Below are 56,257 nucleotides of genomic sequence, written 5' to 3'. Positions count from 1 at the left end.
TGGGTATGGACGGGGGCATGCAGTCGGCCCTGCTCGGCGGCGCCGGCGACGTCGACTACCCGCACCACCTCATCAACGGCCGGACGTCCGAGGATCCCGTGACGCTGGCCGCCCGACCCGGGCAACGGGTCCGGGTCCGGATCGTCAACGCCGGCTCCGACACGGCCTACCGGGTCGCCCTGGGCGGCCACCGGATGACGGTGACGCACAGCGACGGGTTCCCGGTGCGCCCCGTCGAAACCGATGCCGTGCTCATCGGGATGGGCGAGCGCTACGACGTGCTGGTCACCGTCGGTGACGGAGCGTTCCCCCTGGTCGCCTCCCCCGAGGGCAAGCAGGGCCAGGGCCTGGCCGTGGTCCGCACCGGCGCCGCCGAGGCGCCCAGCTCGATGTCCCGGCCGCAGGAGCTCGACCGGCTGGTGCTGACCGGCACCGACCTCACCGGCACCGACGCCGTGCGGCTACCCAGCCGGTCCACCGACCGCACCCACCGGGTCGCGCTCGCGGGATCCATGGCGCCGTACCGGTGGACCATCAACGGGGAGCTGTTCCCCGACGCGGACCCACTGCCGGTGTCCGAGGGCGAACGGGTCCGGCTGAGGTTCGAGAACCACTCGATGATGTTCCACCCCATGCACGTGCACGGGCACACCTTCGGCCTGACCCGCGGCGGCGCCCGGAAGGACACCGTGATCGTGCGCCCGATGCGCGCCATCGAGGTCGACCTGGACGCCGACAACCCGGGCCAGTGGGCCACGCACTGCCACAACATCTACCACGCCGAGGCCGGGATGATGACGACCCTCAGCTATCGGGCCTGATCACTTCCCGTTGGCTCAGGCGCCGGTCAGCCACGCCATGACGTCCGCGGCCGACCACCCGTCGGCGTGCCTTCCCGCCAGTTCCGTCGCGGCGTCCAGGTCCGACCCCAGCGTGACCAGCGGCGGCTCGACGTAGCCGTCGCGCCGGGTCTGCGCCAACCCGACGTCCGCCGTCAGCGCGTTGCAGAGGCAGGCCCGTCCGACGGTGTCGGACAGGTCGCCGCCCTTGCGCACGTACATCTGCTCCGGCTCGCCCGGGCAGCGGTAGCCGATGCCACCCTCCGGTGTCTGGAAGGGCGTGCGCAGGTAGCTCAGGTCACACAGGCGCCGGCGCGCGTCGTACGTCGGCCTGTCTGACAGGGACCCGTCGAGCTGGGCCACCTTGAACGGGAACCCGGTGGGAGAGGCGAGAGGGTCGGTGCGGACGTCCAGCGTGCCGCCGGCGACCCGGCCGACGAGGTCTTCGCGCAGGTCCGGGCTCAGGCCGGAGTCGGCGGCGAGCGCGAACAAGGTGCCGACCTGGATCCCGGCGGCGCCCCGGGCCCGCGCCTGTGCAAGCCGCTCAGGAGTGCCCTGCCCGCCGGCCAGCCAGAACGGAAAGCCGAGGGCCCCGAGCTTGTCGAGGTCCACCTCGTCTCGCGGGCCGTAGACCGGCTCGTTGCGGGCGTCGAGCTCGACCTTGCCGCGCGGAGGGGCGTTGTGGCCGCCGGCTCGTGGACCCTCGACCACGAACCCGTCGGGACGCGTGGCCTCGTCGCGGGCGAGGTAGGCCGCCAGGACGTTCGCCGAGACGATCGCGAGGAACCGGGGTCGGACCAGGTCGGGGAGCGAATCGCCGAGGAGGCCCGGCGGGTCCACGGTCACCCGGTGCGGGTGCTCGGCTCCGTGCACCTCGACGTCGACGCCCGCCACCCGGCCCGCGGCCAGGTCGTCGAGCAGGCGAGGGATCTCCCGCGGGAGACCGGCGCCCATCAGCACGAAGTCGACCCCCGCCAGCATGGCGCCCAGCGCGGCGGTCGGCGTGGCCATCTGCACCTTCTCGAGGTAGTTGACGCCGACCGGTCCGTCGTGGCCCTCCTTCGCGAGCCACACCTCGGCGAAGTTGGCCACGACGGCCAGCTCCTGCTGGCGCGGAGTCTGGCGGAGGGTCAGCTTGGGCACCGGCCGGTAAGGGCGACCGTCGGGCCGCCCCCCGGCCTGGAAGTAGGTGTCGAGCACCCGTCCGGCCAGGTCCTGCGCCGGGAACGCGGCGAGCGCCCGCCGCATGTGACCGCCCTGGTCGCCGTCCTGCAGCCGCCGGGCCAGCACCACGTCGAGGGCGGTCCCGGAGACGACACCGAGCCCGCCGGCACGCGACACCGACCTCGCCAGCCGCCACGAGGACACCCCGACCCCCATGCCGCCTTGGATGACCTGGGGAAGCTCACGCACCTGCGACACGACAATCCGCCTTCGACCGGGGGGTTCGACCTACGCCCCCTGACGCTGCCATCGACGGCGCCGTCGAGACAGGGACCAACGACCCGACCTCACCCGGGCTTTCGCGGCCGGCCCCGGGACCGTCGTCACTGACTCATGCGCCCCTACTGGGCGGCGGCGTTGAGCTCGTCGAGACGTCCGGTGGCCTCGAGGTACTCCTCGACCCACCGCTCGATGACTGCGGACGTCTTCTCGACCTTCGTCAGCTGACCTACCACCTGACCCACCGGGTTGAACGCGACGTCGACGGTCTGGTCGGGGTACTTGTGGGTCGCCTTCACCGCCATGCCCGACACCATGTACTGCAGCGGCATTCCCAGGGGCTCGGGGTTGCCCGGCGTCTCCCAGGCCTCGGTCCAGTCGTTCTTCAGCATCCGGGCCGGCTTGCCGGTGAACGAACGGCTGCGCACGGTGTCGCGGCTGGTCGCGTCGGCGTAGGCCTGCTGCTGCACCGCGGTGTTCTCGGCCTCCTCGACCATCAGCCACTGCGACCCCGTCCACGCCCCCTGGCAGCCCAGGGCCAGCGCCGCCGCGATCTGGCTCCCGCTCCCGATCCCGCCGGCCGCGAGCACCGGGACCGGCGCGACCTCCTTGACGACCTCCGGCCACAGCACGATCGAGCCGACCTCGCCGCAGTGGCCGCCGGCCTCGCCGCCCTGGGCGATCACGATGTCCACTCCGGCGTCGGCGTGCTTGCGGGCCTGGTAGGCCGACCCGCACAGCGCCGCGACCTTGCGACCGCTCGCGTGGATGTGCTCGATCATGTCCGCCGGAGGGGTGCCGAGGGCGTTGGCGATCAGCGTCATCTTCGGGTGGCGCAGCGCCACCTCGACCTGGGGGGTGGCGGTCGCCTCGGTCCAGCCGAGGAGCTGCAAGGCGTCGTCGTCCGTGCTGTCGTCGACCGGCACGCCGTGGTCGGCGAGCACCTTGCGGCCGAAGTCGAGGTGCTCCTGCGGGACCAGCTTGCGGAGCATCTCCGCGAGCTCCTCCCCCGACATGTCCGAGTCCATGCCCTCGTACTTGTTGGGGATCACGATGTCGACGCCGTAGGGCCGGTCGCCGATGTTGTCGTCGATCCAGCGCAGCTCGACCTCCAGCTGCTCGGGCGTGAACCCGACCGCGCCGAGCACGCCGAACCCTCCCGCCTTGCTGACGGCGACGACCACGTCGCGGCAGTGGGTGAAGGCGAAGATCGGGAACTCGATGCCGAGGTCTTCGCAGATCTGGGTGCGCATGGTGAGCCTCCTGAAGGGCCGGACGGGAGCCGGTAAACTAGAACCTGTTCTAGTCTACGCCCGGCCGCGGCTTCAAGAGTCGGCGCGCACCAGGCTCAGACGCCACGCCTCAGGACCCCGCTCGACGTAGGACACGGAGAAGACGCCGGGCCACCGTGCCTGCACCTGGTCGAGCAGCGGCAGGGGGTCGTGGGGCGCCACCAGCTCCAGTCCGGCACCGGGCCGGACCGACTCGAGCGCGCCGAAGACCGTGGCGTGCCGGATGGCGTGCGGAATCGCGCGGACGTCCAGCTCCGGGTAGCCCGGGCCGTCGACCTCGCCGCACGAGCAGGTGTGGCCACCGCACCCGGCCTCCCCGCCCTCCGTGGCGGCGTCGTCCGCCCCGCCGAGCAGCTCGTGCATGCCCTCCAGCAGCGCCGCCATCGAGATGCCGGGGGTGGCAGCCAGGAGGGGAACGATCAGGTGGTTCTCCTTGGTCAGGTGCGAGTCGAAGACGACGCTCAGCGCCCGGGCCGAGGCCGTGGCCCGCAGCAGGTCGGCCGCGTCGGCCACCTCGCGCACCAGACCGATGATGACCGCGTGCTCACCGAGCATCGCCTCGACAAGCAGGCGCCCCTCGACCGTCGCCTGCGCGGCCGGATACATGGCTCGCTCCTCGGCCAGCGCGTGCGGGACGAGGTCACGCTCGCACCAGTCCACGAGATCCCGACGGGCCGACTCCGCCGCAGCGGTGTCGCGCTGCGAGGCAGCTGTGAACAGGGTCTCGACGCGCTGACTCAACGCGCCGGACATCTCGGCGTGGTGCTGCTCGACCGCCTGCGCGGCGGTCGCGTCGGCCTCGCTCGTGGCGATGACGAGTTCGGACATGTCCTGGTCTCCTTCAGAGGGCGATGTGGTGGTTCCACCACTATTTAATTACAGTAGTCCCCGTGGAAAATAATCCGCTCCCCACCCCCCGCCCGGCGGCCCCCGGCTACGGCCCCCGGCCGGGCACCGGCCGCTCCTCCCCGTCGCTGTCCAGGTCCCGGTCAGCGCTGCTCGAGACGCTGCGGACGCAGACGGAGCCGACCACCCTCGCCGCCCTCGTCGCCGCGTCCGGGCTGCACGCCAACACGGTCGGCGAGCACCTCCACGCGCTGGTGCGGGCCGGTCTCGCCCGCCGCCAACCCGAGGCACCGGCCGGCCGCGGCCGGCCGGCCTGGCTCTATGAGGCGACCAGCAAGGACGCCGCTGCCGACCCGGAGTACGCCGGTCTCGCCTCGGCGCTGGCCGCGACGATCCACCGGACCAGCACGTCGCCGACCGACGACGCGGTCACCGCCGGCCGCGACTGGGGCCACGAGCTGGCCCGCGACCGCGGCGCCACGACCGCACCGAGTGCCGTCGCGGCCCGGCGCGAGGTGGTGACCCTGCTCGACGAGATGGGCTTCGCACCCCAGGCCGACGCGCGCAGCTCGGTCGTCGCCCTCACCCGCTGCCCGCTCCTGGAGGCCGCCCACAAGTACCCAGACGTGGTCTGCGGCGTCCACCTCGGCCTGGTCCAGGGCGCCCTGGAGGAGTACGGCGCGGACTCCGACGGTGCCGAGCTGGTGCCCTTCGCCGAGCCCGGCGCCTGCCGGCTGCGGCTGGCGCGGACCTCGTGAGCGCCATCACCGCCCCACGCAGCCCCAGCCCGAGCCGCGCACGCCCTGCCGCGCGGCGGATGTCACTGACGCCCCGGGTCGCGTTGCTGGCACCCGCCGGGCTCGCCCTCCTGGCCGGTCTCGACGCCGCCCTCATGCTGCTCGGCGTGCCGGCGCCGGTACGGGCGGACCGGCTGCCCGAGGTGCACGGGATGCTGATGGTGCTCGGCTTCGTCGGCACCCTGATCGCCCTGGAACGAGCGGTCGCGCTCCGCCGGCCGGCCGGCTTCGTCGTCCCCGGACTGCTGGGCAGCGGCGGCCTCGCCCTCCTCACACCCGCACCGCTCCCCGTCGGCCAGTGGTTGCTCACGGCCGGCGCCGCCGCGCTGGTCGCGCTCTACCAGCCGCTGTGGCGTCGGCAACGCGACGAGGCCGTCCTGGTCCAGGCCCTCGGGGCGGTGCTCGCGCTGGGCGCGGCGGTCCTGTGGCTCGGCGGCGCGGCGGTGCCGGTGCTCGCTCCATGGCTCGTCGGCTTCGTCGTGCTGACCATCGCCGGGGAGCGGCTCGAGCTCGCCCGGATCGCGATGGGCCCCACCGCGGGCAGCCGGCTCGTGCTCCTGGCCTCCGGCCTGGTCGCCGGAGCGGTGGCCGCTCTGCTCTGGCCACGGCCGGGGACGGCTCTGCTCGGGGCCGCGCTGCTCGTCCTGACGGGATGGCTGGCCGCCCACGACGTCGCCCGGCGCACGATCCGGGCCTCCGGGCTCCAGCGCTACATGGCCGGCTGCCTGCTCGCCGGCTACTGCTGGCTGGGCGTCGCCGGCGCGGTCTGGCTCCTCGGCGGCCCGGCGCTGGACGGCGTGCGCTACGACGCCGTGCTGCATGCGGTCTTCCTCGGGTTCACGCTCTCGATGATCATGGCCCACGCCCCGGTGATCCTGCCGGCCGTGCTTCGGCGTCCGCTGCCCTACCACCCGGCGTTCATCGCACCGGCCGTGCTGCTGCACGCCTCCCTGACTCTGCGGCTCTGGGTGGGCGACGCTCTCGGCCACCAGGACGCCTGGGTCACCGGCGGCGTGCTCAACATCGTGGCGGTGTTGTCGTTCCTGGCCGTCGCCGCGTGGTCGGCGACCCGCGGTGACCGGAGCCGGCGATGAGCACCCCCGGCCAGCGCGGCTTCTGGCCCCTGCGTGACCTACCAGTGCTGGTCTGGCTGGCGGCCACGGTCGTGGTGGCGCTCGCACACCCGTTCCTTCCGGCCCCGCGGTGGCTGATGATCCACCTGCTCATGCTCGGCGCGGTCACCCACGCCATCCTCGTGTGGAGCCGCTACTTCACCGACGCGCTCCTGCACTCCCCCGACGACGACCGCAGCGGCCAGAACCGACGGCTCCTGCTGCACAACGGCGGCGTGGTCATGGTCGTGACCGGTGTGCTCTCGGACGCCTCGCCGGCGACCCTGCTCGGTGCGACCGCGGTCGGCTCCACCGTGGTCTGGCACGGCTGGACGATCCTGCGCCAGCTCCGCCGGGCGCTGCCGGCGCGGTTCGGCGCCTCGGTCCGCTACTACGTGGCGGCCGCCTGCCTGCTGCCCGTCGGTGCCGGCCTGGGCACCGCGCTCGCTCGTGGTCTCGCCGACCCCTGGCACGCCCGGCTGGTCGTCGCCCACGCGTCCGTGATGCTGCTGGGCTGGGTCGGTCTCACCGTCGTCGGCACGCTGGTGACCCTGTGGCCGACCATGCTCCGCACCCGGATCGCCGAAGGCGCCGAGGCCGCCAGTGCGCGGGCGCTCCCGGTGCTGGTCTCCTCGGTGCTCGTCACGGCCGGGGGCGCGGCCGCCGGGCTGCGGGTGATCGTGGCGCTCGGCATCGCCGGCTACGTCGTGGGGATGCTCCTCTGTGCGCCGGCGTTCGTCGACGCCCTGCGACGCAAGCCACCGACCGAGTTCCCCGCCTGGTCCGTCCTGGCCGGGCTGACCTGGCTGACGGGCACCCTGGTCGTCCTCGCCGCCGGGATCGGCACCGCCCCCTCGTGGCAACGTGTCGACGAGGTGTTCGGTTGGCTGACGCCCTTCCTGGCCGCCGGCTTCGGCGCCCAGGTGCTGCTCGGCGCCCTGTCCTACCTGGTTCCGGTCGCACTCGGCGGCGGCCCGACGCCGGTGCGCGCGGCCAACGCGGTGCTCGACCGCGGCGCGCCGCTGCGCCTGGTGCTCGCCAACGCCGGACTGCTGCTGTGTGCGCTCCCTGTGCCGAGCGCAGTCCGGGTCCTCGCCTCGATCCTGGTCCTCCTGGCGCTGGCCTCCACCCTGCCCCTCCTCCTGCTGGCCGTGCGCGCCTCCCGCCGCGCGAAGGCCGCGCCCACCCCGCCGAGGCAGAACCGCACCGAGGCGAGCCGGGGCCGGCCCGCCGGTCAGACGGCCGGCCTCGCCGCGACCGGGCTCGCCGCCGCCGCGATGGTGGTGGCCACCGGCGTCGCGGTCGACCCGGCCGCCATCGGCGCTGCGACCACCGTGTCGGCGGCGGCCGGTGCCGCCGCCACCGGCGCGACCACGACCGTCGAGGTCGAGGCGCACGACATGCGGTTCACCCCCGACACCGTCTCGGTTCCCGCCGGCAACCGGTTGGTGATCGTGCTGACCAACACCGACGAGGAGGACGTCCACGACCTCGTCATCGAGTCGGGCGCGCACAGCGGCCGGCTCGCGCCGGGCCAGAGCGCACGCGTCGACGTCGGCGTGGTCGGCCGCGACCTGGAGGGCTGGTGCTCGGTGGTCGGCCACCGGCAGATGGGCATGGTGCTCACCATCGAGGTCACCGGCTCGGCCGGGCCTTCGGCGCCGGAGTCGACTACGGCCACGCACTCACCGGACCCGATGGCGGAGCCAGTGGCCGACTGGGCGCCGCGGGACGCCACACTGCCGCCGCTGCCGCCCCTGCCGAAGGGCCGCGTACACCGGCGCACGTTCGTCGTCAGCGACGTCGTCCGCGAGGTGGCCCCAGGCGTGACGCAACGGCTGTGGACCTACAACGGCACCGCACCGGGTCCGGTGCTGCACGGCAGGGTCGGGGACCGGTTCGTGATCACGCTGGTCAACAGCGGTTCGATCGGCCACTCGATCGACTTCCACGCCGGCGCCCTCGCCCCGCAGCAGCCGATGCGGACCATCGGACCCGGGCAGTCACTGACCTATCGCTTCCGCGCCGTCCGCGCCGGGGTCTGGATGTACCACTGCTCCACCATGCCGATGTCGGCCCACATCGCCAACGGGCTCTTCGGCGCGGTCGTCATCGAGCCCCCGGACCTGCCGCCGGTCGACCGCAGCTATCTGCTCGTCCAGTCCGAGCTCTACCTCGGCGACCAGGGCGGGGAGGTCGATGTCGACAAGCTGGGCGCCGAGGATCCCGACCTCGTCGTCTTCAACGGCTACGCCGCCCAGTACGACCACGGCCCGCTGACCGCGCGCGTCGGGGAACGGGTCCGGGTCTGGGTCCTCGACGCCGGCCCCAACCGGCCCACGTCGTTCCACGTGGTCGGCGGGCAGTTCGACACCACCTACGCCGAAGGGACCTACCTGCTCCGGCCCGGCACCGGCGGTGCCCAGAGCCTGGCCCTCCAGGCAGCCCAGGGTGGGTTCGTCGAGCTCACGTTCCCCGAGCCGGGCGACTACCCCTTCGTCTCCCACCTCATGATCGACGCCGAGCGTGGTGCTCACGGGCTGTTCCGGGTCGGGTCCTGAGCTCACGCCAGGCGGGTGCCGGCCAGGACCAGGTCGCGGGCCGAGGCCTTGGCCACCGCCGGCGCATCCGGCTCGCCGTCGAGCGACCCGCTGGCCAGCCCGCCGTCCAGCAGCAGCGTCAAGGCCCGGGCCAGGGTCCCCGGGTCCCGTGCTCCCGCCTGGGCGGCGAGGTCCTGGACCCAGGCGCGGACCGCCCTCTTGTGCGCCAGGGTCCGCTCGTGCACAGGGGTGCCGGGCTCGTTCTCGGCGGCGGCGTTGATGAACGCGCAGCCCCGGTAGCCCTCTCTGCGGCAGGCCGTCGCCAGCGCGTCGAACATCCCCACCAGTTGGTCAGCCGGGTCCGGGCCGGCGGCCTCAGCGGCTTCGCGCAGCTGGGTGCCCCACACGCCGTCGACCTTGTCGAGGTAGGCGACCACCAGGTCGTCCTTGGCCGGGAAGTGCTTGTAGAACGTCGCCTTCGCGACCCCGGACTCCGCGATGATCCGGTCGATGCCCACGGCTCGGATGCCGTGGGCGTAGAACAACCGGAAGGCGTTGTCGAGGATCCGTTGCCGGGCGGCGCTGGGCCGGAGGTCAGCCGTCATCCCGCCATCCTACCTTGAAAGTAGACAGATCTGTCTGTTACGGTCCTCAGGCAAGGAGACAGGTCTGTCTACTCGAGCTGGTAGGAGTTCCATCGTGAAGACCGCAGTCCTCGGCACCGGCACCGTCGGCCGGACCATCGCCGCCCGCTTGGCCGAGCTCGGCCACACCGTCGTCGTCGGCACCCGTGACCCGCAGGAGACGCTGACCCGCACCGAGCCCGACGGGATGGGCAACGCGCCGTACGCCGAGTGGGCGGCCGCCCACGACGGGGTCAGCCTGGCCGGTTTCGCGGACGCCGCGGCGGGCGCCGAGGTCGTCGTCAACGCCACCAACGGCGCCGCGTCCAAGGAGGTTCTCGGTCTCGCGGGCGCGGACAACCTGGCCGGCAAGGTGTTGATCGACATCTCCAACCCGCTCGACTTCAGCCAGGGCATGCCGCCGACCCTGTTCGTCAAGGACACCGACTCGCTGGGCGAGCAGATCCAGCGCACGTTCCCGCAGGCGCGGGTGGTCAAGAGCCTCAACACCCTCAACGCCGACCTGATGGTGCGCCCCGACACCCTCCCCGAGGGTTCGAGCGTCTTCGTCTCCGGCGACGACGCCGAGGCGAAACAGGTCGTCGTCGGGCTGCTCGAGGAGTTCGGCCACACCGATGTCATCGACCTCGGCGACATCACCACAGCCCGCGGCGTAGAGATGCTGCTCCCCGTCTGGCTCCGCCTGTGGGGTGCCCTCGGCAGCCCGGCGTTCAACTTCAAGATCGTCCGCTGAGACTCCTGGAGGGACTCCTCAGGAGAGCACCGATGCGGGCGCCGGGATCCGGACTCCGTTGACCACGGAGAGCTGGCTCAAGGTGTAGCTCCGCAGCCGCGCCAGGGAGCGCCGGTCCAGCGCCTCGCAGACCCAGTCCCAGTGCAGCGAGCACCAGTCACCCGGACGCAGCCCGCGGGCCAGCCCGCGGCTGCCCAGGCTGACCATCGCCCGCTCGGTGACCGCGGCGCCGAGGGTGAGCTGCCGCCCGTCCCACACCAGGGGTCGGGACCGGACCTCGGCCTCACCCCCGCTGACCGAGCGCACCTCTCCCCAGCGGATCCGGCACCGGTCCAGCACCCGCAGGGGCTCGTCCAGCCGCCCCTCGCGGAGCAGCCCGAGCCACGGATACACGCCGAAGACGTGGAACGAGTGATGCGGGACGGCGCCGTCCTGCACCGGCGCCACCAGGTCCGACCAGGTCCGGCCCGCCCGCCGCCGGAACCGGTCGTCCAGCGAGTCGCCCATCAACCGGGGGCCGACCCGGTCGAGCAGGGGGTTGCCGACCCAGTAGGCCTCCACGACCCGGTCGTCGAGCGGGTCGCCGATGCCGTTGGCGGCCGCGATCAGCTCCAGGTAGGGCCAGGCACCCTCGAACCCGCGCAGCAGCCGGCGCAGCTCCTCGTCCGCGGCCCCGTCCGCCACCTGCTCGAGCAGCTGTGCGGCGGCGTCCGGCCCGCAGTAGCCGAGCTCGTTGGGCGGGTAGGCGTAGCGCGCGAAACGCAGCGCGCCGTTCGCCCGTCCACCTGCCGCGGTCTCCATGACACCGGCCACGTCACGCGGCCGCGACCGGGGCTTGTCGGGTCCGCTGCGCGGCCCACACCGCCAACGCTCCTCCGGCCAGCAGCACCGCGAGCCAGTCGAGCTGCGGGCCGAGCGGCACGCCGTTGGCCACGGCGTTCAAGCCGGCGGTCACCGGGGCGGCCAGCACCAGCACCGCGGTGACGTCGACCGCCGGCGCCCGCCGCAGCGCGGCGAACCAGGTGCCGACGTAGCCCGCGAGCAGCACTCCGGTGAGCAGCACCCACCCGGCCTGCTCGGCGGTCATCGACGTCAACAGCGCGAAGTCGCCGCGCACCGCGACCCAGACGAGCAGGACCACCGAGCCCAGGCCCATCCTGGCCACGCCGACGGTCCACGAGGAGACCCCCTTGAGCACCCGCTTGGCGACCACGACCTCGACCGACCACAGGAGCGTGGCGGCCAGGATCATCGCCTCCGGGGTCCCGAAGCCGCCGACTCCGCCGATCAGCCCGATCTGGCCGACGACGAGAGCTGCGATCGCGAGCACGTGAAGTCCGCTGAGCCGCTCGCCGAGGAACACGACCGCCAGCACCGCCACCCAGATCAGCAGTGTCTTGTGCAGGAACGCCGCCTGGGCCGAGCTCGCGCGGGACAGCCCCTCGAAGAAGAGGACGAACGGCACGCTGCCCCCGACCAGCCCGATCGCGGTCAGGCCCGCCCACTGGCCGCGGGTCTGGGGACGGGTCAGGCGGGCGCCCGTGCGCGACCCGGTCCCCACCACCGCGAGCAGGACGAGGCCGGCGACGAGGTTCTTGGCCGTCGTGTACGCCGTGGCGTCACCGAAGGCGCGCACGGCGTCGGCGTTGAGGAACACGGCGAACCCGCTGATCACCGCGGTGCCGAGGGCGAGCAGGAGCCCGGTTTGCCGCGTGGTGGTCGTGGGACGGGTCATCAGCGTTCCTCCTGCGGTGTGTTGCGGATGTGTTCGGCCTCGCGCCGCTCCTGGTCGGTGAGCCGGGCAAGCGCGAAGCCGGAGTGGACCTGCAGCCAGTCGCCCGGCTCGACCGGGCCGTCGATCGTGAGCAGCGAGACGGTGACGACGCGCTCACCGACGCGCGCGTGCACGGTCCGCTCGTCGACCAGGTCGATCACCTGGGCGAGGTCACCGAGGCACATCGCTGGTCACCTCCCGGTTGGCACGTGACAGGGCCGCGCACACCGAGTCGACCGCAACCGGCAGCGCAGCGGCGACCCGCGGGCTCAGGGGCGCCCCGTGGTCGAAGCTCTCGGCCTCGACCCCGACGACCACCAGCCGCCCAGGCAGCCGGCCCAGGGCGCGACCGAGCTCGACCATCTCGGCGAGCCCGATCGAGTGGGTGCTGCCGTGCCCGCTGCGGGCCCACGCGCCCGGGCTCGGAGGTGGCGCCGAGCGGCCCGTCTCCAACTGATGGAGGGTGCCGGGCCGGGCGCCGGAGACGACGGCGTCGACGACCACCACCGGGTCGTGGCCGGCCCACAGGTCCAGCAACGCCATCGGGTCCTCGTGGTCGACGAGCGCGACCCCGGGCAGCCGAGCCGCCACCGATCGGGCGACCTCGGGTCCGACTGCATCGTCACCCCGGTCCGGGCTGCCCAGCCCGATCACCAGCGGATCTGTCATGACCGCTCCACGGTCAGGTCGAGGAAGTGGGTGGCGCAGGAGATGCACGGGTCGTAGTTGCGGATCGCGTGCTCGCAGCGGTGCGTCAGGGTGTGCTCGTCGAGGTCAGCCCAGGCGCCGACCATGGCGCGCAGGTCGGCCTCGATGCTCGGCTGGTTCTGGGAGGTGGGCGGCACGATCTGGGCGTCCTGGATGATGCCGGCGCCGTCGAGCACATAGCGGTGGAAGAGGACGCCCCGCGGCGCCTCGCTGGCGCCGTAGCCCTCCCCCGCCCGGGCCGGCACCGGCACGCTGGCGTCCCCGTCGCCGGTCCAGCCGTCGATGATCCGGAGGGCCTCGTGGCAGGCCTCGACCAGCTCGACGGCCCGCACGACGATGGACCGGAACGGGTTGCGGCACTCGTCGCCGAGGCCTCCCGCGCTGGCCGCCTCGCGGGCGACCGCCGACAGCCGGTCGGAGTTGAGGGTGTAGCGGGCCAGCGGCCCCACGGAGTAGAGACCGCGCGCACCTCCGTCGAGCTGGGCGTGCAGGGCGTTGGAGTGCGCGACGTGGACCTCCTCGATCCGGGTCGCGAAGTCCCGCACCGCGAAGCCTGCGCCGCTGGAGGTCACCACGCTGCCCGACTCGATGGGATAGCCGGACTCGGCACGCAGGGAGAGGTATTCGTAGGGCTGTTCGAAGTCGGGGAACTCGAAGCCCGCGACCAGCCGGACCGTCTCGAGCGAGTCCTCCAGCGCCCGTTCCAGGTCGGCGCGGATCGCGAGCAGCTCCGCGCGGGTCGGGAAGCGGTAGAAGCCGCCGATGCGCACGTTGACCGGGTGGATCGACCGCCCGCCGACCACCTCCATCAGCCGGTTGCCCGCCTTCTTCAGGCGCAGCCCCCGCTCGACCGCCGCCGGGTGGTCGGCGGCCATCTCGACAGCCCCGTCGTAGCCCAGGAAGTCCGGCGCGTGCAGCAGGTAGACGTGCAGGGCATGGCTCTCGATCCACTCACCGCAGTAGAGGAGTCTCCGGAGCGCCTGGATCTCGTCGGTGACCGTGACTCCGCAGGCGTCCTCGATCGCCCAGCAAGAGCTCGTCTGGTAGGCGACCGGGCAGATGCCGCAGATCCGGGCGGTGATGTCCGGGGGCTCGGTGTAGGAGCGGCCGCGCAGGAACGCCTCGTAGAAGCGCGGCGGCTCGTAGATGTTCAGCTGGACGTCGGTCACCTCACCGTCGCGGTAGGCGATGTGCATCGCGCCCTCGCCCTCGACCCGCGCCAGCGTGCCCACGTGCAGGACGTGGCCGCCGTCCTTGTGCTTGTGGGTCATGGCTGCGCCTCCTCCGGACTCTCCACCGGAGCCCGTTCGTGGCGCTCGCTCTCGCGCAGGAACGCCTCCGAGGCCGCGTTGAAGGTGCGGAACACCCGCATCACCTCCGGCTCGCTCATGCCGTGCACGCCGAGCGTGTGCGCGATCGACGCGGTGTTGGGCGTGTCCTGGGGCCCGAAGCAGCCGTAGCAGCCGCGGGCGAAGGTCGGGCACAGCGCGCCGCAGCCCGCCTGCGTGACCGGGCCGAGGCACGGTGTCCCGTGCGCGACGGTGACGCAGACGTTGCCGCGCCGCTTGCACTCGACGCAGACGCTGTGGGTGGGGATCCGCGGCGTGCGGCCCTGGAGCTCGGCGGCCAGCACCTCGAGCAGCTGGCGCTTGTCGATCGGGCAGCCGCGCAGCTCGAAGTCGACCTTCACGTGCGCGGCGATCGGGGTGGACCGGTCCAGCGTCGAGATGTATTCGGGATGCGCGTAGACCACCGAGCGGAACTCGGCGACGTCGGCGAAGTTGCGCAGCGCCTGGATGCCGCCGCTGGTGGCGCACGCGCCGATCGTGATCAGGCGACGCGAGACCTCGCGGACCTCCTGGATGCGCTCGAGGTCGTGCGGCGTGGTGATGGACCCCTCGACCAGCGAGACGTCGTAGGGCCCCTCGACCACGGCGCGGGTGGCCTCGGGGAAGTAGGCGATGTCGACCGCGCCCGCCAGCGGGATCAGCTCGTCCTCGCAGTTGAGCACCGTGAGCTGACACCCGTCGCAGGAGGCGAACTTCCAGACCGCCAGCTTCGGGCGCCCGGAGCGGCCGGTCGTCGTGGGGGTGGCGGTGGTGGTCGTCATGTCACAGCTCCGCTCGGGCCATGAGGGGCACCAGCTGGTCGTAGCCGAACACCGGGCCGTCGGTGCAGCAGAAGACCTCCCGCAGCTGGCAGTGGCCGCACAGCCCGACGCCGCACTTCATGTTGCGCTCCATCGACAGGCGCAGCCGCTCCGGGGCCACGCCGCGGTCGACGAGCGCGCGGGCGGAGTGGCGCATCATGACCTCGGGCCCGCACACCAGCCCGAGCACCCGGTCGGGGTCGAACACCGCTCGCTCGACCAGCTGGGTGACCAGCCCCACGCGTCCGCGCCAGGCGTGCGGGCCGTTGTCGACGGTCACCTGCACGGCGATGTCGAACTGCTCGGCCCAGGTGCGCTGCTCCTCGGCCCAGAGGATCTCCTCGGGACTGCGCGCGCCGTAGAGGACCGACACCCGGCCGTAGTCCTCCCTGGCGGCGGCGACCTGCAGGATCGCGGGCCGCAGTGGGGCCAGCCCGATGCCGCCGGCCATGATCACGACGTCCCCACCGCGGCCGCGCTCGACCTCCCACCCGGTGCCGAAGGCACCGCGGACGCCGAGCACCGCACCGGGCGACGCCGTCGCCAGCGCGTGGGAGACCGAGCCGACGTCACGGATGGTGTGTTGCAGCACCTCGGGGCGGGCCGGGTCGCCACTGATCGAGATCGGGACCTCGCCCACCCCGAACGCGAGCAGCATCGTGAACTGGCCGGGGGTGAACGGCAGCGGCGCGCCGTCGCGCGACTCCAGCTCGAGGGTGTGCGTGTCGTGGGTGTCGCGGCGCCTGGCGGTGACCGTGAACTGGCGCGGGAGCATCCCGTTGGTGGTCGCCGCCCCGGCCGTCGAGGTCAGCGAGGTCGTCGAGGTCACGGCTTGACCCCGTAGAGGTCGAGCAGGCGGACCCGCGCCGAGTGCAGCCGCGCCGACATCACCTGCACCACGCGCTGGAGCAGCGCGTAGCCCAAAGTGGAGTCGCGCTCGCACTTGCCCCGCAGGCAGACGCCGTCGAAGGCGATCGCGGCCGTCTCCTCGGTGGCCCGGGCGTCGAAGGTCCAGCTGTAGGGCGGGATCAGCCACGACCACCCGACGACGTCGCCCTCGTGAGCCGTGTCCACGACGACGTCCTGGGTCGGGGTCCGCATCTGCAGCGAGACCCGGCCGTGCCGCAGGACGTAGAAGGTGTCGGCAGGGTCGCCCTCGTGGAAGAGGAACTCGCCCGGCCGGAAGTGGACGTTGACCGCGCAGCCCGCGGCCAGCTCCAGCGCCGCCGGGTCGAGCCCGGCGAAGAACGGGTGCTCGGGCAGGTAGTCGGCAATCGTCTGCACGGTCACGCTCACTCCTCTCCCCCGGCCGCGCGCCGCAGGGCGGCGGCCTCCTCGGTGATGTCGATCGCCGCCGGACACCAGGTGACGCAGCGGCCGCAGCCCACGCACCCGGACATCCCGAACTGGTCGTGCCACGACCCCAGCTTGTGGGTCATCCACTGCCGGTAGCGCGAGCTGGCGGACTGGCGCACGCTGCCGCCGTGGAGGTAGGAGAAGTCGGCGTTGAAGCACGAGTCCCACACCCGGGTGCGCTCCACGTGGTCGCCGCTCAGGTCGCTCACGTCGCCCACCGTCGTGCAGAAGCAGGTCGGACACACCGCGGTGCAGTTGCCGCAGGTCAGGCATCGCTCCGCGACGTCGAGCCACACCGGGCTGTCGGCACTGGCGTAGAGCAGGTCCTTCAACCCCACGGTGTCCAGGGTGCGACCCATCCGGCCCGCCGCCCGCTCCGCGACCTCGTCGGCCAGCTCGACCTCGGTCACGCCCGCCGGCGCGGCACCAATCTCGTCGACGATCTCCTTGCCCCGGTCGCTCCCGACCTCCACCAGGAAGCGGTGGCCGGAGTCGTCCATCAGCTCGGTGAGGGACAGGTCGAACGGCGCGCCGTGCCCCTCCCGCGGTCGCGGACCCGTGCCCATCGAGGTGCAGAAGCAGGTGCCGCCGGGATCGCTGCATGACACCGCCACCACGAACGCGCCCTCACGGCGCCCGGCGTAGGACTCGTCCCGGAAGCCACGGTCGCGCAGCACGGTGTCGTGGATGCCGACGGCATGCAGGTCGCACGAGCGCACCCCCAGCAGCGCGTAGGGCCCGTCCTCGCGGGCATCGGGAGCCACTGCGTCGAAGCCCTCCTCGGTACGCCGCCCCCGCCAGAGCACCTCCTCGGTCGGGAAGAAGACCGGCTTGGCCGCCTGCGCGGCCGCGGCGAACCCGAACACGGCCTCGTCCTCGCGCCGCCGGAGCCGGTAGTGACCGGCCTCCTGGTCGTCCCCCCAGCCGACCGGCAGGTCCGCCACGGCAATCACCGGCGCGTTGACGATCACGCCGTCGCGCACAGTCGGGCCGAGCACGTGGTAGCCGTGCCCGGCGAGCGCGTCGATGAGCCCTTGCAGCCCTCCCAGATCGAGCACCCGGGTCTCCACGCTGAGCCTCCCCTGCCGTCGTACAGCGTCCGCGGCCCCAGTCTCATGCACCCCGGGCGCCTCCGCTAGGGACCTTCGCCCCACCACCTCAGCACGCGCAGGACGCGGCCGGTGTTCCACCGGCTGGCGCCGGGTGGCTCGATCTCGAACCACTGCAACCCGGGATAGGGCGCGTAGGTCGGCCAGCGGCCGTCCTGGCGGCGCGCCCGGGTAAGGACCTCGACCGCGTCGCCGAGGCGTTCGTCGCAAGGCGCGTCGACGGCGGCGAAGTGCTCGAGGCCGCGCAGCACGTCGAAGTGCCACTCGGGGAAGGCCGGGAAGCGGGTGCTGCGCGGGATCGCCACCTCGCCGGTGCGGTGCGAGCGGAAAAGCCGGTGGCGAAGGAAAAAGTCGCGTCCTCGGTGCTGCGCCTCGCTGGTGTCGAGACCGCCGCCGGCGTCGTCGTAGGCGGCCAGCGCCTCGAGCGCCTGGATGCTGGTGTGGAAGGAGCCGTGCTTGTGCTTGTCGGTGCGGGTCCGGCAGTTCCAGCCGCCGTCGGCCAGCTGCTGGTCGAGCAGGTCGGCGACCAGCACGCCGACACGCTCCTCGGCGCGGCCGTCACGGGCTACCGTCTCGGGGGCGAAGTGGCTCGTGAGCCGCACCAGCATGCTGACGATGCAGGCCTCCGGCACCCGCCAGGTCGCCCGCCACTCCCAGACCTGCTCCAGCCCGCGCAAGGCGGCAGGGTGGCCCGGCTGCAGCCCGAGCCACAGGAGACGGAGCAGCGTGTAGGTCGTCGACGTCCACTTCGGCGAGTAGGCGCCGCGTCCCCAGCCGCCGTCCGGGTTCTGCTCTGCCAGCAGCCGGGCGCCCCAGCCGGTCGTCGCCACCCGGTCCCGTTCGCGGGTCACCTGGCGGGGGGAGGCGCCGTCGAGATCCTGGAGCACGCGCCAGCGGACGGCGGGGTCGCCTTCGAGCAGCCACGCCCGCAGTGCCGCGTCTTGCCGGTCCACGTCCGCATCCTCATGCACCGGTCTCCGGGTCCACCACCTCGCGCAGTCACCGGCGAAAAGGTCCGAAGTCCCTTGTCCGCTGCCAGGTCGCCGGGAAGGGTGGTGCGCGTGACCATGCTCGAGGAGACGACCACCCCCACCGCCCTCTCGCCCGAGGAGCTCGACCTGCTCGACGGCTGGTGGCGCGCCGCCAACTACCTGTCGGTCGGGCAGATCTACCTCCTGGACAACCCCTTGCTGCGCCGAGCCCTGCAGCGCGAGGACATCAAGCCCCGGTTGCTCGGCCACTGGGGCACGACCCCGGGACTCAACCTGCTGTGGGTCCACCTCAACCGGCTCATCCGGCAGCGCGACGTCGACGCGATCTTCCTCGCCGGGCCGGGGCACGGCGGCCCCGCGGCCGTGGCGAACGCGTGGCTCGAGGGCACCTACAGCGAGGTCTATCCCCATGTGGGACCTGACGAGGCAGGGATGCAGCGCCTCTTCCGGCAGTTCTCCTTCCCCGGCGGCATCCCCAGCCACGTCGCGCCGGAGACGCCGGGATCGATCCACGAGGGCGGCGAGCTCGGCTACGTGCTCTCGCACGCCTACGGCGCCGCCATGGACAACCCGGACCTGCTGGTCGCGGCGGTCGTCGGTGACGGCGAGTTCGAGACCGGCCCGCTGGCCGCGTCCTGGCACGCCAACAAGTTCGTCGACCCGGTCGCGGACGGCGCGGTGCTGCCGATCCTGCACCTCAACGGCTACAAGATCGCCAACCCGACCGTGCCCGCCCGGATCCCGCGCGCCGAGCTGGAGAGCCTGCTCAGGGGCTACGGACACGAGGTGCTCACCGTCGAGGGCGACGACCCGGAGGGCGTGCACCAGCAGCTGGCGGCCGCGCTCGACCGGGCCCACGACACGATCAGGGAGATCCAGCGTGCCGCCCGCGAGGACGGCGACATCGAGCGGCGGCCGTGGCCGATGATCGTGCTGGTCACGCCGAAGGGTTGGACGGGTCCGCGCGACGTGGACGGCGTCCGCATCGAGGGGACGTGGCGCGCTCACCAAGTGCCGCTGGCCAACACCCGCGAGGACGACGACCACCGCGCGCTCCTGGAGCAGTGGATGCGGTCCTACCGGCCCGAGGAGCTCTTCGAGGACGACGGGCGGCTCGCCGCGCGGCTGCGCGACCTGGCCCCGCAGGGCACCCGCCGGATGAGCGCCAACCCGCACGCCAACGGCGGGCTCCTGCGCCGGCCACTGATGCTGAGGGACCACGGGGCACACGCGGTCGAGGTGACGGAGCCGGGCGCGTCCCTCCACGAGCCCACCCGCGTCCTCGGTCAGTACCTGACCGACGTCATGCGGGACAACACCGACAACTTCCGGATCTTCGGTCCGGACGAGACCGCCTCCAACCGGCTGGACGCCGTCTACGAGGTGACCAACAAGGTCTTCGCCGGCGAGATCCTCGACGTCGATGAGCACCTCGCCCACAGCGGCCGGGTGGTCGAGCTCCTCTCCGAGCACACCTGCCAGGGCTGGCTCGAGGGCTACCTGCTCACGGGCCGGCACGGCCTGTTCAGCTGCTACGAGGCGTTCATCCACATCATCGACGCGATGGTCAACCAGCACGCGAAGTGGCTGAAGGTGACGCGGGGCATCGAGTGGCGCCCGCCGATCGCCTCGCTCAACTACCTGCTGACCTCACACGTGTGGCGGCAGGACCACAACGGTTTCTCCCACCAGGACCCCGGCTTCATCGACCACGTCGTCAACAAGAAGGCCGAGGTCGTCCGCGTCTATCTGCCGCCGGACACCAACACCCTGCTGTCGACCATGCGGCACTGCCTGGAGAGCACCCACTACGTCAATGTCGTGGTCGCGGGGAAGCAGCCCGTCTTCGACTGGCTGGACCGGGAGTCCGCGGACCTGCACTGCGCCCGCGGGCTCGGCATCTGGGACTGGGCCTCGACCGCCGGCGACGACCCGGACGTGGTGATCGCCTGCGCCGGCGACACACCGACGCTGGAGGCGCTCGCCGCGGTGAAGATCCTGCGCGAGCACGTGCCCGACCTGGCCGTCCGGTTCGTCAACGTCGTCGACCTGATGCGCTTGCAGGACGACACCGAGCACCCGCACGGCCTCTCGCACCGGGACTTCGACACCGTCTTCACCAAGGACAAGCCGGTGATCTTCGCCTACCACGGCTACCCGTGGCTCATCCACCGACTGACCTACCGGCGCACCAACCACGCCAACATCCACGTGCGCGGCTACAAGGAGGAGGGCACCACGACCACGCCCTTCGACATGGTCATGATGAACGACCTGGACCGCTATCACCTGGTCATGGACGTCATCGACCGGGTGCCGAGCCTCGGCTCGCGCGCGGCCTCGCTGCGCCAGCTCATGGGCGACACCCGGATGCGGGCCCGGGCCTGGACCCGGGAGCACGGCGAGGACCTGCCCGAGGTACGCGACTGGACCTGGAACGACTAGCTCCCGAGCAGTGCGGTGACCTGACGGGCGATGGACAGCTCCTCGTTCGTCGGCACCACCAGCACCGTCACCGCCGAGGCGTCCGTGCTGACCACGCGCGCGCCCTCGTCGTCCGCGATGTTGCGCCCGGTGTCGATCTCGATGCCCAGCAGGCCCAGACCGCTCAGCGAGTCGGCCCGCACCTCGGGGTCGCGCTCACCGACGCCGGCCGTGAACACCACGGCGTCCAGCCGGCCGAGCACGGCGGCGTAGGCGCCGACGTACTTGCGGATCCGGTGGCAGTAGACCGCGTAGGCCGTCGCGGCCCGGTCGTCGCCCCGCTCGACCGCCGCGTGCAGGTCGCGGAGGTCATGCACCCCGGCCAGCCCCTGGAGACCGGACCGGTGGTGGAGCAGGTCCTCCAGGTCCTCCAGGGAGAGACCGTTGCGCAGGAGGTGGAGCAGCACACCCGGGTCCAGGTCTCCGCCCCGCGTGCCCATGACGAGTCCTTCGAGCGGGGTGAGGCCCATCGACGTCTCGACCGGGACGCCGTCCAGCACGGCCGTCGCGGAGGCACCGTTGCCCAGGTGGAGCACCACCATCGCCGGCTCTTCGGGACGACGGCCCAGGAACCTGGCGGCCTCGCCGGCGACGTACTGGTGGCTGATGCCGTGCATGCCGTAGCGCCGGATCAGTTCCCGCTCCATAAGCTCGTGGTCCAGGGCGTACGTCGCCGCGGCCGCCGGCAGCCCGGCGAACCAGGCGGTGTCGAACACCGCGATCTGCGCGGTGTCCGGAAACGTCTCACGCGCCAGCCGGATCCCGCTCAACGCCGGCGGGTTGTGCAGCGGGGCCAGCACGGCGAGCTCGTCGATCGCCGCGACGACGTCGTCGTCGACTAGCACCGCCTCGGTGAACCGGTCACCGCCGTGGACCACCCGGTGGCCCACGCCGAGCAGGTCGGCCGGCTCGACACCCGCGTCGCGCACCGCGCCGAGGACCGTGTCCAGCGCCCCGTCCCAGCCGGTTTCGTCCACGCGCTCGACGATGCCCCTGACCTCGGTGTTCCCGGTGGCGGGGTCGACCACCTGGTACTTCAGCGAAGACGAACCGGCGTTGAGGACCAGGACCAGCGCCACGGGCTCACCGTACGCCGGGGCAGCTCACAGACCGATGGGCCACCCCGCGACCGGAACCGTCAGCACGCCCAGGTCGATCAGGACGCCGAGGCTCAACCACGGGTGGAAGAACAACGCCTTCTGGACCAAGCCCATGGACGCGGCCAGGGCCGTCACCACCACGGCACCCGGAGCCTCGACCCCGACCACCGTCGCGGCCAGGACGTAGGCGGCCGCGACGGCAACTGCCGCACCGACCGCGACCCGGTGGATGGTGTCCACGGGTGCGGCGGTGGCGGTCAGCAGCGCCGAGTGGTCGGGCACGAACGGCAGTGGCCGGTCGGCCGCCGGATCGGGGTGCGGCAGCCAGATCGCGAGGTGCACCAGTCCGTGGCTGATCAGGAACACCACGACGAGGACAGCCGTCATGGGGTGCCCCGTGGCCGTGCTCCACGGACCGCAGCCAGCAGCATCAGCACAGACACGAGCACGCCGAGCCCGGCCCCGACGAGCAGCCCGATCGCGGCCCAGCCGAGCCACGGGAGCTCCGCGCCTGCGGCGACGTCGGCGGTGACACCGGCGCTGCCGTCGGCGTTCATGACCACGACCGTCCAGTCGCCGTCCTCGACGGGCCAGTCCACCGACACCGTCCCGGTGCCGGTCGCCTGGGCCACCCACGTGTCGACCTCGGTCGGCGGGACGCTCGGAGCGTCCTGCCCGGTGACGAGGTAGGTCGCGTCGGCGTCGCCGTCGGTCGTGGTGATGTCGGTGACCTCGGCCTGCTGCACTCCCTCGAGGTAGTCGGCCACGTCTGCGGTGCTGCCGACTCCGACGAAGACCGTCGAGCCGTCACCGTTGGTCGCCTCGACCTTGGCGTCGCCGAAGATCGCCTCCGGGACCCGGGACGTCGAGCCGTCGGTGTGGATCGTCATGGAGTCGGAGACCAGGGCGTAGGTCTCGGTCTCGAGCGACACGTCGCCGGTCATCACGAACCCGTCGTGGTCACGGGCGGCCTGGTCGAGCAGCGCGGCGGTCGCGCCGCCCCCGCCGATCCCGAGCGACACCAGCAGGAGCAGGCAGCCGGCCACCGCCAGGACCACCCGTCCCGCCGTCCAGTGACTGTGTGTCGGCGGGTGTGTCGGCCGGTGCGTCGGCGGACCCGTGGGCGCGGAAGCCGTGGTCCCCGGCATCGACACAGGTGGCGTCGCAGCGCCGCTCGGGGCGGGCCCGCTGGACAGCTCCAGCTTCCCGTCGTCGACGTCGGCACCGCCCTGGTCGAGCCGGAACGGCGGGTAGACGTCGGTCATGAGGGCGGCGTACGCCGCGACCCGGAGCACCCAGCGGTTGAGGCCGAGCACCAGGTCGTAGATGGCCGGCGGGTAGCGGCCGGTGAACAGCAGCACGACCGCGGCCATGAGCACGAGCAGCGAGATCAGGCCGGTGCTCCAGACGGCGTTGCCCGAGCTTGCGTCGGCGGCCTCGTTGCCGACGTACCAGCCGCCGCCCAGGAAGAACCCGATGACCAGGTAGTGCGGGATCGCCAAGAGCCACCACTTCACCAGGACCAGCCCGCGGGACAGGTGCTCGGGGTAGTCCACCTCGAGGTGCGCCGGAAAGTCGGGCACCTCGGCCAGGGTGAACGGCGGGTAGCGGTCGGTGCCCAGGGCGCTGTAGGCGTAGTAGGCCACGCGCCAGCTCCACCGCAGGACCCCGACGTTGAAGTCGAAGATCGCGCGCGGGTAGCGGCCGGTGAAGAGGATCGCGAAGAACGCGACCACGCTGAGCACCGCGACGGCCAGCCACAGGAAGGCCAGCACCACGTAGTGCGGAAGGGCCAGCAACCACTTGACCAGCCAGAGCCAGCGGTTGAGGCCCGCGTCGAGACGTGCATCCACATGCACGGGATAGGTCGACGAAGCCATGACAGATCGCCTCCTCGTTGGGTGTTACTCGGTAGTGATGGCCTTGAGCACGTCGACACGACTGGCCCGGCGGGCCGGCCCGATCGCGGCCAGGAGGCCCACGGCCACGGCGACCAACAGGTAGATCGCCAGGGTCACGGCCGGCACGGAGATCGTGGTGATCCCCTCTCCGGCCAGGGCCCGGCTGAGGGCGACGCCCGCCAGTGTGCCCAGCGCGACCCCGGTGGTGGCCCCCAGGAGAGACATCAGCACGGACTCCCTCCGGATGACGGCCTTCACCTGGCGCCGGGTCCCGCCGACCGCTCGCAACAGGCCGAGCTCCCGGGTGCGCTGGACGACCGAGAGGACCAGCGTGTTGACGATGCCGAGGATCGCCACGACGACCGCGAGGAGCAGCAGGGCGGTCACGATCCCGAGCAGCTGGTCGACGGACGCACGCGCCTTCGCCGTCTCCTCCTCGGGCGTGTTGACCGAGACGTTCGGGTAGTCAGCAAGGGCGGCCTCGATCGTCGCCTTCGCGTTGTCCGGGTCGACCCCGGGTGCGTTGGTCATCAAGATGGCGCCGTCGAGCCTCGAGGTCACGTTGGCCGCGTAGTCCGGGAGGGGCATCACGTAGCCGGCGTTGATCAGGCTGCCCTTGCTGAACGTCCCGGCGACCCGCATGGTCTTGTCTCCGGTCTCGACGAACGTCAGAGTCACCGTGTCCCCGACCTCGACGTCCAGGGCCTCGGCCTGTCGGGTGCCGATCAGCAGGCTGCCCAGCGCGAGGTCGTCCAGGTCGCCGCTCTCGATGCCTAGGTCGATCACGTCCTCGAGTCCCTCGATGCTCATGCCCGTGACGAGCTGGCTCCGGCCGTTGACCAGGGCCGATGTCTCCCGCAGCTCGACCACGGCGTCGACGTCGTCCCGGTCCCGGAGCAGGTCCGCGACCGCCGGGCTGACTCCCAGGCCGACTCCGACGGGCTCGAGGATCAGGTCGGAGCGGTTGCCACCGCTGACGGCCTCGGTCACCGAGTCCTTCAGCGACGACGCGGTCACGGCGACCGCGGAGACGACCGTCAGGCCGATGGTCAGGGCCATGGCCGTGGCCGCGGCCCGCCGCGAGTTGCGGCCGATGTTGCGAGCCGCCATCCGCCACCCGCTGCCGCGCCGGCCCCGGTCGACGAGCCGGGCCATGCCGCGAGCCAGCATCGGGCCGACGGAGAGGAGCCCGGCGAAGGCGGTCAGCGAGGCGAACACGGTGCCCCATCGCTGGTCGCCCACGACGATGCACCAGACGAGACCGGCCACTCCGGCCCCGGTCAGCAGCCAGCCGGCCGTGTGCCGGATCCGGCGTGCGGTCGGGGGTGCCGGGACGACGTCGCGCAGGGCCTCCATCGGCGAGACCCGGGTCGCGGACCATGCCGGCAGGACCGCCGCGAGCACCGTCACGCCCAAGCCGACCCCGAGGGCGACCAGCACGGTCCGCGTCTCCAGGGCCGGGGAGGTCGTGGGCAGCTCCATGCCGACCAGGGTGAGCATCGCCCGGATGCCGATGGCCAGCCCGACGCCGACCACGAGGCCGAGCCCGCCGGACACCAGCCCGATGCAGGCCGCCTCGAGCAGAACCCCGAGGAGCACCTGGCGCCGGGTCGCCCCGACCGCCCGGAGCAGCGCGACCTCGCGGCGTCGCTGCGCGACCAGCACGTTGAAGGTGTTCCAGATGACGAAGGAGCCCACGAACAGCGCGACGCCGGCGAACACCAGCAGCACCGTGGTGAAGATGCCCATCGCGTCGCGGACGGCCTCGGTGCCGTCGGCGGCCACCTGCTCCCCCGTCAGGGCCTCGACCCCGTCGGGGAGGACCTGGTCGATCCGGGCGCGGAGCTCACGGCCGCTGACGCCGTCCTCGGCCATGACGCCGATCTCGTCGACCAGGCCCTCCTTGCCCAGGACCGTCTGGGCCGTGGCCAGGTCGAACCCGGACAGGGTCGCGCCCAACAGACTGTCGGTCTCCCCGAACCCGACGATCCCGACCAGCGTGAAGCTCCCGCGGCCCTCCTCGAAGACGACGTCGACGGTGTCGCCGAGCACGAACCCCGCCTGCTTGGCGGTGCGGGCATCGATCGCCATCTCGTCGGCGCCCGAAGGCGCCCGGCCCTGCCGGAACGTCGCCGCGCCCATGAGCCGCTCGTCCCCATCGACGTTGGTGCCGAACGTCGGCGCGCCACCGGGCTGGATGGGCTCGCCGTCCTTGTCGATGATGATGGCGAAGCCGTAGACCCCGCCCTGGGCGACCTCGACGCCGGGCACGTCGGCCACCGTGTCGACCAGCTCCTCGTCCAGGGGGCGCACGGCTCCCCCGTTGGTGGTGACGTCGGCCTCGAACGCCGCCTCGGCCTTCACCACCACGTCGGTGCCGGAGCTGAGGCCGGTGTAGAGCTCGTCGAAGGCCTTCACCATCGTGTCCGAGAGCACGAAGGTGCCGGACACGAAGGCGACGCCGACGGTCACCGCGGTGACGGTCAGGAACAGGCGGAGCTTGTTGACCAGCAGGTTGCGGAGCGAGACCTTGAACATCGTCAGCTCCCGAGCTGGCCCATGGTGTCGAGCACCCGCTCCCGGGTCGGCTTGTCCAGCTCGAGGACCAGGGCTCCGTCCACGAGGAAGACCACGCGGTCGGCGTACGCCGCCGCACCAGGGTCGTGGGTCACCATGACCATGGTTTGGCCCAGGTCGTCCACGACCGAGCGCAGGAACTGGAGGAGCTCGGTGCTCGCCTTGGAGTCCAGCGCGCCGGTGGGCTCGTCCGCGAAGACGACCTCGGGCTGCGAGATCAGAGCCCGGGCGACCGCCACGCGCTGTTGCTGGCCTCCCGACAGCTCGGAGGGACGGTGCTGCAGCCGGTCGCCGAGGTTGAGCCTGGCGACGATGTTGTCCAGCCACTCCTCGTCGACGTCTCGGCCCGCGAGGTCCGCGGGCAGGGTGATGTTCTCCTCCGCGCTCAGTGTCGGCAGCAGGTTGAACGCCTGGAACACGAACCCGAGCCGGTCCCGGCGCAGGATCGTCAGCTCCCGGTCGGACAGGGACGCGAGGTCGGTCTCACCGATGAGCACGTGTCCGGCGGTCAGCGTGTCCAGGCCGGCCAGACAGTGCAGCAGGGTCGACTTGCCGGAGCCCGAGGGCCCCATCACGGCGGTGAAGTGGCCGGTGGGCAGGTCGATGGAGACGTCGTCCAGCGCGGTGACAGCCGCGTCACCGGCGTTGTAGACCTTGCGGGCGCTGTGGGCGCGGGCCGCGAAGCGGACGGAGGGGACGGAATCGGAGCCGTGGGGCTCCACCCCGACGCTCCGGTGGAGTGATGACGAGGTCATGGCCCCAAGACTTCCTTCGATCCGCGGTCGCCGGGAGAGTCCACGGCCCCGACTCGATGGGACCAAAGACGGCCCGGACGGGCGCCGGCCCGGGCCACCAGTGGTGTGACCCGGGCCGACAACCCCTCCCTAGAGGGCGGCTCCGACCGCGATGAAGGCGAGGCAGAGCACGAACAGGATCCCGACCAGCGGCATGACGAACCGCAGGTACTGGTCGTAGCGGACCTTGGCCAGCGCCAGCCCACCCATGACCACGGCCGAGGTCGGCGTGATCAGGTTCACCAGGCCGGAGGCCGACTGGTAGGCCGTGATGACCATCGCCCGGTCGACTCCGGCGAAGTCGGCGAGCGGGGCCAGGATCGGCATCGCCAGGGCCGCGTGGCCGGAGGTGGACGGGACCAGGAACGCCAGCGGGATGTTGACCAGGAACATCCCCATGCCGAACAGGGCGTTCGAGCTGTCGTTCACCAGGTTCTCCATGGAGTGGAGGATCGTGCCGGTGATCTCGGAGTTGTTCATGATCACCGTGACGCCGCGGGCGAGCACGATGATCAGCCCGACGGCGATGAAGTCGCCGGCACCCTTGGCGATGGTGTCGGTCAGCCCCTTCTCACCCAGGCCGCCGATCAGCCCGACGACCAGGGCCATGACCACGAACAGCGCCGCGAGCTCGGGGAAGTACCAGTCGAGCTGCCACCCGTAGCTGGCGGCGTCCGGACCCTCGATGACCTGGGCCCACGGCACGATCGCGTAGATCATGAAGGCGAAGGTCAGGCCGACGATCGCGAGGACCGTCTTCTCCCGGCCGGTCAGCGGGTCGGCCTCGCGGAGCCCCTGCGCCCGAAGCGCGTCGTCACCCTCGACCTCGCCGACCTTCGAGTACGACGGGTCTGCGTGCACCTTGCGGGCGTAGCGGACCACCCACCACACACCGACGGGGACCAGAACCAGGTACATCAGGAACCGGAACCCGATGCCGTCACCGATGGAGATGTCGGCGGCGTCGGAGGCGACCCCCGTCGCGAACGGGTTGACCGTCGAGGCGAGCACACCCACGCCTGCACCGACCAGGATGGTGGCGGCCGCGACCATCCGGTCGTAGCCGAGCGCCAGCATCAGCGGGATCAGCAGGGCGTAGAAGCCCAGCGTCTCCTCGGCCATGCCCTCGGTGGTGCCACCGACGGAGAACAGCACCATGAGGACGGCGATCAGCACGGTCCCCCGCCCGCTCATCCGGGTGGCGATCCGGGCGACGCCGTTGTCGATGGCGCCGGTCCGCATGGCCATGGTGATGAAGACGCCGATGGCGAGGACGAACAGGAACACCCCAGCGGCGCCGTACAGCTCGCCGCTCTCGTAGGGCCCGATGTAGCCGTCGGCGTTCATCACCCCGTAGAGACCGTTGATGGGAGCGAGGAACAGGTCCATGAGCCGGTCACCGAAGGAGAGCGGGCTGTCAGTGCCTTCGTAGCTGCCGGGGACGGGTGCGCCGGTCTCAGCGTCGGTCGCGTACTTGCCGGTCGGGACGACGAAGGCGAGCACCCAGACCGCGATGGTCACCGCGAAGAGCACGGTGAAGGCGCTGGGGAAACGGAACGACCGAGGCTTGTCGGTCTGCATCTCCGTCGCGCCCCGACGAGACGCTGACGGAGAGGTCTTGCTCTGAGTGGCCACGACGGGCCCCCTCTCGTGAGGCGATCTGCCAGTTCCAGGCAACCAGGGAACGGCCCCGCCGAGACCTGTCCCGGGACCCCTCCCGAGGGGACCTTGGACTCTCGGAGCGGGACGACGCCGGCGCGAGGCTCGACGTGTCACGGGAGACGGACGCACGAGAGAAGGACGCGATGACCCTGCATGTGGACTCGGAGGTCGGTCGCCTGCGACAGGCGATCCTGCACCGCCCGGACCTGGAGCTGAAACGACTGACCCCGACCAACCACGACGAGTACCTCTTCGACGACGTGCTGTGGGTCAAGAGGGCAAAGCAGGAGCACGACGCCTTCGCCGAGGCGTTGCGGGACCAAGGGGTGCAGGTGCACCTGCTGCACGAGCTCCTGCGCGAGACCGTGGCGATCCCCGAGGCGCGCCACTATCTCCTCGAGCGGACCTTCGATGAGCGCGTCTACGGCCCGATGGCCCTCGACGCACTGCACGGCGTGTTCAGCCAGATGGACGACGAGGCGCTCACCACTGCCCTGATCGGCGGCATGACCAAGCGCGAGCTGCTCGAGCTGGTCCCCGAGCCACCCTCGGTGCGGATCCAGGCGTTGGACCTCGACGACCTGCTGCTTCCACCGCTCCCCAACCACCTGTTCACCCGAGACACCTCGGCGTGGGTCTTCGACGGTGTCTCGATCAACGCGATGCGCAAGCGCGCCCGGATGCGGGAGACCATCCACTACGAGGCGATCTACCGCTGGCACCCCACGTTCGCCGCGGAGGACTTCCGGGTGTGGGCGGAGGGCACGGCCAACGGCCTGGCGACGACCGAGGGTGGCGACATCCTCGTCCTCGGCCGCGGCGCGGTGCTGGTCGGAATGAGCGAGCGGACCACTCCCCAGGGGGTCGAACGGCTCGCGACGAAGCTCTTCGCGGCGGGGAGTGCCGCCAAGATCGTCGCGCTGGCGATGCCGCAGAAGCGGGCCTTCATGCACCTCGACACCGTGATGACGATGGTCGACGAGGAGACCTTCACCCAGTACGTCGGCCTCGGCATGCTGCCGGCGTACACGATCGAGCCGGGCGACACCGACAAGGAGCTCAAGGTGACCCCCCACCCGGCCGAGGCGATGCACGAGGCCATCGCCGGCGCCCTCGGGCTGCCGTCGATCAAGGTGCTCACCGCCACCCAGGACGTCCACGCCGCCGAGCGCGAGCAGTGGGACGACGGCTGCAACGTGCTCGCCGTCCGTCCCGGTGTGGTCGTCGCCTACGAGCGCAACGTCACCACCAACACCTACCTGCGCAGGAACGGCATCGAGGTGATCACCATCGAGGGCAGCGAGCTCGGCCGCGGTCGCGGTGGTCCCCGGTGCATGACCTGCCCGATCGAACGAGAAGGGATCTGAGGGTCATGGCCTTCAACCTCCGCAACCGCAGCTTCGTCAAGGAGATCGACTTCACCCCCAAGGAGTGGAGGTTCCTCCTCGACCTCGCCGCCGAGCTCAAGCTGGCCAAGTACGCCGGCTCCGAGCAGCCCAGGCTCACCGGCAAGAACATCGCCCTGATCTTCGAGAAGACCTCGACCCGCACCCGCTGTGCGTTCGAGGTGGCAGCCTTCGACCAGGGCGCCCGGGTCACCTACCTCGACCCGACCGGGTCGCAGATCGGCCACAAGGAGTCCATGGAGGACACGGCGCGGGTCCTCGGCCGCATGTATGACGGCATCGAGTACCGCGGATCGGCCCAGACCAACGTGGAGACTCTCGCGGCGTGCGCCGGAGTCCCGGTGTGGAACGGACTCACCGACGAGTGGCACCCGACCCAGACGCTGTGCGACATGCTGACGATGCGCGAGCACGCCGGGAAGCACGACGAGGACATCGCCTTCGCCTACCTCGGCGACGCCCGCAACAACGTCGGCAACTCGCTGCTGGTCGCCGGCGCCATGATGGGCATGGACGTGCGCATCGTGGCCCCGAAGTCGCTGTGGAACCACGACGACGTGGTCGCCAAGGCCGCCGAGATCGCCGAGATCACCGGAGCCCGGATCACCCAGACCGAGGACGTCGAGGCCGGGGTCAGCGGTGTCGACTTCCTCTACACCGACGTCTGGGTCTCCATGGGCGAGCCAGCGGAGACGTGGGAGGAGCGCATCCACCTGCTGAAGCCCTACCAGGTCAACATGGCGGTGGTGAAGGCGACCGGCAACCCCAAGGTCAAGTTCATGCACTGTCTGCCCGGCTTCCACGACCGGCACACGAAGGTGGGCGAGGACCTCTTCCAGCGCACCGGCATGGACGCGCTCGAGGTCACCGACGAGGTCTTCGAGTCCCGGCACTCGATCGTCTTCGACCAGGCCGAGAACCGGATGCACACCATCAAGGCCGTGCTCGTGGCCACCCTCGGTGGCTGAGGTGCGCATCGTCGTGGCCCTGGGCGGCAACGCGCTGCTCCAGCGTGGCCAGAAGCCGGACGCGGACGTCCAGGAGGCCAACGTCGACCGGGCGGTCACCGCCCTGGCTCCCGTCGCCGAGCACAGCCAGCTGGTGCTGACCCACGGCAACGGCCCCCAGGTCGGCGTCCTCGCGCTGCAGAGCGCCTCGGACCCGCACCTCACCACGCCGTACCCGTTCGACGTGCTCGGCGCCCAGACCCAGGGGATGATCGGCTACTGGCTCCTGCAGTCCATGCAGAACCACCTGCCCAACCGGCAGGTCGCCGCGATCATCAACCAGACGCTGGTCGAGGCGGCCGACCCCGCGTTCGCCGACCCGACCAAGTTCGTCGGCGAGGTCTACACGCAGGCCGAGGCCGAGCGACTCGTCGCCGTCCGCGGTTGGGTGGTCAAGCCCGACGGCTCCGGCTGGCGGCGGGTGGTCGGCTCGCCACGGCCACAACGGGTCGTCGAGACGCGCCTCATCCGGCTGCTCCTGGAGAGCGGCGCCGTCGTGGTCTGCGCCGGCGGCGGCGGCGTTCCCGTCATCCGGGACGAGGCCGGACAGCTGACCGGCGTCGAGGCGGTCGTCGACAAGGACCTCACCAGTGCCGTGCTGGCCGAGGCCCTGGACGCCGATGTGCTCCTCGTCCTCACCGACGTGCCGTCCGTGATGGAGGACTTCGGCACTCCGGACCAGCGACCCGTCCTGCGAGCCACCCCCGCCAGCCTGCGGGCCCTGAGGCCACCCGCGGGGTCGATGGGACCCAAGGTCGACGCCGTGTGCCGGTTCGTCGAGATGACGGGCGGCACGGCCGCGATCGGATCGTTGGACGACGCCGCGGCGATCCTGCGCGGGGAGGCCGGCACGATCGTCACGCCGAGCGGTCGCTACGACGGCGAGTACGGCGGCTGAGCGCCGCCGGCGCGCTCGGCGACCACCAGGCCGGCTTGCCACCCGGGGGCACGGCCGCCCACGGGCGGGCGCAGGGACTCGACGTCGTGGCCGCTGCGCGCCAGTAGCCAGGCGACGAGGGAGTTGGAGTTCCACATCTCCCCGGCCCGCAGCTCGTCGCGACCCCACGTCGCCATCGGGAACTCGGCGGCCAGGGCCAGGATCTCCTTGGCCCGGGCCGGGTCCTCGCTGAGCCGCCGAGGGCTGTCCACGGCCTCGTCGGCGTCGGGGATGACGCCGCCGGGCCAGCAGCGGACCTCGTAGCGGAAGAAGACGGACCGGCCCAGCAGGCGCAGGCCCACGGGCCCCTCGCCCACGACGCCACGCTCGGGCTCGTCGTTCCCCCAGATCGGTCCCATCTCGATGGCGTACCGCTCTCCGTCGATGTGGACGACCAGCGCCGCGTGATAGAGGTCGCACCGGTCCCGCCGATGCCAGGCCGCCGAGAGCCACTCGAAGATGCGCCCGTTGGTGCGCACGCAGTGCGTGTTGTCACCCGCTCCCAGGGGCAGCCAGTAGAGATCGACACCGTTCACACCACCAGCGAATCCCGCGCCGGCGCCGACGGACAGGGCCGAAGGTCGCTCCCGGTCCAGGAAATTCGGGCGACTGCGTCGGTGCCGGCTGGAACACTCACCTCCGATGTCCGAGACCCTGCTCGAGCGCTTCCGCCCGCCCTCGCCGCTGGCCGGGCGGCTGGCGACGCAGTCGTTGCTCTACGCCCTCGGCGACGGCACCTTCATGACCGGGTCGGCCGTCTTCTTCACCCAGATCGTCGGGCTGTCGGCCGCCCAGGTGGGTCTGGGTCTCACCATCGCGGGGATCGCCGGCTTCGTCGCCGCCTACCCGATGGGCCGGCTCGTCGACCGGTTCGGGCCGAAGCGCTGCTGGGCCGTGAGCGGCGCAGGGCAGGCCAGCCTGTTCACGGTGTGGCCGTTCATCGACAGCTTCGCGGGCTACGTCGCGATGGCGGTGACCATGCAGGTGGTGGGCTCGCTGGGCGGGGCCGCGCACGGCGCCTACACGATCGACGTGCTGCCCGCCGACGAGCGGGTGATGTCGCGGGCCTACATGTACTCCGCGCTCAACGTCGGCTTCACGCTCGGCGCGATGCTGGGGGGCATCGCCCTGGCCTTCGACTCCAACACGATCCTCGAGGCGCTGCCCTGGTTCACCGCGGCCGTGTTCCTGGTCAACGCGGCGGCCATCCTCCGGCTGCCCAACGCCTCCCACGACGACCGCACCCCGGAGGAGCGGAAGGTCAAGCTGCCCGGCCCGGGACCGCTGCGCAACTTCGGCTGGATGGGCAGCACGTTCTTCCTCGGCGTGCTCTGGACCAACCAGGTCCTGCTCAACCTGGTGATCCCGCTGTGGCTGGTCGAGAAGACCGACGCCCCGCGGGTGCTGCTGGCGTTCCTGTTCGGCACCAACACCGTGATGTGCATCTTCCTGCCGATGGCCGCGGCCCGCGGCGTCAAGGACGTGACGACCGCACTCCGGGCGATCCGGGTCTCCACGGTCTTCTTCGTCGCCTCGTGCCTGATCACGCTCTACACCCACGAGACCGTGGGTTGGGCCACCATCGCCCTGGTGTGGCTGGGCCACGTCACGGTGACCGGTGCCGAGCTCTACCTGTCCGCGGCCAGCTGGTCGTTCGAGGCCGAGCTCATGGACCCGCGCCGCCGCGGCGAATACCAGGGCGCGTCCGAGCTGAGCGGCACTCTGGGCGGGGTCTGGGCGCCCGCTCTCTACACCTTCCTCGCGATCGGCTGGGGCGAGGCGGGATGGCTGGTCATCGCGGGCATCGTGGTCCTCGCCAGCGCCGGCCTGCATCGCTCGGCACGCACCGCCCAGCGGTTCCTCGAGCGGCACGGGCCGCCTCCGGCCGAGACCGAGGACGCGCCCCTCTCCCCCGCGGCCGGCGCCCAGGGCGTGTCTCCCTAGTAGCCGCCGCCGTCACCGCGGTTGCAGTCGGCGGCGGCCTGGTTGGCCTGGTTGACGAGGTCGTTGTAGCTCGGGTCGTCGCTATCGGTGTTGGCGAGCTCCTCCTCGATCGACTCGAGGTCGTCGCAGCTGGGGCTGTCGCTGCAGCCGGCGACCAGGAGGCCACCGGTGAGGGCCAGTGCGGCGAGGATGCGGCGGGTCACGCGGTCACTGTAGGGCGCCGCGGAGCCGGGCGTTCTCGTCGCGCAGCCGGTCGACCGAGCGCTCGAGCTCCAGGACCTTCGCGATGCCGGCCAGGTTGAGGCCCTCGGCCAGCAGGTCCCGGATGCGGTGCAGCACCTCGATGTCGGCCGGGCTGTAGAGACGGCTGCCGCCCGAGGAGCGGTCGGGCTCGACCAGGCCGCGCCGCTCGTAGACGCGAAGGTTCTGGATCTGCATGGCGACCATGTCGGCCGCGACGGAGATGGCGAAGACACCGCGGTGGTGCGCGTCCCGGGCCATGGGCACTCTCCCTCCTCTCGGACTTGACATCGGGAATACATGATACCTATAACAGTTGATATAGGTACGGCAACCAAGCCGACCCCATCCACAGAACCAGGAGGACACGCCATGTTGCTGCGCACCACCGACCCGTTCCGCGACTTCGACCGGCTCACGCAGAGCCTGCTAGGCACCACGAGCCGTCCTGCTGTGATGCCGATGGACGCCTGGCGCGAGGGCGACCGGTTCGTCATCGAGTTCGACCTGCCCGGCGTCGCCCAGGAGTCGATCGACCTGGACGTCGAGCGCAACGTGCTCACCGTCCGCGCCGAGCGCCTCGCCCGCAACGGCGACTGGGAGATGCTCGCCTCCGAGCGGCCTCGCGGCGCCTTCAGCCGCCAGCTCGTCCTCGGTGACAACCTCGACCTCGAGCGGATCGAGGCGTCCTACGAGGGCGGGGTCCTGCGCCTGATCGTCCCCGTGGCCGAGAAGGCGAAGCCGCGCAAGATCGAGATCAGCACCGGCTCCAACGAGCGGCAGGCCATCGAGGCCTGACCGGCAGCACCACCACCACACAACCAAGGGGCGGGGCCTACGCGGTCCCCGCCCCTTGTGCTGTCCGGGGCCCCATCCGGACCGGCACAATGACGCCATGGCCGACAGGCTCGGCGTACGACTGCTCGGCCCGTTCCGGCTGGACGGCGTCGACCTCGACGCCCTGCGCAGCCGGCAGTCCCGCACCGTTCTCAAGCGGCTGGCGCTCGCCCGGGGTGCAACGGTGCCGACGGAGAGCCTCGTGGAGGCGGTCTGGGCGACGTCGCGACCGACCATGCCCGAACGCGACGTGCACGTGCTGGTGAGCAGGGCCCGGTCCGTCGTGGGTGCCGACCGGCTGGTACGCCGGGACGGCGGCTACGCGCTGCTGGCGGACTGGTGGGACCTCGCCGAGCTCGAGTCACTGACCCGCGAGGCGGTTCGCCGCGCGGACACGGGCGACCACGCCGGTGCGCGCACGGCCGCGGAGGGCGCTCTGATGCTGGTCCGCGACACGCTGCTCGTGGACGAGCCCGACGCCGAGTGGGCCGAGGAGCCGCGGGCGGCCGCCGCGGCGCTCGTCGCCGAGGCCCGCCGGGTCGCTGCCGGCGCCGCCCTTGCGACCGGCCAGGTCGGCACTGCGGCGGACCATGCCGCGCAGGCGCTCCGGCACGACCCCTACGACGAGGAGGCGGTCCGGACCCTGATGCGGGCCCAGGCCACCGCGGGGCGCCCGGCCTCCGCGCTCGCCGAGTTCGCCCGGTTCCGCGAGCTCCTGGCCGACGAGCTCGGCGTCGACCCGTCCGCGGAGACCCGCGCACTGCACGAGGCGCTGCTCCGTGAGGACCTCGAGGCGCCGACCCCGGTGGCGACCGAGGCCGGCCTGGTGCGCCTGGTGGGCCGCGCCGAGCAGCTGGCGACGTTGGACGCGGAGCTGGCCCGCTCGACAGACCGCGTCCGGGTCGTGCTGCTCACCGGCGAGCCGGGCGCGGGCAAGACGGCCCTCCTGGAGACCTGGGGAGCAACGGCGGCAGCGCGTGGCGTCATCGTGCTGCGCGGTCGCGCCGAGGAGGGCGAGCTCGCCCTCCAGCCGGTGCTGGATGCGCTCGCCGGGAGCCTGGCCGACGTCCTCCTCGACGACGGCGCGCCGGTCGCCGGGACGGCGGTGGGGCTGCCCGGCCCCGGTGCCACCGCCGACGCGATGAGCCTGCGCATGTTCGGCCGCCTCGATGACGCCGTCCGCTCCCTCATCGGGCGCGGCCAGGTCGCGCTGCTGCTGGACAACGGCGACGAGACCGACCCGGTGACCTGGTCGTGGCTCGCGCACCTGCGCCGGCGTGGCGACCCACCGAGCCTGGTCGTCGTCGCGCTCCGCGACCGGGCAGCTGCGACCCTGGCGTCGGACCTGGTCCTGGACGTCCCGCCTCTCGGGCTAGCTGAGGCCGCGGCGCTGGTGGGACCCGAGCGTGCCGAGCAGCTGTGGGCACGAAGCGGGGGCAACGCACTCCTGCTGACCGAGCTCGCACGGGCCGATGCCGAGACCCGGGAGGAGGTCCCGGGTTCGCTCCGGGAGGCGGTGGTGGGGCGGCTCCGGCGGGCGGGCCCGGCAGCGGCCACCCTTCAGACCGCCGCGATCCTGGGCTCGGGGGTCGACCTGGACCTCCTCGCCGCCGTGGCGGGCCTTCCCCCGCTCGACGTGCTCAGCCACCTCGACACCGGCGTCCGCCAAGCCTTCCTCACCGACCGGGGCGGCACGCTGGCCTTCCGCCACGAGCTCGTCCGCCTGGCGGTGGCCGCCGACGCCGGCACCACGCGGCGAGCGTGGGTCCATCGCCGGGCCGCGGAGGTCCTGGGCGCACGACCGGACCCGCACCCGCTGGAGGTCGCGCGGCACGCCCGCGCGTGCGGCGACCGGGCGCTCGCCGCTCGTGGGCTCGCCGAGGCCTCCGAGCTGGCGCTCGCTCGGCTGGACCTGCCCGGGGCGGAGCGCCTGCTCGACGACGCGATCGCTCTCGACGACCGGGCCCCGCTCCGGCTTCGGCGCAGCCGGGTCCGGATGTCGCGCGGCGACCTGGACGGAGCCGATGCGGACGCCGAGCACGCCATGGCCACCGACCAGACCGGCGAGGCGCTGGAGCTCCGCGCCTGGGCCGCCCGCAACCGTCACGACCTCGACGGCGCGGTCCGGCTGGGCCGGGCGGCGGCTGCCGCGGCGTCCGACCCGACGATCCGGGCGAGCAGCCTGATCGCGGTCGCCTTCGGCCACCGCGGCAACGGCGACCTGCGGCAGGCCGACGCGGTGCTGGCGGAGGCGCACGACGCTCCTGCCGAGCTCGGACTGCCGGCCTGGACCGGGGTGCTCCGGGTCCACCAGGGCCGGCCCACGGAGGCGTTGACCACCCTCGAGCCGACGCTCGGCGCGGAAGCTCGTCGCGGCACCCAGGGGTTCTGGGTCGAGCACACCGTGCAGATGACAGCCCACGCCTACGGCCTGCTCGGGCGCAGCGCGGACGCACTGCGGATCCTCGACCGCCTGGAGAGGGAGATCGAGCGACGCGGCACCTCGGTGCGCTACGCCGGAGTGCAGCACACCTACCGCAGCTGGCTGCTGCGCAACCTCGGGGACCCCCGCGCCGAGGAGCTGGCCCGGCAGGGCCTCGAGGTCGCCGGCTCCCAGGAGATCCTGGCCCAGTGCCACCTCGACGTGGCCGACAGCCTGCTCCGGACGGGCGACCTCGCCGCGGCCGCGGAGCGACTGGCCGTGGCGCACGCCGAGTCCGGCACGAGGCGGTTCCACAACAAGTGGCGCTTCGACCAGCGTCGCGGGCTAATCATGGCGCGCCTCGGCCTGGCGGAGCACGACGCCTCGGCGGCGCTCGAGGCCGTGGACCCGGTTGCGGCCGCGGCGCAGGAGCGGGGCGACGCCCGCTACGCCGTGCTCGGTCGTCTCGTCCGCGCGACCGCGCTCGCCCGGCTCGGCGAGTCCGTCGACCTCGAGCAGGTCACCGCGGACCTGGCCACGCTCGAGGACGTGGCGGTTCTCGAAGGCTGGTGGCTCGCCGCGGACCTGGGCGACGCCACCGGGCTGCCTCAGGCCGCAGAGACCGCACACCGGCTCGCGGCCCTGGTGGCCCGCGAGGCCGGCCCCGGCGAGGCGGCGTTCCGCGAGGTGGCCGCCCGGCGCCTCGACTGAGACGAGCTCAGACGACGGCGACCGCCTCGACCACCCGCGGCGCGAACCCGGCTCCGGTCCGGGCGACCGCGTCCACCGCCTCGGCGACGAAGGCCTCCCGCTCCTGAGGGGTCAGCGAGACCGCGAACGCGTTCAGGTGTGGCATCCCCAGCCGGTAGCGGACGACGTCCGCGGCAGTGGCGATCCCCACGTCCACGGCCTCCTCAGTGACGCTCCAGCGCGTGAGGCCCGCGGCCCGCAGCGCCCGCTCGACCGCAGCGACGTCACCGACCGCCTGGGCACACCGCCGGAACTCGACATACCAGGCGGGCTGGACGAACCCGTGCCGCTCGGCGACCTCGTCGATCGCCTCCTTGGCGCCGTCCCGGTGGTTGGAGAACGTCGAGACCACGACGACGCCTCCGCGCCTGGTCACCCGGCGCAGCTCACGCAGCCCGACGACGGGCTCCCGCAGGTGGTTCACCACGAAGGCCGCCACCGCCACGTCGAAGACGTCGGCGCGGAAGGGCAGCTGGGCGACGTCACCGGCCACCGCCGGGCCCGCTCCGGAGACGTACGCCGCCATGTCGACCTCCCGGTCGGCGGAGACGACCCGGGCGCCGCGTGCGGTGAGCTCCCGGCCGGCCACGCCCGACCCGGCGCCGGCGTCGAGGGCGAGGGCGCCGTCGAGCGTCTCCGGCAGGTGGCCGAGGAGGTGTCGGGCGAGCGGCCCGTAGGCGAGCTCGACATCCGCGGCCCAGACCTCCGCGATGCCGGCGTACGCGCCAGGTTCGGTGGTCAGAGCCACCGCGCACCCTCCACTGCCGCCTGCTGCCACCAGTCGAGCTCCTCCTGGTCCCCGACGGCCTTCTCCCACGCGAACACCGTCGCCATGCCGAGCAGGCTCAGCCCGAGCTGACGCTCGAACCAGTCGGCCGTTTCGACCCCCCGGGCCTCGAGGGCCTCGCGGTAGCGGGCGATCGTCGACTCCTTTGTCTCCGGCAGCCGGGCCCGGTTGAGCGAGAGATACCAGGTGAGGTCCCAGCACGGGGCTGCCTGACCCGGATAGGCCTGGTCGATCATGATCGTGCGTCCGTCGGGCCGGTGACCCAGGTTGCCGAGCTTCCAGTCCCCGCCCACGAAGGTCGACGGCGTGGTCGCCAGCGCCTCCGCCAGCCCGGCCGGATCCTCGTGCACCGTCCTGGCGAGGTCGTCGAGCCGGGGCGCCCGCTCGGGGAGCAGCCTCCAGCCCCGCTCGGCGACGGCGATCGGACCCGGCACGTCGTCCGCGTCCAGCTCCGGGGCGATGAGCTCGGGCGAGAAGTAGGTGAAGCGGCGGGCGGGGTCGGCCAGGCCGAGGTCGTCCTGCCACTCCAGGAAGCGCGCGTGCATCGCCGCCATGTGGTCGACGAAGTCCTCGTGGTGCGCCGTCGGCAGCGGCGCGTCACCGCTGGGGACGAGGTCCTCGCCGCAGTCGTCCATCAGGATCGAGAGCCGCGCGGAGGGACCGGTCCCCTCGAGCGCCATGCCGAGGATGGTGTGGTCGATACAGGCCGGGAGCTGGTGATAGATGCCGGCCCCCCACACTTGGAACTCCCAGTTGGTGGTGTTGCCGGTCATCCGCATGATCCAGTCGTCCTCGGCCGTCAGCACCTTCAGGAAGCGCCGCTCGCCGTCGATGGTGAGCCGCTCGAACCGGCCACCGGAGCGGGCGTCGGCGGGCCGCACCTCGACGCGGTCGGCCGCGCCCGCGACGAGCTCGTCCAGCGAGCCGGCCACCCACGGGACGGTCCCGACGAGGTCACCGGACACGGGCCGCCTCCATCTCGGCGAGCAGCGACGCGGGCCAGCGGCCGCCGCAGAAGGCGGTGTCGGCCGCGATCCGGTCGCCGTCCAGGTCGAGCAGGTGGACCTGGTGCGCCGCGTGCGGGACACCGTCCTCGACCCAGCTCAGGTCGAGCTCGACGCACTCGCCGCCCGGCAGCGGGCGACGGACCAGGGTCTCGATGACGATCGGCACGTCGAACCAGTGGGACAGCACCCTCGCGACAGCATCCGCCCCGACGCACTCGAAGCGCCAGTGGGGCACCGTGGCGTCGAGCCGGGCGTCGTCGGTCCACGTGTCGGGCGAGATGCCCCGACCGGCGGCAATCTCCGCCAGGAGCCGGTCCACGGGGTTGATGACGGTCCGGGTGCTGGTCTGGGTGCTGGTCTGGGTGGTGGTCATGCCGACACCATGCTCCGCCGTTCCTGCAGCCACCTTGCAACGCCCTCCCGCTCCGACCCGGCCAGGGTCCTCCACTCTGCGCGCGTGCTGCAAGGGGGCTGCAAGGACACCGGTCGACCCTCATGGGACCGCGTGACCTCCACGCGGACATCGCGACGAGGAGAGACCATGACCACCACAGCAGCCACCGCGGAGCAGAAGAGCTTCGCCACCCCCGACGAGACCCGGACCTTCGAGAACGGTGTCGTCGAGCTGCTCAACATCGGCGACAGCGAGATCGGCCGGCTCACCCTCCAGCCCGGCTGGCGCTGGTCGGACCACGTGAAGCCGATCGCCGGGACCGATCTGTGCGAGGCGCCGCACTTCCAGTACCACGTCCAGGGCACGCTGCGGGTCCGGATGGCCGACGGAACCGAGTTCGACGCCCGCCCCGGCGACGTCACCGCCCTGCCCGAGGGACACGACGCCTGGGTGGTCGGCGACGAGCCGGTGGTGGTCGTCGACTGGTGGGGCGCCTCGAACTACGCGAAGGGCTGAGCCCGACTCTGCCCCGACACTGCGGCGGAACCCCCGTGCTCCTTGCTAGCGTGCCCTGACCCGACTGCCGGGTCGGGTCAGGGCAACGGGAGGGGCCGTGGGCAACGTCAGGGGCGAGGGGCCGGCTGCCCCGTCCGAACCGCCGTCCGCGTCCGGGCCGCCCACCGCCTCCGACCCGCCGTCCCGGTCCGCGGCAGCACCTGCCTCGACCCCCGCCGCTCCACCGCCCGCCCCCGCTGTCGGGGCGACCACCCAGCCGGCTGCGCCGGACGTCGCCGTCCCGGTCGTCCCGCCCCGCCGGCGACGTCGGCTGCGGCGGGCTGCCGCCGCGAACGGCGCCAAGGGCAAGCCCAGGAGCAAGATCCCCTCGGTCGCGGCGACCACCGCGGTCACCGCAGTCATCACCGCCATCGTCGGCGGGATCCTGTCGCAGGACCGCATCGACTCGGTGCTGGGCGACGACGAGCCGAGCGAGAGCAGCAGCACGGAGGCTCCCCCGCTCGACTACAAGCGCGTGACCGAGAGGGTCGGCGCGATCGCCATCGACGTCCCCGAGTCCTGGGGCGCGGTCTATGCCGAGTTCAGCGGCATCGCGGGGGTGGAGGTGGGCACCCCGGGGCTCGGCCTGCGCGCGGGCCCGAACCCGATGGCGGTCCGGTTCGTCAGCGAGGAGACGGTGTGGGTCGGCGCGTCGACCCAGGCCTTCGACGACCTGGGACTGACCGATCTCGACGACGCGGCCTTGGTCGACCTGTTCGAGAACCGGCTGGAGAGCTCGGCGTACCTGCCCGACGCGAAGTGCACCCCCACGAGCAAGCACACCCCGCAGCTCGGCGACCAGTGGGTCGGCGCGGTCCAGGCCTGGCAGGACTGCTCGGCCATCGACGGCTGGCGGGCCGTCGAGGTCGAGATGGTCTCGAGCGACCGCGACGTCTACGTCTACGTGCAGATCGGGCTGGCGCCGTCCACGCCCGACGAGGTGGCCCAGCGGCTGCTCGACTCCCTCGACGTCCTGCCGGCCAAGCTGCCCGTCAGTTGAGGATGCGCAGGTTGGGCGGCACCCCGCCGCCGCGGTGCACCTCTTCGACCAGCTCCTGAAGCGCGGTCAGGGCGACGTTCTGGGACAGCGGTCCGTAGGACGTGCGGGCGACGCCATGTGCTTCCTGCCAGTCACGTGACGGCATCCCCGGGATGCCGATCGTCGTGAGCCGCCGCGGCCCGAACGCGTCGACCAGGGCGAGGATCGCTTGTTCGTCGAGGATCGCCGGGACGAACACGACCGGTGCGCCGGCGTCCAGGTAGGCCTTGCCGCGCTCGATGGCGACGGCGAGCTTCTCGGCCGGGTCGCCCTTGCGGTTGAGGTGGTAGGCATCGGTGCGGGCGTTGAGGACGAAGTCGACGCCCTCCTGCTCGGCCACCTTCATGATGTCCTCGACCTGCTTGGCGGCTTCGGCGACCGGCTTGAGCTGGTCCTCGATGTTGGCGCCCACCACACCCAGCCCGATCGCGCGGCGGACCGTCTCGGTGGCGTTGCCGTAGCCGCCCTCGAGGTCGGCCGTCACCGGCAGGTCCGTCGAGTCGACGATCCGCTTGATCTGCTCCAGATGCAGGTCGAGCGGGATGTTCTCGCCGTCCTCGTAGCCGAAGGCCGCGGCGATCGAGTGGCTCGCAGTGGCCAGGGCCGCGGTGCCCTCGACCGCCGCGACCGTCCTGGCGGTCACCACGTCCCACACGTTGACGAGGGTCAGCAGCTTCTCGTCCTGGTGGAGGCGGAGGAGCTCGGCTCCCTTGGTCTTCGTTGCGTCGTCGGCGGTCACCCGGACAACCTAGGAGATGGGTCCTAGGCGGCTAGGACCATTGCCTCCGCATGACGGTGCTCGCAGCGAACGGGTCGGTCCCGAGGTTGGCGGCCAGGATGCCCTGACCCTCCGGGGAGCCGGTGTAGACGGGGTCGCCGCCACCCACCCAGTGGTCCCAGGCCTTGGCGTACGCCGCCGCGCGCTCGGCGTTGACGCCGAGCACGGTCGGGACGGCGTGATAGACGACGCCGTCGCTCGTGATCCGGCCGAAGCCCGCCCAGAGGGCGGACAAGCGCTCCTGCCAGCGGCCGAGGGCGCCCTTGCGGGCCCGCTTGGTGCGCACCCAGCGAGGGATGAGGTAGCGAGGCAGCGCGATCGGCGAGACCGCCTCCTCGAGCGCGTCGACGAAGATGGCGGCCTCGACCTCCGAGACGTCACGCAGCAGGCAGCGGTACTCCCCCTCGTGGTCGACCACGACCTCCACCGAGTCCGAGCCGCGGCGGGTCAGGCCGGCCCCGAGCAGTCCGTCCGCGACGGCGGAGGCCACCCGGACGACCGACGGTGCAGTCTCGGCGGCCTCGAGTAGGTCCCGGCCACGGGAGAGGTGGCTCCGCACCCGCGCGTACGCCGCGGCGCCACCGACGGCCACGGCCCCGGCCAGGATCGGCAGGCCGCCGGTCAGGAACGAGACCACGCCGGCGACGACGGCGGCGCCGGTGAGCAGTGAGGTCGCCCGGTCGCGGGCCGCGTGCTTGCGGATGCCGCGCAGCTCGGCGGCGTCCGGTCTGAGGACCACCGCGGCCGCCTCGGAGCCCAGCCCGAAGCCGGCCTGGCCCGGCAGCCCGCGCTCCTTGATCCGGATCGTCGGGACGGTCGCGTCGGCGTAGGGCTGCCCGAGCTGCCACTGGTCCCGGATCAGTGCCCGCTGCTCGCTGCGCTGCAGCGCCCGGGCGTTGGCGGCCGCGAACTCGCTCACCGGCGGCGGCACGAACGGCGAGAACGCCGGGTCCAGGTGGGCCACGCCGTCGATGATCTGGCCGTCGGCGTCGAGCCCGAGGAAGCCCTCGTGCTTGCGCACCAGGCGGTCCCAGTCGTTGCCGCCCTTGGGGTGGGTGTCGGTGACGCAGACGAGCGACCAGTTGACCGCCACCTTGTCCGGCCAGTGCGGGTCGGTCCGCAGCGCCCGGCCGCGGGTCTGGACGACGCTGGTGATCGTGGTGACCGCGGTGACGTCGGCGAGGCCGGTGATCCGTCTCGCGTCCCAGCCCTCGCCGAGGAGCGCGCGGGTGCCGACGAGGACCTTGCTGTGGCCGTCCTCGAAGTACGTCGTCACCAGGCCGACCCAGTCGCGGCTCTCCCACGGGCCGACCAGGCTGCTCAGCGTCGTCGAGCCGGCCAGCGGCTCGACCCGCAGCTTGTCTGCCAACGCCCGGTCGGGCAGCCAGGCCTGGAACGCGAGTAGGGTGCCGGGTGCGGCCGCCACGGTCTGGCCGGTGACGAGCATCGGCGCCAGCAGCCCGGTCTCCGCGCCGGCGACCAGCGCGTCGAGCATCGCGTGCGCCGAGCCGGACTGCTGGTCGATGACGCCGGTCAGGTCCGCGGGCAGGGTGGCCCCGGCCCGCTCGTGGTCGCAGAGCACCAGCATCCGCAGACCGTCGCCCAGGTTGCGGTGCTCGGCGCCCACGATGGTCACGACGGCGTCGGTCTTGGCCTCCGACCGGGCGAGCACCCGGTCGACCGGGCTGCGGCCGCGACGGATCCCGCGCTTGGTCCACTGGTAGCCCACCGACGGCAGCGCCCGGCGTACGGACTCGACGACCTGCTCGTCCTCGGGCTTCCCCGTCCTGGTGAGGTGACCGCGGAGCCAGTCGTCGATCAGCAGGCACCAGTCGTCGGCGGTCGGCCGGGCGCGGTCCTCCTCGGCCATCCGGGCGCCCGGCGGCAGCCGGAGCAGGCCGGCGTGGTGGAGGCGCAGCACCGCTCGGCAGACCTCGGGCTGCTCCTTGAGCAGGTTGAACCACGGCACCGTGGTCGCCACGAAGCGGGCGTCGAGCCACTGGAGGAACGGGATGGACCCGAACGCCGGGGCAGTCAGCTGGGTGACCAGTTCCTGGAACCGCGCCGCCTCCTCCGCCAGCCAGTCGGCCTCCTGCGGCGTCGGCGTGGTGAGCCAGGCGAGCTCGACGTACGGCGCCAGGTCGCCGACCTTGACCACGGCCGGGATGCTCGCCCGGTAGAGCGGCGTGCCGAACAGCTGGTCGACCAGCACCGCCTGGTCGGCCGACAGCGCCTCGGGCGGGGTCGCGGTCAGCCCGAGGACCATCGCGTCGGGCAGCTGGTCGAGCAGCTCGCCCAGCAGCCGGCCCCAGACCTCGAGCAGGTGGTGGCACTCGTCGAGGACGAGCAGGAGCGGCCCGGCGGCCTTGAGCTGTTCGACGAAGGCCAGGCCGTTGGGGTGCAGGCGGGTGAGCAGGGGCGGTGAGCCAGGCGCGGTTTCGGAGGGAGGAACCGTGTCTGACGCACCGCCCAGCGGGGCCGCCACCACCGCCTGACCGTCGGGCGGTGCGTCAAGCGCGGTTTCGGAAGGAGCAACCGTGCCTGGCTCACCGCCCGCCCGAGGCAGGCCGTCGTCGTCGACCTCCGCGTCCGGGTCGAACACCGCCAGCGCCTGGTAGGTCAGTGCAGTCACAGCGTGGGCCAGGGACCGGTCGGTCGCGACCTCCAGCCCGAGCTCGCGCGCCGAGCGCTCCCACTGGCCCTGGATCGCGGTGTTGGGCCCGAGCACCACGGCCTTGTCCACGGCGCCGGCGGCCATCCGGTCGCGGATCGTCTCCAGACCGACCAGCGTCTTGCCGGCACCGGGAGGCATGGCGACCCAGGCCCGGCGGTGGCCGGCCGCCCAGGCACCGGCGATGGCGGTGAGCGCCTCCTTCTGGTGGACCCGCAGGGTGAGCCGCGTCGGCGCTGCCGTCATTCCCAGAACACCCGGTCCACGACGGCGTGGGAGATCCGCATGGTCCGCAGCAGGTCGTTGACCATCGCGTCGGTCGCCCCGGCCGGGTAGCCGAGGATCGAGGCGACCGCAGCCCGGTCCCGGATGTCGTGCGGCAGCTGGTCGCTGCCCGAGCCCTTGACCAGGGCGATCGCGTTGCGGGCCCGGCTGACCCTGCGCCAGCCGTCGACCAGCACCGCCGCGTCCGCCGGGTCGAGGAGGCCCGCCTCCTCGGCCGCGGCCAGGGCCTCCAGGGTGCGCGGGGTGCGCAGCCCTGCGATCTCGCCGGAGTGCCGCATCTGCAGCAGCTGGACCGTCCACTCGATGTCCGCGAGGCCGCCGTGGCCGAGCTTGAGGTGGCTCTTGGGGTCGGCGCCGCGGGGCAGCCGCTCCTTGTCGACCCGTGCCTTGATCCGCCGCACCTCGACGACGTCCTCGTCGGAGATGCCGTGCTCGGGGAAGCGGAGCGGGTCGATCAGCTCTTCGAACCGCCGCCGCAGGTCGACGTCGCCGACGACCGCGTCGGCCCGGAGCAGCGCCTGTGCCTCCCACACCTTCGACCACTTGGCGTAGTAGGCGGCGTAGGACTCCAGCGACCGCACCAGCGGACCCTGTTTGCCCTCCGGCCTCAGGTCCGCGTCGACCTCGAGCGCGGGGTCGGGTCCGGGCAGCGACAGCAGCCGCCGCAGCTCGTTGGCCACGGCCTGGGCGTACGTCGCCGCCTCGTGCTGGTCGACGCCGTCCTCGGGGTCGTGGACGAAGAGCACGTCGGCGTCGCTGCCGTAGGACAGCTCGAACCCCCCGTAGCGGCCCATCGCCACGATGGCGACCCGGGTCGGAGCCTGGCCCAGGTCCTTGGCGGCCAGGACGGTCTGGTGGGCGACCGCCAGCGTCGCCTCCAGGGTCGCGTCGGTCAGCCGGGACAGGCCCGCGCCGACGTCCGCGACATCGGTGAGCCCGAGAAGGTCGCCGGCCGCGATCCGGAACAGCTCGCGACGGCGGATGCCGCGGATGGCCCGCGCCGCTTTCTCGTCGTCGTCGTGCCGGCCCCCGGCGGCGAGCATCTCCTCGGTGAGCGCCTCGCCGGGCAGGGGCCGGAGGTCCTCCCCCAGCATCCGGACACCCTGCGGCTCGCTCTCCAGCAGGCTGGTCGCGTAGCGGGACGTGCCGAGGAGAGTGGCCAGACGCTGGGCCACCTCGCCCTCGTCGCGCAGCGTCTTGAGATACCACGGCGTGCGGCCGAGAGACTCGCTGATCCGGCGGAAGCCGAAGAGGCCTGCGTCCGGGTCCGGTGCCTCCGCGAACCAGCCGAGCATTGCCGGCAGCAGCGTCCGCTGGATGTTGGAGGTCCGGGTGACCCCCGCGGTGAGCGCCTCGAGGTGACGCAGCGCGCCCTGCGGGTCGGCGAACCCGAGCGCGGCGAGCCGCTCCCCCGCCGCCTCGGGCGTCAGCCGCGCCTCGGTGCCGGGCAGCCGGGCGACCGCGGAGAGCAGCGGCCGGTAGAACAGTTTCTCGTGCAGCCGGCGGACCTCCCGGCGGTGGTGCTGCCACACCTTGTCGAGGGTGGCGACCGGGTCCTTGGTGTAGCCGAGGCTGCGGCCCAGCCGGCGCAGCGACGGCTCGTCCTCCGGGACCACATGGGTACGCCGCAGCCCGTAGAGCTGGATGCGGTGCTCCAGGGTGCGCAGGAACGCGTAGGCCTCGTGCAGCGCCTCGCCGTCCTCCCGGCCGACGTAGCCCCCGCGGGTCAGCTCGGCGAGCGCGCTGAGCGTCGTCGGCTGCCGGATCCGCTCGTCGGCGCGGCCATGGACCAGCTGCAGCAGCTGGACCGCGAACTCGACGTCGCGCAGTCCGCCCGACCCGAGCTTGAGCTGGCGCTCGGCGTGGTGGGCCGGGATGTGTTCCACCACCCGGCGCCGCATGGCCTGGGTGTCCTCGACGAACCCCTCGCGCTCGGCCGCCGTCCAGATCATCGGGGACACCATCTCGACGTACTGCCTGCCCAGCTCGCGGTCCCCGGCGACCGGGCGAGCCTTCAGCAGCGCCTGGAACTCCCAGGTGCTGGCCCAGCGCTCGTAGTAGCCACGATGGCTGGCCAGCGTGCGGACCAGCAGCCCGGCCTTGCCCTCGGGTCGCAGGTTGGCGTCCACCGGCCAGATCGTGCCCTCGCCGGTGTGGTCGGAGCAGACCTGCATCAGGTGGCTGGCCAGCTGGGTGGCGGCCCGGGCCGCCACCGCGTCCTCCACACCGTCGGTGGGCTCGTAGACGTAGATGACGTCGACGTCGGAGACGTAGTTGAGCTCGTGACCACCGCACTTCCCCATCGCGATCACCGCCAGCCGCGCCGCCGCCGCACTGTCGCCGACCCTCTGCCTGGCGACGGCCAGCGCCGCCTCGAGCGTGCCCGCGGCCAGGTCGGACAGCTCGGCGGCGACGTCGTCGACCGCCAGGGCGTGGGCCAGGTCGCGCGAGGCCAGCCGCAGCAGGACCCGGCGGTACTCCACCCGCAGCGCGTCGACGGCCTCCGCGTCCGGCAGCGTGGCCGTGGGCGCCGGGTCGTGCGGGTCGGCACCGACCGCTTCGAGCAGCCCCTCGCGGACGGCGAACGCCGCCGGCCTGGTCGAGCCCAACGTGGGGTCCGTGAGCTCGCGCCACTGCTCGGGGTGACGGCACAGGTGGTCGGCCAGCGCCTCGCTGGCGCCCAGCACGCACAGCAGCCGCATCGCCGTGCCCTCGTCGTCGGCCACCGCCTGCAGCAGCGCCGGGGCGTCGGGCGCGGCCTCGGCGAGCCGCACCAGCTGGGCCAGCGCCTGGTCCGGGTCCGCGGTCCGGGCCACCAGCGCGACCAGCGGCTCGGCGGCGTCCCCGAGGGCGGCGAGGTGCCGCTGCGCGGCGTCAGCGTCATCGAAGCCGAGCCTGGTCAGGTTGCCCTTGGCGCTGGCGGCCCGGCTCATGGGGCCGGGCGCCGCTGGCTGTGTTGGTGGACCAGCCGGGCGAAGCCCTCGGTGACGGGTCGCCAGGCCGCGTCCAGCTCGGCCCGAGCCGCCTCGAGCTCGGCCAGGACCCGGTCGACGTCGAGGCCGCGGTCGGCCAGGGCGGTGCGCTCGTCGTCGGTCACCCAGGCCCCCACGATCGTCTGGTCGACTTCGGGATGCATCTGCAGGCCCCACGTCGCGAGTCCGTAGCGGGCCGCCTGGACCGTCCCGTCGGGGGTCGCGGCGAGCACGGTCGCGCCGTCGGGCAGCGCGTCGACCACGTCGTAGTTCCACTGCAGCCCGCGCCGGGGGGCCGTTCGGACCAGCGCGAGCAGCGGGTCGGCGGACGCGGACGCGGTCCAGCCCACCTCGAGCAGCCCGATCTGCTGGCCGTGGGGGTTGCGTTTGGACACTCCCCCGAGCGCGGCGGCGACGAGCTGGTGGCCCAGGCAGATGCCCCAGGTCGGCAGCTCGGCCGCGGCCGCGGCACGGATCAGCTCCTTGGTCGGCTGCAGCCACCAGTGGTGTTCGTCGTCGTGGGCACCCATCGCGCCACCGAGCACCAACAGGCCGTCGTACCCCTCGAGGTCGTCGGGCAGTGCGTCGCCGGCGTAGGGGCGGCGGACGTCGAGCAGGCACCCGGCCTCGACCAGCCAGCGGCCGACGTGGCCGGGCGGGCCGTCGGCCTCGTGCTGGACGACCAGCACCCGGGGCGCGGTCATGGCCGCGTCTCCGGGTCGTCGCGGAGGAGCGCCAGCGTCAACAGGACGCCGGCGATCAGGAGGATCACGATGCCGAGATAGCTGGGGACGAAGGCCATCCCCACCGCCGCCACCACGATCCCGGCGGCGATCGCCGCCCGCTTCGCGTTCGCGTCCCGACCCGGGAGAACGCGCAGGGCGACCGCGCTGGTGACGAGCAGGACCACCGCCATGCCGGCGAACACCAGCCCCGTCCGCCGCTGGTCGCCGCCGACGACGCCCACGGCGTACGCCGCCAGCGCCGCCAGCAGCGCGCCGATGACGAAGACCACCCGGAGCATCAGGCGCAGCCGCTGCTCGCGGTCGGAGCTGTAGATCGCAGTCACGGAGGTCGGTCGGTGGCGTGTCAGAGGACCGGCAGCATCCGGTCGCGCTCGAACGCCGACACCTGACCGCGGTATTCGTCCCACTCCGCCCGCTTGTTGCGCAGGAAGAAGTCGAAGACGTGCTCACCCAGCGTCTCGGCGAGCAGCTCGGACCGCTCCGCGATCTCGATGGCCTCGTTGAGGCTCTTGGGCAGCGGCTCGATCCCGAGGCTGGTGCGCTCCCGCTCGGTCAGCGACCACACGTCGTCCTCGGCCTCGCGCGGCAGGTCGAGGCCCTGCTCGATGCCCTTCATGCCGGCGGCCAGGACGACAGCGAAGGCGAGGTAGGGGTTGCACGCCGCGTCGACGGTGCGCAGCTCGACCCGGGTCGACTGGCCCTTGAGCGGCTTGTACATCGGCACCCGGATCATCGCGGAGCGGTTGTTGTGGCCCCAGCAGATGTAGGACGGCGCCTCGCCGCCGAACATGAGCCTCTTGTAGCTGTTGACCCACTGGTTGGTCACAACGCTCATCTCGGGTGCGTGCGCCAGCACCCCGGCGATGAACTGCCGGCCGGTCTTGGACAGCTGGTATTCCGAGCCGGCCTCGTAGAACGCGTTCTGGTCGCCCTCGAACAGCGACACGTGGGTGTGCATGCCCGAGCCGGGGTGGGTCGTGTAGGGCTTGGGCATGAACGTCGCCCAGATGCCCTGGCTGAGCGCCACCTCGCGGATCACCGTCCGGAACGTCATCACGTTGTCGGCGGTCGACAGCGCGTCGGCGTAGCGCAGGTCGATCTCCTGCTGCCCCGGCCCGCCCTCGTGGTGGCTGAACTCAACGGAGATGCCCATCGACTCGAGCTGGGTGATCGCCTCGCGCCGGAAGTCGGCGCCCATGGACTGCGCGGTGTGGTCGAAGTAGCCGCTGCGATCGACAGGGACGGGCTCCACGCCCAGCTCCGGGGCGTTCTTGAACAGGTAGAACTCGATCTCGGGGTGGGTGTAGAAGGTGAAGCCCTTGTCGGCGGCCGCGGACAGCGTGCGCTTGAGGACGAAGCGCGGGTCGGCGTAGGACGGGCTCCCGTCCGGCATCACGATGTCGCAGAACATCCGCGCGGTCGACGGACCCTCACCCCGCCACGGCAGGATCTGGAACGTCGACGGGTCGGGCTTGGCGAGCATGTCGGACTCGTAGACGCGGGCGAAGCCCTCGATCGCCGAGCCGTCGAACCCTATGCCCTCGGCGAAGGCGCCCTCCAGCTCGGCCGGCGCCACCGCCACCGACTTGAGGAACCCCAGCACGTCGGTGAACCACAGCCGCACGAACCGGACATCCCGCTCCTCGAGTGCCCGGAGCACGAAGTCTTCCTGCTTGCCCATGGCGGCCAGCCTAGGGCGCGACGGCCGGCGGGCGTCGAGACCCACCAAATGGCTGTCCTCGCGGCCTCGGGACGACCAATCCGTGAGTCTCGACGACGGACGGTCAGCCGGTGGGCACGTTGTCCAGGTCTGCCAGCCACGCCGCGGGGCTCGCGTCGGAGGGCATCCGCCAGTCGCCGCGAGGTGACATGGTGCCGCCGGCCGCCACCTTGGGCCCGTTGGGCAGCGCTGAGCGCTTGAACTGGTTGGCGAAGAACCGCCGGACGAACACCTCCAGCCAGTGGCGCACCTCGCCGAGGTCGTAGGCCACGCGACGCGACTCGGGGAAGGCCGGCGGCCAGTCGCCGGCCGCCGCGTCCCGCCACGCGTGCCAGGCGAGGAACGCGATCCGGGTCGGCCGCGCGCCCCGGCGGAGGACGTGGAAGAGCGTGAAGTCCTGGAGGTTGTAGGGGCCCACGGACATCTCGGTCGACTGCGGCAGCTCGTCCTCGCGGGTCGGGATCAGCTCGGGGGTGATCTCCTGCTCGACGATCTCCCGCAGCAACGCGTTGGTGTCCTCGTCGAACTCGCCGTGGCCCGCGACCCAGCGGATCAGGTGCTGCACCAGGGTCTTCGGCACGCCCGCGTTGACGTTGTAGTGCGACATCTGGTCGCCCACGCCGTAGGTGCACCAGCCCAGCGCCAGCTCGGACAGGTCGCCGGTGCCGACCACGATGCCGCCGCGGTGGTTGGCGAGCCGGAACAGGTAGTCGTAGCGCAGGCCGGCCTGGACGTTCTCGAAGGTGACGTCGTAGACCTCCCTGCCGTCCGCGAAGGGGTGGTCGATGTCGGTCAGCATCTGCCGCGCCGAGGCGGTGATGTCGATCTCCTCGAACGTCACCCCCAGCGACTTGGCCAGCCGGGTGGCGTACGAGCGGGTGGTGTCCCCCGTCGCGAAGCCCGGCATCGAGAACGCGTGGATGTCGCTGCGCGGACGGCCCAGCCGGTCCATGGCCCGCGCGGAGACGATCAGAGCGTGGGTCGAGTCGAGCCCGCCGCTGACCCCGATCACCACCTTGGGCTCGCCGATGTACGACAGCCGCTGCTCGAGCCCGGAGACCTGGATGTTGTAGGCCTCGTAGCAGTCGAGGGCCAGCCGCTCCGGGTCGTCGGGCACGAACGGGAACCGGTCGACCTTGCGGCGCAGCCCGATGTCGCCGCTGGGCGGCTGGAGCTCGAGCTCGACGGTGCGGAACTCCCGGACCCGGCCGTCGTGCGTCCGCCGGTTGTCGTCGAAGGTGCCCTGGCGGATCCGCTCCTGCCGGATGCGTTCCAGGTCCACGTCGGCCACGGTCATCCGCGCGCTCTCGGGGAACCGGTCGCCCTCGGCGAGCAGGTCGCCGCACTCGTAGACCATGGTCTGGCCGTCCCAGGAGAGGTCGGTCGTCGACTCGCCCTGGCCGGCGGCGGCGAAGACGTACGCCGCGCTGCAGCGCGCGCTGGCGCTGCGCACCAGCAGGGTGCGGTCCTCGGCGCGAGAGATGGTGATGGGGCTGCCCGACAGATTGGCGAGCACGGTCGCGCCGGCGAGCGAGGCCTCGGCGCTGGGCGGGATGGGCACCCACATGTCCTCGCAGACCTCCACGTGGAGGGCGAGGTCGGGAACGTCGGTGGCCCGGAAGATCAGGTCGGGCCCGAACGGCACCGTCTGACCCGCCAACGTGATCGACCGCCCGCGGTGGTCGTCGCCGGGCGCGAACCAGCGCCGCTCGTAGAACTCCCGGTAGGTCGGCAGGTATGACTTCGGCGCGACGCCGAGGACCCGCCCGCGGTGGACGATCACCGCGCAGTTGAGCACCCGGGTGCCGAACACCAGCGGCGCCCCCACGACCAGCACCGGTCGCAGGTCCGCCGACGCGGCCACCACGTCGTCGATGGCCCGGAGCGTGGCGTCGAGCAGCGTGTCCTGGAGGAACAGGTCGTCGATGGCGTAGCCGGTCAGGCACAGCTCCGGGAACACCGCGACGGCGACGCCGTCCTCGTGGGCCTCCTGGGCCATCGCCACGACCTGCGCCGCGTTGGCCGCGGGATCGGCGACCGTCACCGGCAGCGTGCACGCCGCGACCCGCGCGAACCCGTGCGCGTACGCCGAGTAGAAGTCCACGTGGCGAGTCTAGGAGGCCAGGGTCTCAGCGGAGGCTTCGATGAGTTCGTGACGCTCGCCCGGTCGAAACGGCATGAGCATCGAGGGCGGCACCATCAACCCCTGCCTCTGGTTCGACAGCGAGCTCGAGGAAGCCGCGGAGTTCTACACCAAGATCTTCCCGAACTCCTCGATCGGCCACCTGACCCGCTACACCGACGCCGGGCCAGGTGAGCCGGGCTCGGTGATGGCTGGTGAGTTCACCATCGACGGCCTGACGTTCCGCGGCATCAACGGCGGCCCGGAGTTCCGCTTCACCGAGGCCATCTCGTTCTCCGTCAACTGTCGCGACCAGGCCGAGGTCGACCACTACTGGCACAGCCTGCTGGCCGGCGGCGGCGAGGAGTCGGTGTGCGGGTGGCTGAAGGACAGGTTCGGCCTCTCCTGGCAGGTCGTCCCGACCCGCCTCTACGAGCTGATCTCCGACCCCGACCCGGCGCGCGCCCGGGCCGCCACCCAGGCGATGTTCGGCCAGCGCAAGATCGTCATCGCCGAGCTCGAGGCGGCCGCCGACCACGTGTGACCCGGCTTGGTCGGCGTCCGGGGGACACTGAACCGACCTCCGTGGCCATCCGTGTCATGGGGTGGAGGTGTCATGCCCGAGGACCCGACGGCGCTCATGCAACAGATGCACGACGAGTACGCCGCTGCACTGTGGGGGTTCTGCCTGCACCTGACCGGCGACCCGGTGCGCGCCGAGGACGTCGCCCAGGAGACCCTGCTCCGCGCGTGGCAGAACCTCCCGGCGCTGGACCAGTCGCGGGGCTCGGTGCGCTCGTGGCTGTTCACGGTGGCGCGCAACATCGTCATCGACGAGTGGCGCAGCAAGCGCTCGCAGAACGAGCGCGCGGTGGCCGAGGTGCCCGAGGAGGGTGACCCCGTCGACCAGACAGACCAGCTGCTCCAGTCGTGGGTGGTCGCCGAGGCCGTCACCCAGCTCTCCGCCGAGCACCGCGCCGTGCTCCTCGAGTGCTACTACCGCGGTTGCTCGGTCGCCGAGGCCGCGCGCCGCCTCGGGGTGCCCGAGGGCACCGTGAAGTCCCGCACCCACTACGCGCTGCGCGCCCTGCGCCTCGCCCTGCAGGAGATGGGGGTGGCGTCGTGACCGAGCTCGACATCACCACCGCCTGTCCGCACGCCCACGAGGACGCGGCCTACGTCCTCGGCGCCTTGTCCCCCGAGGAGCGGGTCGCCTTCGAGCGCCACCTGCCCACGTGTCGCGACTGCGCGCAGGCCGTACGCGAGCTGGCCGGCATTCCCGGCCTCCTGGCCCGCGTGCCGGTCGAGATCCTCGACCCCGGCCAGCTGCCTCACCCGGTCCCGGACACCCTGCTGCCGGGGCTGGTGCGGCGCGCACGACGCACGCAGCGCCGTCGGACCTGGGTGACCGCCGGGCTGGTCGGGGTCGCCGCAGCGGCCACGGTGGCCGCGGTCGGCTTCGCCACGGTCGGCGCCGACGACTCCCCGCCGAGCGCAGCGCCGACCCCGGAGCCGACCGTGACGGCGACCTCGACCGCGCCCTCGGCCGCACCCTCGACCGCGCCACCGGAAGCGATGCGCCCGGTCGGCAACGTGCCGATCTCCGGATGGGTGTCGCTGACCCAGGTCAGCTGGGGCACCCGCCTGGACCTGACGTGCCGCTATGCGGAGCAGGACAGCGACTACGCCGACCCGCGCTGGTCGACGTACACGATGCTGGTGCACACGGCCGATGGAACCGTCGAGCAGGTCGCCTCCTGGAAGGCACTGCCCGGCCGGACGGTGCAGGTCACGGGCGCGAGCTCGGCCGACCGCGACGACATCGTGTCGGTCGAGGTCCAGACCTCCACGGGCCAACAGGTCCTCGTGCTCAGCTGAAGGCCTCGAGGAAGCGGTCGCGGAAGACGTCCATCCGCCAGACCGGTGCCTCGGGGGGCGGGAGCAGGCCGTCGTGCCATCCCCAGCCGGAGATCCGGTCCAGCACCGCCGGGTCCTGGGCGATCACGGTCACCGGGACGTCACGGCCGGCGTCCTGGCCACTGACGTAGGAGTGCGGCTGGTGGTCCCCGAGCACGACCAGGACCAGGTCGGGGTCCGGGTAGGTGGCGAGGTAGGAGGTCAGGGTGTCGAGGGAGTACTCGATCGACTCGCCGTAGACCTTCTTGACCGCCTCCGGGTCGCTGAACACCTCCTTCGATGTCGGCCCCCGCTCCGGCATGCCGTCGAAGACCGAGCCGTCCCCGACCTCGTCCCAACCGACCTGCTCGGGCAGCGGGGTCCACGGATGGTGGCTCGAGATCAGGTCGATCTCGGCCATCACCGGTGGCCGGTCCGTCGGGGCCAGCTCGCGACGGTGGAAGTCGGCGAGCGTGTACTGGTCGGGCATCGGGGCGTAGCCGAACTCCGGTCCCTGGTAGCCGACGTTGCGGGAGTCGTAGTAGGCGTCGAACCGATAGAAGTCCTTGCCCTCGGGCCAGTCCTCGGTGTTCGCGGGAACGTCGAACGCGGTGCGCCAGCCCGCTCGCCCGAACGCGTCGGTCAGCGTCAGCCGGTCCTCGACGAAGAGCTGTCGGTAGCGCCGCTCGCTGTCCACCCACAGCCCGGACTGCAAGGTGGCATGAGCGAGCCAGCTGCCCGCGCCGAAGGTGGGCGAGGTGAGGAACGCGCTGCGCGAGGAGTAGCCGGCCGCGCGCAGCCGCCGGTCACCGCGCTCGAGGACGTTCACCACCCCGGGCGCGAACGACGAGTCCTGCACCGCGACCCGGCCATAGCTCTCGACGAACACG

General features: G+C 72.3%; 51 protein-coding genes and 1 pseudogene (2 of these 52 running past the window's edge). 17 read left to right on the top strand and 35 right to left on the bottom strand.

All coding sequences use genetic code 11. The annotated features are described in order from the left end of the window. Positions 1-821, top strand: the 3' portion of a protein-coding gene (locus tag ACYVC6_RS16550; protein ID WP_460715525.1) for a multicopper oxidase family protein. The gene continues 703 nt to the left of window position 1, outside the view; the window shows 821 of its 1,524 coding nt (coding positions 704-1,524); its start codon lies beyond the left edge, outside the window; its stop codon occupies positions 819-821. Positions 822-836: 15 nt separating this feature from the next. Here ACYVC6_RS16550 and ACYVC6_RS16545 read toward each other — a convergent pair whose 3' ends face one another. The 4 genes and pseudogenes from ACYVC6_RS16545 to ACYVC6_RS16530 form a co-directional block, all read right to left on the bottom strand. Continuing rightward, positions 837-2,261 carry a nitronate monooxygenase gene (locus tag ACYVC6_RS16545; protein WP_460715524.1) on the bottom strand — a complete coding sequence of 475 codons (1,425 nt, stop codon included), beginning with the start codon at positions 2,259-2,261 and terminating at the stop codon, positions 837-839. 143 nt (positions 2,262-2,404) lie between these two features. Then, a complete protein-coding gene (locus ACYVC6_RS16540; RefSeq protein ID WP_460715523.1) occupies positions 2,405-3,535 on the bottom strand; it encodes a nitronate monooxygenase in 1,131 nt (376 codons plus the stop codon). Between the two features lie 72 nt (positions 3,536-3,607). Next, positions 3,608-3,928, bottom strand: a complete 321-nt coding sequence (locus ACYVC6_RS16535; protein WP_460716500.1) for a DUF2249 domain-containing protein — start codon at positions 3,926-3,928, stop codon at positions 3,608-3,610. A gap of 63 nt (positions 3,929-3,991) precedes the next feature. Continuing rightward, positions 3,992-4,402 (bottom strand): annotated as a pseudogene (locus ACYVC6_RS16530) (hemerythrin domain-containing protein); the annotation flags it as partial. A gap of 62 nt (positions 4,403-4,464) precedes the next feature. Between ACYVC6_RS16530 and ACYVC6_RS16525 the strand changes: the two are divergent. The 3 genes from ACYVC6_RS16525 to ACYVC6_RS16515 are packed head-to-tail and all read left to right on the top strand — an operon-like array spanning position 4,465 to position 8,890. Then, on the top strand, positions 4,465-5,178 hold the full coding sequence (locus ACYVC6_RS16525) for a helix-turn-helix transcriptional regulator (protein WP_460715522.1): 714 nt from the start codon (positions 4,465-4,467) through the stop codon (positions 5,176-5,178). 59 nt (positions 5,179-5,237) lie between these two features. Beyond that, on the top strand, positions 5,238-6,311 hold the full coding sequence (locus ACYVC6_RS16520; RefSeq protein ID WP_460715520.1) for a hypothetical protein: 1,074 nt from the start codon (positions 5,238-5,240) through the stop codon (positions 6,309-6,311). Further along, entirely contained in the window at positions 6,308-8,890 is a 2,583-nt protein-coding gene (locus tag ACYVC6_RS16515) for a multicopper oxidase domain-containing protein (protein ID WP_460715519.1), read from the top strand. The genes ACYVC6_RS16520 and ACYVC6_RS16515 overlap by 4 nt, the downstream gene beginning before the upstream one ends. A gap of 2 nt (positions 8,891-8,892) precedes the next feature. Here ACYVC6_RS16515 and ACYVC6_RS16510 read toward each other — a convergent pair whose 3' ends face one another. Next, a complete protein-coding gene (locus ACYVC6_RS16510) occupies positions 8,893-9,474 on the bottom strand; it encodes a TetR/AcrR family transcriptional regulator (protein WP_460715518.1) in 582 nt (193 codons plus the stop codon). Positions 9,475-9,568: 94 nt separating this feature from the next. On the opposite strand from ACYVC6_RS16510, the gene ACYVC6_RS16505 reads away from it, so the two are divergent. Next, on the top strand, positions 9,569-10,246 hold the full coding sequence (locus ACYVC6_RS16505) for an NADPH-dependent F420 reductase (protein ID WP_460715517.1): 678 nt from the start codon (positions 9,569-9,571) through the stop codon (positions 10,244-10,246). A gap of 18 nt (positions 10,247-10,264) precedes the next feature. Here the strand turns inward: ACYVC6_RS16505 and ACYVC6_RS16500 are convergent, their stop codons facing one another. The 10 genes from ACYVC6_RS16500 to ACYVC6_RS16455 are packed head-to-tail and all read right to left on the bottom strand — an operon-like array spanning position 10,265 to position 18,295. After that, positions 10,265-11,047 (bottom strand): DUF6390 family protein, encoded by a 783-nt coding sequence (locus ACYVC6_RS16500; protein WP_460715516.1) that lies wholly within the window; start codon positions 11,045-11,047, stop codon positions 10,265-10,267. A gap of 13 nt (positions 11,048-11,060) precedes the next feature. After that, positions 11,061-11,981: a DMT family transporter gene (locus ACYVC6_RS16495; protein WP_460715515.1), complete on the bottom strand. Its 921-nt coding sequence runs from the start codon at positions 11,979-11,981 to the stop codon at positions 11,061-11,063. After that, complete coding sequence (locus ACYVC6_RS16490; RefSeq protein WP_460715514.1) at positions 11,981-12,205, bottom strand: HypC/HybG/HupF family hydrogenase formation chaperone; 225 nt, start codon at positions 12,203-12,205, stop codon at positions 11,981-11,983. The genes ACYVC6_RS16495 and ACYVC6_RS16490 overlap by 1 nt, the downstream gene beginning before the upstream one ends. Further along, positions 12,192-12,689, bottom strand: a complete 498-nt coding sequence (locus ACYVC6_RS16485; RefSeq protein ID WP_460715513.1) for a hydrogenase maturation protease — start codon at positions 12,687-12,689, stop codon at positions 12,192-12,194. The genes ACYVC6_RS16490 and ACYVC6_RS16485 overlap by 14 nt, the downstream gene beginning before the upstream one ends. Continuing rightward, positions 12,686-13,999 carry a Ni/Fe hydrogenase subunit alpha gene (locus tag ACYVC6_RS16480; RefSeq protein WP_460715512.1) on the bottom strand — a complete coding sequence of 438 codons (1,314 nt, stop codon included), beginning with the start codon at positions 13,997-13,999 and terminating at the stop codon, positions 12,686-12,688. Before ACYVC6_RS16480 ends, ACYVC6_RS16485 begins: the two co-directional genes overlap by 4 nt. Next, positions 13,996-14,838: an NADH-quinone oxidoreductase subunit B family protein gene (locus tag ACYVC6_RS16475; protein WP_460715511.1), complete on the bottom strand. Its 843-nt coding sequence runs from the start codon at positions 14,836-14,838 to the stop codon at positions 13,996-13,998. The genes ACYVC6_RS16480 and ACYVC6_RS16475 overlap by 4 nt, the downstream gene beginning before the upstream one ends. Position 14,839: 1 nt before the next feature. Then, positions 14,840-15,706, bottom strand: a complete 867-nt coding sequence (locus ACYVC6_RS16470; protein WP_460715510.1) for an FAD/NAD(P)-binding protein — start codon at positions 15,704-15,706, stop codon at positions 14,840-14,842. Then, complete coding sequence (locus ACYVC6_RS16465; protein WP_460715509.1) at positions 15,703-16,167, bottom strand: Crp/Fnr family transcriptional regulator; 465 nt, start codon at positions 16,165-16,167, stop codon at positions 15,703-15,705. Before ACYVC6_RS16465 ends, ACYVC6_RS16470 begins: the two co-directional genes overlap by 4 nt. 2 nt (positions 16,168-16,169) lie before the next feature. Beyond that, a complete protein-coding gene (locus ACYVC6_RS16460; RefSeq protein ID WP_460715508.1) occupies positions 16,170-17,354 on the bottom strand; it encodes a 4Fe-4S dicluster domain-containing protein in 1,185 nt (394 codons plus the stop codon). Positions 17,355-17,368: 14 nt separating this feature from the next. Next, the gene (locus tag ACYVC6_RS16455) at positions 17,369-18,295 is read right to left on the bottom strand and encodes a hypothetical protein (protein WP_460715507.1); all 927 of its coding nucleotides are present in this window, start codon (positions 18,293-18,295) and stop codon (positions 17,369-17,371) included. 114 nt (positions 18,296-18,409) lie between these two features. Here ACYVC6_RS16455 and ACYVC6_RS16450 point away from each other — a divergent pair, with 114 nt between their 5' ends. Continuing rightward, positions 18,410-20,779 (top strand): phosphoketolase family protein, encoded by a 2,370-nt coding sequence (locus tag ACYVC6_RS16450; protein WP_460716499.1) that lies wholly within the window; start codon positions 18,410-18,412, stop codon positions 20,777-20,779. Here the strand turns inward: ACYVC6_RS16450 and ACYVC6_RS16445 are convergent. The 6 genes from ACYVC6_RS16445 to ACYVC6_RS16420 form a co-directional block, all read right to left on the bottom strand. Next, a complete protein-coding gene (locus ACYVC6_RS16445) occupies positions 20,776-21,897 on the bottom strand; it encodes an acetate/propionate family kinase (protein WP_460715506.1) in 1,122 nt (373 codons plus the stop codon). The two genes, ACYVC6_RS16450 and ACYVC6_RS16445, sit on opposite strands and share 4 nt — an antisense overlap. Positions 21,898-21,921: 24 nt before the next feature. After that, the gene (locus tag ACYVC6_RS16440) at positions 21,922-22,305 is read right to left on the bottom strand and encodes a hypothetical protein (RefSeq protein WP_460715505.1); all 384 of its coding nucleotides are present in this window, start codon (positions 22,303-22,305) and stop codon (positions 21,922-21,924) included. Further along, positions 22,302-23,798, bottom strand: coding sequence for a DUF4389 domain-containing protein (locus tag ACYVC6_RS16435; RefSeq protein ID WP_460715504.1), 1,497 nt, complete (start codon positions 23,796-23,798; stop codon positions 22,302-22,304). The genes ACYVC6_RS16440 and ACYVC6_RS16435 overlap by 4 nt, the downstream gene beginning before the upstream one ends. A gap of 24 nt (positions 23,799-23,822) precedes the next feature. Then, on the bottom strand, positions 23,823-26,357 hold the full coding sequence (locus ACYVC6_RS16430) for an ABC transporter permease (RefSeq protein ID WP_460715503.1): 2,535 nt from the start codon (positions 26,355-26,357) through the stop codon (positions 23,823-23,825). Between the two features lie 2 nt (positions 26,358-26,359). Continuing rightward, positions 26,360-27,151, bottom strand: a complete 792-nt coding sequence (locus ACYVC6_RS16425; RefSeq protein ID WP_460715501.1) for an ABC transporter ATP-binding protein — start codon at positions 27,149-27,151, stop codon at positions 26,360-26,362. 129 nt (positions 27,152-27,280) lie between these two features. Beyond that, on the bottom strand, positions 27,281-28,825 hold the full coding sequence (locus tag ACYVC6_RS16420; RefSeq protein ID WP_460715500.1) for a YfcC family protein: 1,545 nt from the start codon (positions 28,823-28,825) through the stop codon (positions 27,281-27,283). Between the two features lie 170 nt (positions 28,826-28,995). On the opposite strand from ACYVC6_RS16420, the gene ACYVC6_RS16415 reads away from it, so the two are divergent. The 3 genes from ACYVC6_RS16415 to arcC are packed head-to-tail and all read left to right on the top strand — an operon-like array spanning position 28,996 to position 32,163. Further along, positions 28,996-30,219, top strand: a complete 1,224-nt coding sequence (locus tag ACYVC6_RS16415) for an arginine deiminase (RefSeq protein WP_460715499.1) — start codon at positions 28,996-28,998, stop codon at positions 30,217-30,219. A 5-nt stretch (positions 30,220-30,224) separates the two neighbouring features. Beyond that, positions 30,225-31,226 carry an ornithine carbamoyltransferase gene (argF, locus tag ACYVC6_RS16410; protein ID WP_460715498.1) on the top strand — a complete coding sequence of 334 codons (1,002 nt, stop codon included), beginning with the start codon at positions 30,225-30,227 and terminating at the stop codon, positions 31,224-31,226. Beyond that, complete coding sequence (arcC, locus tag ACYVC6_RS16405) at positions 31,219-32,163, top strand: carbamate kinase (protein ID WP_460715497.1); 945 nt, start codon at positions 31,219-31,221, stop codon at positions 32,161-32,163. Before argF ends, arcC begins: the two co-directional genes overlap by 8 nt. Here arcC and ACYVC6_RS16400 read toward each other — a convergent pair. Then, on the bottom strand, positions 32,139-32,738 hold the full coding sequence (locus tag ACYVC6_RS16400; protein ID WP_460715496.1) for a hypothetical protein: 600 nt from the start codon (positions 32,736-32,738) through the stop codon (positions 32,139-32,141). The two genes, arcC and ACYVC6_RS16400, sit on opposite strands and share 25 nt — an antisense overlap. A gap of 106 nt (positions 32,739-32,844) precedes the next feature. Between ACYVC6_RS16400 and ACYVC6_RS16395 the strand changes: the two genes are divergently transcribed. Continuing rightward, positions 32,845-34,146, top strand: a complete 1,302-nt coding sequence (locus ACYVC6_RS16395; protein WP_460715495.1) for an MFS transporter — start codon at positions 32,845-32,847, stop codon at positions 34,144-34,146. Here the strand turns inward: ACYVC6_RS16395 and ACYVC6_RS16390 are convergent. Then, complete coding sequence (locus ACYVC6_RS16390; RefSeq protein WP_460715494.1) at positions 34,143-34,349, bottom strand: hypothetical protein; 207 nt, start codon at positions 34,347-34,349, stop codon at positions 34,143-34,145. The genes ACYVC6_RS16395 and ACYVC6_RS16390 overlap by 4 nt on opposite strands. A 4-nt stretch (positions 34,350-34,353) precedes the next feature. Continuing rightward, positions 34,354-34,647: a MerR family transcriptional regulator gene (locus ACYVC6_RS16385; protein ID WP_460715493.1), complete on the bottom strand. Its 294-nt coding sequence runs from the start codon at positions 34,645-34,647 to the stop codon at positions 34,354-34,356. A gap of 111 nt (positions 34,648-34,758) precedes the next feature. On the opposite strand from ACYVC6_RS16385, the gene ACYVC6_RS16380 reads away from it, so the two are divergent. Together ACYVC6_RS16380 and ACYVC6_RS16375 are read left to right on the top strand one after the other, a co-directional pair. After that, entirely contained in the window at positions 34,759-35,184 is a 426-nt protein-coding gene (locus tag ACYVC6_RS16380) for an Hsp20/alpha crystallin family protein (protein WP_460715492.1), read from the top strand. A 97-nt stretch (positions 35,185-35,281) separates the two neighbouring features. Further along, complete coding sequence (locus ACYVC6_RS16375) at positions 35,282-38,356, top strand: ATP-binding protein (protein ID WP_460715491.1); 3,075 nt, start codon at positions 35,282-35,284, stop codon at positions 38,354-38,356. 7 nt (positions 38,357-38,363) lie between these two features. Here the strand turns inward: ACYVC6_RS16375 and ACYVC6_RS16370 are convergent, their stop codons facing one another. From ACYVC6_RS16370 to ACYVC6_RS16360, 3 genes are read right to left on the bottom strand one after another with little or no spacing between them, the layout of a single operon-like run. Beyond that, positions 38,364-39,143 carry a class I SAM-dependent methyltransferase gene (locus tag ACYVC6_RS16370; RefSeq protein ID WP_460715490.1) on the bottom strand — a complete coding sequence of 260 codons (780 nt, stop codon included), beginning with the start codon at positions 39,141-39,143 and terminating at the stop codon, positions 38,364-38,366. After that, a complete protein-coding gene (locus tag ACYVC6_RS16365) occupies positions 39,134-40,147 on the bottom strand; it encodes a hypothetical protein (RefSeq protein ID WP_460715489.1) in 1,014 nt (337 codons plus the stop codon). The genes ACYVC6_RS16370 and ACYVC6_RS16365 overlap by 10 nt, the downstream gene beginning before the upstream one ends. Continuing rightward, a complete protein-coding gene (locus ACYVC6_RS16360; protein WP_460715488.1) occupies positions 40,137-40,562 on the bottom strand; it encodes a hypothetical protein in 426 nt (141 codons plus the stop codon). The genes ACYVC6_RS16365 and ACYVC6_RS16360 overlap by 11 nt, the downstream gene beginning before the upstream one ends. A gap of 168 nt (positions 40,563-40,730) precedes the next feature. Here ACYVC6_RS16360 and ACYVC6_RS16355 point away from each other — a divergent pair, with 168 nt between their 5' ends. Both ACYVC6_RS16355 and ACYVC6_RS16350 read left to right on the top strand, forming a co-directional pair. Further along, entirely contained in the window at positions 40,731-41,099 is a 369-nt protein-coding gene (locus ACYVC6_RS16355) for a cupin domain-containing protein (RefSeq protein WP_460715487.1), read from the top strand. 97 nt (positions 41,100-41,196) lie between these two features. After that, positions 41,197-42,138: a hypothetical protein gene (locus ACYVC6_RS16350; protein ID WP_460715486.1), complete on the top strand. Its 942-nt coding sequence runs from the start codon at positions 41,197-41,199 to the stop codon at positions 42,136-42,138. Here ACYVC6_RS16350 and ACYVC6_RS16345 read toward each other — a convergent pair. The 7 genes from ACYVC6_RS16345 to ACYVC6_RS16315 form a co-directional block, all read right to left on the bottom strand. After that, positions 42,131-42,916 (bottom strand): isocitrate lyase/PEP mutase family protein, encoded by a 786-nt coding sequence (locus ACYVC6_RS16345; protein WP_460715485.1) that lies wholly within the window; start codon positions 42,914-42,916, stop codon positions 42,131-42,133. The two genes, ACYVC6_RS16350 and ACYVC6_RS16345, sit on opposite strands and share 8 nt — an antisense overlap. Positions 42,917-42,947: 31 nt before the next feature. Further along, positions 42,948-45,872, bottom strand: a complete 2,925-nt coding sequence (locus tag ACYVC6_RS16340) for a DEAD/DEAH box helicase family protein (RefSeq protein ID WP_460715484.1) — start codon at positions 45,870-45,872, stop codon at positions 42,948-42,950. Then, positions 45,869-48,844: a bifunctional [glutamine synthetase] adenylyltransferase/[glutamine synthetase]-adenylyl-L-tyrosine phosphorylase gene (locus ACYVC6_RS16335; protein ID WP_460715483.1), complete on the bottom strand. Its 2,976-nt coding sequence runs from the start codon at positions 48,842-48,844 to the stop codon at positions 45,869-45,871. Before ACYVC6_RS16335 ends, ACYVC6_RS16340 begins: the two co-directional genes overlap by 4 nt. Beyond that, positions 48,841-49,587, bottom strand: a complete 747-nt coding sequence (locus ACYVC6_RS16330) for a type 1 glutamine amidotransferase (protein WP_460715482.1) — start codon at positions 49,585-49,587, stop codon at positions 48,841-48,843. The genes ACYVC6_RS16335 and ACYVC6_RS16330 overlap by 4 nt, the downstream gene beginning before the upstream one ends. After that, the gene (locus tag ACYVC6_RS16325; RefSeq protein WP_460715481.1) at positions 49,584-49,952 is read right to left on the bottom strand and encodes a hypothetical protein; all 369 of its coding nucleotides are present in this window, start codon (positions 49,950-49,952) and stop codon (positions 49,584-49,586) included. The genes ACYVC6_RS16330 and ACYVC6_RS16325 overlap by 4 nt, the downstream gene beginning before the upstream one ends. 20 nt (positions 49,953-49,972) lie before the next feature. After that, complete coding sequence (gene glnA, locus ACYVC6_RS16320) at positions 49,973-51,310, bottom strand: type I glutamate--ammonia ligase (RefSeq protein ID WP_460715480.1); 1,338 nt, start codon at positions 51,308-51,310, stop codon at positions 49,973-49,975. A 103-nt stretch (positions 51,311-51,413) separates the two neighbouring features. Beyond that, the gene (locus tag ACYVC6_RS16315) at positions 51,414-53,453 is read right to left on the bottom strand and encodes an NAD(+) synthase (protein WP_460715479.1); all 2,040 of its coding nucleotides are present in this window, start codon (positions 53,451-53,453) and stop codon (positions 51,414-51,416) included. 73 nt (positions 53,454-53,526) lie between these two features. On the opposite strand from ACYVC6_RS16315, the gene ACYVC6_RS16310 reads away from it, so the two are divergent. The 3 genes from ACYVC6_RS16310 to ACYVC6_RS16300 all read left to right on the top strand — a co-directional run bounded on the left by ACYVC6_RS16310 (position 53,527) and on the right by ACYVC6_RS16300 (position 55,349). After that, on the top strand, positions 53,527-54,015 hold the full coding sequence (locus ACYVC6_RS16310; protein WP_460715477.1) for a VOC family protein: 489 nt from the start codon (positions 53,527-53,529) through the stop codon (positions 54,013-54,015). 72 nt (positions 54,016-54,087) lie between these two features. Further along, a complete protein-coding gene (locus ACYVC6_RS16305) occupies positions 54,088-54,597 on the top strand; it encodes a sigma-70 family RNA polymerase sigma factor (protein WP_460715476.1) in 510 nt (169 codons plus the stop codon). Next, positions 54,594-55,349: an anti-sigma factor family protein gene (locus tag ACYVC6_RS16300; protein WP_460715475.1), complete on the top strand. Its 756-nt coding sequence runs from the start codon at positions 54,594-54,596 to the stop codon at positions 55,347-55,349. Before ACYVC6_RS16305 ends, ACYVC6_RS16300 begins: the two co-directional genes overlap by 4 nt. Here ACYVC6_RS16300 and ACYVC6_RS16295 read toward each other — a convergent pair. Then, a protein-coding gene (locus ACYVC6_RS16295) for an alkaline phosphatase family protein (protein WP_460715473.1) crosses the window boundary here: on the bottom strand, positions 55,342-56,257 show its 3' portion. Its footprint extends 710 nt past the window's final position; the window shows 916 of its 1,626 coding nt (coding positions 711-1,626); its start codon lies beyond the right edge, outside the window; it ends in the stop codon at positions 55,342-55,344. The genes ACYVC6_RS16300 and ACYVC6_RS16295 overlap by 8 nt on opposite strands.

The organism is Nocardioides dilutus, assembly GCF_054779555.1.
Note: the sequence above shows the minus strand (reverse complement) of the source record. Positions and strands in the feature narration are given on the sequence as shown.

What these genes read in the sequence shown, in the direction of transcription:
- ACYVC6_RS16540 (WP_460715523.1), bottom strand. Translation starts at nt 3,535, where the DNA reads ATGCGCACCCAGATCTGCGAAGACCTCGGCATCGAGTTCCCGATCTTC.
- ACYVC6_RS16520 (WP_460715520.1), top strand. Translation starts at nt 5,238, where the DNA reads ATGTCACTGACGCCCCGGGTCGCGTTGCTGGCACCCGCCGGGCTCGCC.
- ACYVC6_RS16515 (WP_460715519.1), top strand. Translation starts at nt 6,308, where the DNA reads ATGAGCACCCCCGGCCAGCGCGGCTTCTGGCCCCTGCGTGACCTACCA.
- ACYVC6_RS16510 (WP_460715518.1), bottom strand. Translation starts at nt 9,474, where the DNA reads ATGACGGCTGACCTCCGGCCCAGCGCCGCCCGGCAACGGATCCTCGAC.
- ACYVC6_RS16500 (WP_460715516.1), bottom strand. Translation starts at nt 11,047, where the DNA reads ATGGAGACCGCGGCAGGTGGACGGGCGAACGGCGCGCTGCGTTTCGCG.
- ACYVC6_RS16495 (WP_460715515.1), bottom strand. Translation starts at nt 11,981, where the DNA reads ATGACCCGTCCCACGACCACCACGCGGCAAACCGGGCTCCTGCTCGCC.
- ACYVC6_RS16490 (WP_460715514.1), bottom strand. Translation starts at nt 12,205, where the DNA reads ATGTGCCTCGGTGACCTCGCCCAGGTGATCGACCTGGTCGACGAGCGG.
- ACYVC6_RS16485 (WP_460715513.1), bottom strand. Translation starts at nt 12,689, where the DNA reads ATGACAGATCCGCTGGTGATCGGGCTGGGCAGCCCGGACCGGGGTGAC.
- ACYVC6_RS16480 (WP_460715512.1), bottom strand. Translation starts at nt 13,999, where the DNA reads ATGACCCACAAGCACAAGGACGGCGGCCACGTCCTGCACGTGGGCACG.
- ACYVC6_RS16475 (WP_460715511.1), bottom strand. Translation starts at nt 14,838, where the DNA reads ATGACGACCACCACCGCCACCCCCACGACGACCGGCCGCTCCGGGCGC.
- ACYVC6_RS16450 (WP_460716499.1), top strand. Translation starts at nt 18,410, where the DNA reads ATGCTCGAGGAGACGACCACCCCCACCGCCCTCTCGCCCGAGGAGCTC.
- ACYVC6_RS16440 (WP_460715505.1), bottom strand. Translation starts at nt 22,305, where the DNA reads ATGACGGCTGTCCTCGTCGTGGTGTTCCTGATCAGCCACGGACTGGTG.
- ACYVC6_RS16435 (WP_460715504.1), bottom strand. Translation starts at nt 23,798, where the DNA reads ATGGCTTCGTCGACCTATCCCGTGCATGTGGATGCACGTCTCGACGCG.
- ACYVC6_RS16430 (WP_460715503.1), bottom strand. Translation starts at nt 26,357, where the DNA reads ATGTTCAAGGTCTCGCTCCGCAACCTGCTGGTCAACAAGCTCCGCCTG.
- ACYVC6_RS16425 (WP_460715501.1), bottom strand. Translation starts at nt 27,151, where the DNA reads ATGACCTCGTCATCACTCCACCGGAGCGTCGGGGTGGAGCCCCACGGC.
- ACYVC6_RS16415 (WP_460715499.1), top strand. Translation starts at nt 28,996, where the DNA reads ATGACCCTGCATGTGGACTCGGAGGTCGGTCGCCTGCGACAGGCGATC.
- argF (WP_460715498.1), top strand. Translation starts at nt 30,225, where the DNA reads ATGGCCTTCAACCTCCGCAACCGCAGCTTCGTCAAGGAGATCGACTTC.
- ACYVC6_RS16395 (WP_460715495.1), top strand. Translation starts at nt 32,845, where the DNA reads ATGTCCGAGACCCTGCTCGAGCGCTTCCGCCCGCCCTCGCCGCTGGCC.
- ACYVC6_RS16385 (WP_460715493.1), bottom strand. Translation starts at nt 34,647, where the DNA reads ATGGCCCGGGACGCGCACCACCGCGGTGTCTTCGCCATCTCCGTCGCG.
- ACYVC6_RS16380 (WP_460715492.1), top strand. Translation starts at nt 34,759, where the DNA reads ATGTTGCTGCGCACCACCGACCCGTTCCGCGACTTCGACCGGCTCACG.
- ACYVC6_RS16375 (WP_460715491.1), top strand. Translation starts at nt 35,282, where the DNA reads ATGGCCGACAGGCTCGGCGTACGACTGCTCGGCCCGTTCCGGCTGGAC.
- ACYVC6_RS16360 (WP_460715488.1), bottom strand. Translation starts at nt 40,562, where the DNA reads ATGACCACCACCCAGACCAGCACCCAGACCAGCACCCGGACCGTCATC.
- ACYVC6_RS16355 (WP_460715487.1), top strand. Translation starts at nt 40,731, where the DNA reads ATGACCACCACAGCAGCCACCGCGGAGCAGAAGAGCTTCGCCACCCCC.
- ACYVC6_RS16340 (WP_460715484.1), bottom strand. Translation starts at nt 45,872, where the DNA reads ATGACGGCAGCGCCGACGCGGCTCACCCTGCGGGTCCACCAGAAGGAG.
- ACYVC6_RS16335 (WP_460715483.1), bottom strand. Translation starts at nt 48,844, where the DNA reads ATGAGCCGGGCCGCCAGCGCCAAGGGCAACCTGACCAGGCTCGGCTTC.
- ACYVC6_RS16330 (WP_460715482.1), bottom strand. Translation starts at nt 49,587, where the DNA reads ATGACCGCGCCCCGGGTGCTGGTCGTCCAGCACGAGGCCGACGGCCCG.
- glnA (WP_460715480.1), bottom strand. Translation starts at nt 51,310, where the DNA reads ATGGGCAAGCAGGAAGACTTCGTGCTCCGGGCACTCGAGGAGCGGGAT.
- ACYVC6_RS16310 (WP_460715477.1), top strand. Translation starts at nt 53,527, where the DNA reads ATGAGCATCGAGGGCGGCACCATCAACCCCTGCCTCTGGTTCGACAGC.
- ACYVC6_RS16305 (WP_460715476.1), top strand. Translation starts at nt 54,088, where the DNA reads ATGCCCGAGGACCCGACGGCGCTCATGCAACAGATGCACGACGAGTAC.